Below are 48,722 nucleotides of genomic sequence, written 5' to 3' on the forward strand. Positions count from 1 at the left end.
AATCAGTTGTGACTGTAGTGACAGCCCTCCCATTTCATGTATATACATTTATAGGGAAACGTTTCGCACACTGAACACTTTCTTTCAAAGGGGCACGAAAGCCCCCACATCATGCAATCATCTGTTTCACAATGTTATCCTTAATGCGTTTAATACTCGTTGCTGATAAAGCCATATGTTGTCCTATCCAGCGTTGTGACTTGCCGTCTAGCATCCAGTTAAGGACTTGTACTTCTCTATCGCCAGCAACTCTTTCAATTAGATTTTGTACTTCTAAAAGTTTCTGTTCATACTCTGTAACTCTTTTAATATTTCTGGAGCGTCTAATAGCCTCCTGCATAATTGGATCACCTACACCGCCTGCTGCCTTTGGTAGTGTAGCCTCAATTCCATACTGTGCCGTTTTTGCCCCAATAACCATTTCTGACCGCATTTCTTTGATGGCGTTAACCATCCAGTGGTAGTCTGTAATCATTGAATCTAAAGCGTCTGGCGTAATCGTTAGTGTTCTTTCTTTTAACATAGGTTTGCCCTCCTAAGTTGTGATATAATAACTTATCTGACTAGCCTAGAAGGGCATAAACCAATTCGAGCTGTAGCGTGTGCAAACGCTGCGGCTTTTTCTATGTTATAATTTACATAAAATACATAACGAGGTAATTAAATGGACATATTTACAGATATATCAGGTAGTGGAAGTCTGTGGTTTTTTATACCAACAATGATCTTGCTACCAGTTGTAATGATTGGATGTGCCATAATTTATAAAATCCTATTGGGCAGTATTTTGCCAAAGAAGGTTTACAACTTTTTTCTTGGCCCAATTGCCCTACTTGGGTTCTTTATTTGGGCTATTCCAATGAACATGGGATTTTATGAGTTTTTTAGAGCGATATTATAATCGCTCTATTTTCATCTAATCCTCAAATTGTTCAATATCTAAATTAGTACTGTTTGTATTGATTCCAATCTTCCTGTAGCTATATCTACATATTCTTTCTCTTTTTCTATGCCAACAAAATTCCGATTTGTCATAGCAGCTGCAACTGCAGTAGTACCACTTCCGATACAGTTATCTAAAATCAAATCACCTTCGTTGGAATATGTTTTTATAAGATACTCAAACAACTCTATTGGTTTTTGAGTAGGATGATAGTGTTCGTAATCTCTAGGAAAATACAATACATCCACAGGGTACCGATCTGTTTGTCCTCCGCCATCAATTCCAATCTCTGTTTTTCCGTAGTTGCTCCCATCACTAGAATGTTTTTTGTAACGATTTACAGGTTTATGACCATACGTTTTTTGTGGATTGTAAGTAGGTAAGTTTTTATAAAAGACCAGAATGTTTTCGTGTACTTTTAAAGGCATCTTCTTAGCATTTAGGAATCCGGTACCGTTACTTTTCATCCAAACCCATTCATATCTCAACATCTCTAAGTTGCTTGCTCCTAAAACCTTATCGAAAGGTGTTTGAGCTGTTAACACGATTGCTCCATTGTCTTTTATAAGCCTCTTATATTCATTCCAAAGGTCTTTTAACGGAATAACTGAATCCCACTTATTTTGAGTGGTACCGTATGGTAAATCGCACAGAATCATATCGAAACACTTATCAGAAAATTTAGGCATAATCTGCAGACAATCACCATGAAGTATTTGATTAATCATCACGTCACCTCCTGCTGCACATTTTCTTTCAACTAACCACTTTCCTCTTACCTAACAACCCACCAGCTCTTGGCTCAATCCGTTCAGCCATTTCAAGGTCCATAGCAATCAAAGCCACGCTCACCTTACTTGTAATAAGCCTGTCAGCTATTTTATTGATTGGATATCCTTGATTCCAAAGCGCGATGAACGTTTCTATTTGGCGTTGTGTAAAATCAAATTTAACGATTTCATGGACCTCACCAGTGAATAAGATGTATCGATTCTCTACTTTTCTTGCCATTCAATCGTCACCTCTGCCCTTGGATTATCCGAATACCACTTACGAGCAATCAACTCCGTTACTTGGCTATCGTCATGCCATATAACCTTGCTTAAACCGTCTTTAATGCCCTTTGCCAGATTGTCGATGTCTGGTTTAGTTGTTGGTCGCAACTCACCATTTAACGCCTGCTGTAGCTTTTTCTTGCTATTGCTGATAGCTTTTGGCATCTTTCGGTAGACATCTATAGTTAACTTTATATCCTCTGTTACTAGTGTTTCTGGCGCTACTTGTGAAGCTACCAATCTCACGAATGATTTATAGTCTTTAGATTCTTTCGGATCGAATGTACCGTTTCTTGTTACTCGTGGTCGTTGCTGTGCTTGTACATCTCCTGGTATTTCAAATGTGAGTACGTTCATGTTTGTCCTCCTACACTAATTTTTCTGCAATTGCCTCGATAACGTTTGCAGTTACGCCGTTACCAGCCTGTTTGTATAATTGACTATCTGAGTTAACAGCCGCAGCCTTATCAAAAGCCCAATCAGGATAGCTTTGTAATCTCCAACATTCTCTAGGTGTTAATTTACGAATGCGGTTCCCATCATAAAACCCATGCCGATCCTGTGCTGTTAAAGTAAACATTGGTTCACCATCATTTTTGAACCTACGACCATTTTGTCTCTTTTCTGCTCGATCAGGTGTTAAGACCGGTTGCACAATCTTCAATCCTTCACCTTTATTTGTAGTTAAAGTAGGTGATAACCCATCACAACTGTAAACTTGTCCGTTCATACCGTTGCCACTAGGATTTACATTACCAACCTTGGATACAGTGTAATGACCTCGTCCTCCACCTTGACCTGTGTCTAAGGTTTCTGTAATACCAGTTGGATTAAATACTTGTGTATTTCTTCGATAGCCTTTTCTATGAGCTATTATATCGATAGAGTTAGCCTCGCTACTTGTTCCTCTGATAGGAAATACTTTTCGGGTACTTCTTCCTCTAAGATGTCCGATAATGAACACCCTCTCTCGGTTTTGTGGAACTCCAAAGTCTTTAGAGTTAAGCACTTGCCATTCCGCATCATACCCGAGTTCATCCAAGGTTCTGAGGATAACCTCGAACGTAATTCCCCCGTCATGATTGAGGAGTCCTTTGACGTTCTCAAGGAATAAATACTGTGGTCGGATGATATTGGCGAAACGAGCGATTTCAAAGAAAAGAGTTCCTCTAGTGTCATCGAATCCTTTTCGCTTCCCAGCAACTGAAAAAGCTTGGCATGGGAATCCTCCGCAGATAATATCGATTGGTCCTCTATCCCTAAGTCCTCGAATATCGTCATCTGTAACGCTAGTGATGTCATGAGCTGTCCACTCTCCTTTTGTATTGTGTATAGCCTCGTATGATTTACGAGCATATTTGTCTATCTCAACGAAACCAACGCATTCATGTCCTGCGGCTTCCATTCCAAAACGAAAGCCTCCAACACCTGCAAAAAGGTCTAAGAATTTCATTCTCTTCACATCCTTATTAGCACTCTTATAAGTCTGCTGATAAAACAACCTAATGTCGTTCTACCAGCAGCGTGTATTTAGTTAAATCAAGCTACCATCAATCAACAGCAATTCAGGTTGGTCGCTTTTTAATTGTTCCAAAATCTCTTTGAATGGAGGTTGTTTACCATCCTCGCCCTTCCCATAAGCAAATCTTGCTACTGCGTAGTAATCATTGACTTCTGTAAACTCTAAATCCCCTTCGTCCTCAGCGACATTTTCTACATACACCTTTTTAGCTTCTTCCTCAGAAGTTGCCATAATTAACGCGTAATACGGTTCACTGAATTCAAAAAACTTTGCATTATCCATTATTATTTCCTCCATTCAATCTTCTAGTTTAATAAGCTGTAATCTGTTATTTACTTCAATTTTCGAGCGTCTTTGATAAGCACCTGACATGTAAAATCGAATTGTATGAGGCTTAACCCCACGGTCTGCAGCTATCTCTTTAACCGTTCCTATAGCTACCATCTGATCACCTTTGTAAAGTGCGTATTCTTTCATGTGGCACCTCAATAACCAGCGTTTTGACGCTCATGATTGACCTTGTTCTTAACGTAGTAAGATTCTTCTACTTCATCCCATTTGAAGCCAAGCAACTTACCTAACAGATAAAATTCCTCAAAAAGCTCCTCCCAAGAGTCGGTATTCTCCCACTGATCCACTTCAAGGATTCTAGAAGTAATATCTAAAAATTTACGCGTAATATCTGATTCATCAGTTGTAATGTCATCCCAATATAAAGTTGGATTAATGACTAATTCCAACCCAATACTCAAAATGAAATGCAAGCAATCCACGTATTCTTCAAGGAGAGGATTACCAACGAGATTCGCACCTGAACCTTCGCAATCGTTACATGGTAACCATTCACCAGAACCATTACCGTGGTAACTGATTGAGCCTTTCGCATCGCAAGACTTGCAATCCTCATAGATAACCGTCCTCGGCTCCTGATCCTTACTCCACTTCTTAAACCCACGCCATTCGTTAGCACACTCACCTAGCTCAACCTGTAACGCTAGCAACTTCCAGTCAAGATTGTTCTGCCCTCTTAGTTCTGGATGCTCCTGCATGATGTGCTCGTCCAATACTGCTTGTGTTTCAAATAGTTTTGTTAAGTTCATTTTTACGCCCCTTCGCTAACCATTTTTTCTCTACTAAAATTTGATATGGATACTTTTCATGTTCATAAAACTTAACCGCGCTGATTGGCACATAAGCTGCCTTTTCTTGAAACTTAATTTGCTTTTGTAATTCCCTAAGTGTTCTGCCATACAATATTTTGCGTTTTTGTGTATTTGACATATAAATCACTCCTTAGAATGGAAGTCATCCTCATTAACTTCAATTGGTCCCTTACTATTAGCAAATGGATCTTCATCTGCTCTTGTATAACTTGGCTGATTGCTATTACCGCCATATTGCCCCTGTGAACTACCTTGATGCTGTCCACCTGTATTTATACTAGATTCGTGGTTTGATGTGTCCTGTGAGCCTCCTGCGCTGTTTCTCGGCTCTAAGAATTGGATGCTGTCAGCTACAACGTCAGTAGTAAACACACGCTTGCCATCTTGCCCTTCATAGCTGCCTGTTTGGATTCGCCCTTCCAAACCTATTAAATTACCTTTCTTCTGAAAGTTTGCTAGATTCTCAGCCTGCTTTCTCCAAGCCACACAATTAATGAAGTCTGCCTCACGTTCACCCTGTTGATTTTGGAATGTCCTGTTTACTGCAACTGTGAAGCGACATGAGGCAATGCCATTCGGACTAAAACGCACCTCAGGATCTTTTGTAAGTCGGCCAACTAATACGACTCGGTTAATCATGCTGTTTCCTCCAATAATTCTGGGTTTTCGTAAATGTTGCCGATGATTTCTAATTCTTCATCATTACCTAAACCTTCGTATAAATCGTGAACACAATTTTTCTCTTTGACCATCCACATACCACAACTGAAAGCGACTTTACCGACAATGATTTTATCCTCTGCGTGTCCCCCTGTTCTTAATGAATTAAAATCGTTATACTCAACAATATCTCCCTCGAAAATCTCCTTGCCGTTCTTGTCCTTTAAGCCTGTGTATTGCATTACTTCGAAACATTCTAAACCTAAAACTGTACTGAATTCTGTCCATTCGTCTGGATCTTCATAAACTCCACTTTGAACATTTGAATGCATATATTCAGAACTCTTATCCCACGCTCGAAACTTAATCTCTCTACTCATGCCGAAACCTCCTTGAAATACCGTTTATTGAATGTTGTATCGAAAGCTTTAAGGCTGTAGTTCTTATCCTCCATCAAGCTTGGGAAAATGAATGTTTTTATCCCTTTTGGATTCGAAATATATACTCCATAATCCACACCATTTAATGATCTGAATGGCGCTACACTAAAACCATTGGATATGGTAAATCCTTTATTAATCAACACATCTTTATAAGCTTGAGCTTTTTGGATGTTGTTCTTTTTTCTCTGACGTCGTTTCATGCAGCTTTCGCCTCTTTCATTTTTTCTATCACATAATCTAAGGCATCATCTTGAATATTGAAGTTTTTGAGCTTTCGTAATTCCTCAAGTTTTCGATAAAAGCCCATGGCATTTTCCGTATCCTTATGTTTCTTGTAAAGCCCAACGTGTATGATCATCTGATCAATTATGAATTGTTCATTCATGAGCTTCACCGCCTAGTGCCTTACGAGCAATTTCGTACGTAGTCGTTTCCCAACCTTCCATAATAGGCGCTTGGTCTTCCATAATTTCTTCTAGTGCTTTACGTAACCTCTCAACCTTTAAGCGCATTTTTCTGACTTCATCTTTTGATTCGCACATTACTAGAAAATCGTCTTTCCGTAGTTCATGTAAACTTTCAATGTATTCAACAAGTGCTGGCACATCTTCTCGAGCAAGAGAAATGAATTTTGCGTTATACGGAGCATTACCAAAACTGTTATCATGTATCTCGGCATGACCGTTGTCCTCACTGTTAAACCAAACATCTACCACATGATCACGGTCATCAGTATCGTAAGCAACTTTCCACGGTCCAGGTGTAGCCTTCGCCACACGTTCTTTAATGGCATTCAACTGTTCTTGTTTCATCACTCATTCACTCCCCACTAATTTGTTAAAAGCCTCACGGTTTCTAGTAGCCAAAGCGATGTCGATGGCATTAGCGATGTTAAACGCTTCAATTTCGCTCATAAGCTTGTCCATTTCTCTTTCAAGTTGCTCTCTGTGAAGTTCATTAGCTGCTTTTGCTACATCGTTTACAAGCTTCCAAAAGTCCATCCCTTCACCTTCCTAAATAGCCAATATCTTTGGCGTAGTTGATGATTTCTTGTTGAATTTCATCGCTGTGGCCCCAATGACTACAATACAAACCGCCATATCCATTGCTGCCATTACTCCACTTCCCTGTGCGAATAAACTCTGCGAAATCTAGTACTAGCGCTCGTAAAGTGCCACCATGCGAAAACCCTTTCCAATCACGGCCATTATCTAACACTGGTACTTCATGCTTTGTATAATTGTCTACAAAATAAAGGCGACCGTTTTTTAATTTCATATAAGCTACACTTTCAACGTTACTTTCATGAAGTGTACTGTTTGTATAAAAGTACCTATGTCCTCGTTCTGAAATGTACCGAATTAAGTTATTCACGGTGTTTAAACGGTGCTGTTTAGGTGTTACATCAAGCATCTTCAACACCTTACGTTCTACCTTTGCATCACGCACAAATTGCATTTCACTGTATTGTCGCGGATTTTGGTTGTCTGATTCATCATCTTGGCAACCTTCTCGATTTAATTGATGCTGAAAGCGATCTTCAGGACACCATTTCAATCCGCCCCACGATACCCAATGTTCTTCCGAAACTGTAACTCTTACTAAGTTCAATGATTTATCGTTCTTATTCAACCAAGCCCATTCATCGAATTGCATCTGCCATGGTTTATATGAATCTCCAAAAAGCATCGTAGTGTTTTCAAATTGCGCTTTAACTATCATCCCTTCACCCTCCACCAAGTGGCTGTTGCCCCTTATTATCCAAATAAAATACGTTCAAGCGATTCATTCTCTCGCTTAGCTTCTTCATCACGAATTGATTCTTCTGGCATGATCACCTCATAACACATCTTTTTTACACGGCTCTTTACACGACCATCTTTATATAAATTGTTAATGTCGTCCTGTGTAATATTCGAAGTGATCAAGGTAATGTTTTTAGATTCCATGCGATAATCAAGAATTTTTGTAAGAAGCTCCTCCATGAAATCCGTGTTATTCTCTACTGCAAAATCATCGATTATCAACACATCGACCTCTTTGAATATCCGAAGCACTTCTTCCTCTGATGTCTCAGTGTTCTTTTTAAATGTCTTACGTACCTGAAGTGAAATATCAGCAGCCTTTATAAACACCACGTTCACGTTATACATGTTGATTAATGCATTTGCGATACTTGAAGCAATACGAGTTTTACCTGAGCCTTTAACTTCACTGTAGAAGTAAAGACCTTTACCAGCTGCTTTCATTTGCTCGTAGTTAGCTACAAAGTTGGCAGCACTCTTTCTAGCTAACTTAGCAGCAGTTCGATCTTCTTCTTTCTGATAAATTTCCGTTCTAAAATCGTTTAACTTGGCACCCTTAAAAATGTCGGGTATTCCTGATAAATCTAGTTTTTTAGCAATCTCTTGCTCTTTTTGCTTTTGTTCATGGCATTCGCATTTCACCCACCACTCTGATTCTTTTTTTAAGTCAACCAAGATAGTGTTAATACGATTCATTTCCTGTTGGTTGTTCGCTTCATGAGCCACAGCGTATAGCTCTCTGTGCTTTCTAATATCTTCAGCAACCTTGTCTGGATGCATCTTTTTGTAATAGTCGATATACCAAAGGAATCCACTGCCATCACACTTCTTTTTAGGGCATGCATCACTCGGAATTGTTCTACACTCAATACCTCTAGAGCCCAGCGAGTTTTGCACGTCTTTTATTCTCTGCTCTAATCGCGGATTTTTTTTCATCATCTGTTGGAATACTTCGCTGATCGCTTCCAAGTTGCTGCGCCTCCTTTTTAGCTAATAGTTCGATAGATGTTACGCCTTCATGTTTCCAGTTGCGTAATGTTCCAGTAGCATATTTTTCTTTATTGGTAACTCGGCTATTTATAAGTGCTCGTTCAAATGCTTCGATAATAAGATCTGCATCCAGATAGGTTGCTAGGTAGTATTCGATATCTTCTCGTAACTTATCACTAGGAAACTTTTGCAGACGACTGACAAAGAACTCATATAGCTTTTGAGCATGCTTCGTGTCTGTAGTCAGTACTTGGTTATTATCAGTATTTGGTTTATTCAATACTTGGTTATTATCAGTACTTAGTAGTGTTCGATTTTCTACTTCTTGAAAACCTACTTCTTGCTTTTCTACTTCTTGAAAATCGGTAAGTAGAGAATTTATAGGTACTTCATGAACGATCGTTTCCCATTCTTTAATTCTTTGCCCTTCACGAATAGGTTTTCGTTCGATGTAACCACATTGTTTTAACTCATTGAAACCAGCTCTGAATGATGCCTTGCCATCTGTTGAGTGAGTCATTAGCTCGTCCATATAAAACACCCAATCATCTGGCATTGAAAGCATGTATGCCATTATGCCTTTAGCTTTCCAAGATAGCCGGTTATCGTTCAATGCCGTTCGATTCATCACTACATAGTTGCTATTCTTAGCCACTCGGATGATGCCCATTTGCCCTCGCCTCTCCTTATGTCGCAATATTCAAACTTTTAATCTGAAATCATTAACTTAAAATCGATGCCAAATCAGTTAAATAATTATGATAAAATAATCCAGCAAGGAGGTTTTTATACAGTTATGGAAATATTATTAGGAATTATCCCTATTTTCTTTTTATTACTTTTCTATCTTGTACCAGTAGTATTTATAGTCTGGTTCGTGCTTAAAATCATTAATATCCAAAAAGAACAAACTGAAATTCTATTAAGAATTGCTGATAAGTTAGAAAAGTAATGTAGTATGGAGAGCTTCTATAAAAAGCTCTCTAACTTTTCACAAACTGCAAAACTACCACTCACTTTGATAATTCGATAGTTTGGATACCTAGTCATGTAATCCAACACCAAGAGTCTGATTTCATCGTTATCCTTCGCCTGTTGGAATATCCAAGCAGGCAGAAGGACTTTGTGGGGTACTTTACTGTTCAATGATCAATTCCTCTTGAGTTGGTTCATCTTCAATAACTGAGTAATCCGTAACATCTATAACATCGCTCATATCCTCTGAAACCTCGGTTTTAATCGTTTCATCAGCCTCTACAACCTTCTGTAGCTCGATAGATTTAGGGGCATACTTCAATACTTCTTTCAGTACAGTTTTCTTAGCCATCGCGTCATAGTTTGTTTTCCAAGGACTTGTCCAACCTTTTTTTACAGCCTGAGAAAATTCATGAGCATGTTTATCGATTCGCTCTCTCGTCCAGTAAACAAAGTCATACCCACCATTTTTCAAGTGGTACACAGCATAGTAGCCTATAGGTTCACCATCTGGATTTGTTGAAGGTACATGCACTAAATCTTTGTGTAAGCCGTATGCAAATGAAAATTCATCTTCCTTATAAACTTCATGAGCATAGATAGCTTTATATTGGCCACTTCGAACAGCTAGGTCGATTAAACCCTTATAACCTAACTGGAACTGAACTTGCTTACCATAAGGGATTAAATAAGCTTGTCCTAGCCCTGTATTAGGTTCAACCCCTAATTGAGCTGATTGCATAAGTGCAGCTACAAAACTCATTTGATCACATTCTAGTAGCTTGGGTGTGGCACGTACTGCCGTTAAGGCGATTCGAGCAATACGATCTGCATCCATATGTTTTGGTAATGCACGTTGAATTTGAGGACCCATACGTTTTAATAACGTGTTCAATGATTGCTCTGGCGTGACATTTTGTTGTACTTGACCTTGTGATTTAGCTTTTAATTCATTTGTAGTTGCCATAATTATTTATCTCCTTCCACAGCAGTTATTTCTGTTTGTGTTTCAGATTCATAATTTTGATAATCTGTATGTTCACCTCTTTTAAACCGTAACCTTGCATCTCTTGCGTCAAATGCAGTTACAACAGCAGTTACAGTTGTTAGAACATTTTCCTTAATAACGAATTGTTTTATTTGTTTCATGATTAATTTGCCTCCAATTTTTTATAATTGAATCTTCTAGATGATGATGGTTTCTTGTATTTCTCGTAAATTTCAGGTGCTTCTGCTTTTAAACGCTTGCTATCTACACGATTAGAGACAATTGTTTTAAATGTCACTTTATGACGTGGTGTATGCCCTTCTGTAGCGTTTTCAAGCTTGAGTTTTAACTGATTCTCATACTCTTGCCTTTGCTTCTCTAATGCTTTAATTTCAACAGAAATAGAATCGATAGCATCCAGTAGTACATCATCATCTTTTGTGAGCATGATGGCTGTACCATCATCTTGTGGGTACATTTTTTTGATTAATTCATTCGTTGCATCCGAACCATCAATCGGTGGAGCTACATCTTTTAAAACGTGATTCTCCCAAAAGTCTTTCTCACGATCTATGAGGATTTGTATGAATTCCTCGTCACGCTCAATTTCTTTCCAAATGAATGTATTGCCCCCAACAAGAACAGCGATATAAGCCTTTTCAAAGCCTGTAACAGCTAGATAATGATGGACTTGGCATAAGTAACTTGCCGGTATTTCTTCACCTTCCCATTCACCCTTTAAATACTCATTAGCTGTTTTACATTCAAGTACAGCTCGCTCACCTACGACTACGCGATCTAGATTAGCCAACATAAAATCGTGTTCTGGATGAACCAACATTTTGTTCATACGTCTCACTTTTTTACCTGTACGTTCTGCAAATTCTTCAGCAACTAAATTTTCAAACTTATTTCCGAAATGAATAGCTTCATTTTCGATCTTCTCGTAAAACTGACCTGTCTTTTCTAAAAATAGTTGGTAAGCACTTTTATATGGATTAAACCCCATGATTGTCCCTGCATCTGACCCACCGATACCAGCGCGACGAGCATCTAACCACTCGTCACGACTCATATCAGCAGTCGTAATTTTTGCTAAAACCATGCAAATTACTTCCTTTCGTGATATGATGGTAAAAATGATTTGTTAAGCCACTATTCTGAGTAGTGGTTTATTTTTTTGTGTAAAATTTCGCATTATAGTTATCCTCTAAATACGTATGGATGTTGTCTAAATGAACGATATCTCCATTCGGAAACTCCATATAGTCGTCGTTATAAACGATTAAGCTACCGTAAAGATCACGAAATTCTGTCTCGATATACCTAAATGTAGGTACGCTATTTACGGATTCAATCGTTCCTAACACCATTGGATTTTCAACTTCCATAAGCTGTCGCATGTGCTCACCTTCTTTCTGACGGTATCCCATCAAGCAACTTACAACGGCAAAGCATAACCGTAGGGAGACGGTGCTGTAAGCTGCTTGACGAGAGCGAGATAATTCTCGCAATCATCTGATTTTGTGATATAATTGGTTTGTATAGGGTGTACGCTGTTTAATCTTTCGCAGAGATTAAGCAGCTTTTTTATTGCCAACATGTAATGATAATTGGCACTCCGATAATAAGCATCGTAAGAACAGCAATGATACAAAACTTTCTGTGTGATTCTGGTACATCATCCTCTGGTAAGTAAAAATAGTTATCAAGCCATTTCCACAACCTTATCCACCACCTCTGCTAGTACTCCATTCTTATTAAGTTGTTCAACAGTTGTCCAAAAACGTTTGCGTTCATGTAGTTGCTCTAGTTGTTTCAACGAATTATGTAGGTCTCGCTCTAGTTGTTTTGCTATGTTGATACGACCTGCTTTTACGTGTAGTTTAATTACATCTGTTAGATCATCAATACAAGCTATTTCTCTTTTTATCTGCTGATTTAGTTTTTCTAAAGCATCCAACTTATAAACCCTCCTACTATTGTTGGAACAGTTTGTGATATATGTGTAAGAGCATTTGCTATTTCCATTCCAAACATCATTGCTGTTCCAGCAAACTCAGATTCAGTAATTTTTAACCATTTAGCAAAAGTGAAAATATCTATTGTCTTTCTACCACTTTCTAATTTACTGACAGTTGATTGTGTACTATTTAATTTATCCGCCATTTCCTCCTGAGTAATATTTGCATTGACGCGGAATTTTTTTAACATCTTTCCTGCTTTCACGAAATCTGTAACCATTTTTCTGCCCCTTTATTCCAATTTAGAATATATTCCATAGTGGAATACTAATTTCTTCCAAGTTAACTTAATATAGTGATAAGAGGTAGTTGCCCCTACCTCTTAGATTTCTACTAGATTGGTAGTTTGATTGAGGCCATTTGCCCTGGCCTCTCCTATTAAATAGCTTTATTAAATTGCATTGCCTTGGGTGCATTTGCCCGCACCCAATCAGTATTTGCATAAATCCATTCAAACAATAACTCTGTAGGTACTCTTGGATGACCAAATTCTCTGTTTACTGGGAAATCTCTACGATTGAACAATTCGGCACATTTTGTTTCACCAATATCTACTAATTCCATAAATTGTTTTCTTGTTAATAGAGGCTTTAATGCATATTTTGTTTGCCCATCAGCTACACCACGTAAATATGCTTTTTCTATTACAAGTGATAATTTTTTTTCAAATAAATCAAATTCAGCAGATTCAATATTTTGAATTTGTTCTTTGATGGTCATTAAGCACCCAACCCTTCTACTTTAATTTGATGCTTAATAGCCATTTCTTTTACAATCGCTAAGTAGATTTCAGTTAATCTTGCATCTTCTGCAATAACATCAAGCTTAGTTACTTTATCTAACTTTGATTTAGAAATCCCATTCAAAGCCATTTCTTTTCTACGGTTACTTAAGCGAGTATCAAGTTTACAACGACCACGTTCTTCTAGAATTTGATAACTTTCATTACGGACATTTCGATATGCTTCGAATCCACCGCGTGAAAGAGCTATCTTATTAATAAGATTCGTAACCTTTTTTCGCCATTCGGTTGGATTTAGGGCAATTATTTCTGCGATATTGTCCTGTTTAGTTTCTAATTGAAGTTGTTTTTCTTCCACTGCGTTTAGACGGCGTTCTTGTTCAACACCTTGTTGCGCCATCATGGCGATTAATTCAGCAGTAGTTGGTTGAGGCATAGTGAAATTCACCTTCTGCTGCTCTTCCATTTCGTTGAAACGTTCGATGTATTGAACAGCAAATTTTGTACCTTTTTCTCCAGTCATTCGAGTACCATATAATTCGCAACCTTTTTTAGTTAGTAAAAAGCAAGGTTGTTCACGATTGAAGTTATCTTTATAGGTAGATTCGATAAAATAGTTGTTCTCATTTTTGTGGTCATTACCTAAAGTCTCATTTGAGGTCTGCGCAGATTTGCGCTCACTCCCTAAATGGTCAATTATAGTGCGGATATCTCGCATTACGTCTTTGTGTTGACGACCAACCATTTCTGCAACTTCTGTACTTGGGATGTTTCTTTGTAATTGATTCATAATAGAACCTCCTGTTTTTTTAATATTTTCCAATCTGTTAAGCTATTAGTAGATTGGAGGTGAATTGGATGAATAACTATGAGAAATTTCTGTTAAATTTAGGTCTTGAAAATTTACGAAAGAGCGGCAACTCTTACTCGGAGATTCAACCTAAAAATTCAGATGAATTTAAGAACCTTTGGGATGCAACTAATTATTTATTCGAAAATGGGTATCTAATACCTCACTCAGAAAATATCGTTTCAAACACGGTCAATATAGAGCCTAACGAAACTGAATTTCGATTTGAGTTGACGGAAAAGGGATTGTCAGAAGCTAAGGCTTTATAATTTCAAAACCAAATGTAACAACGATTTCGTTTGAATGTTTTTCAAGCATGACCTTATGGCGAATGTGTTTTTTAAATTCTTCTAAGGTCATGTTTTGAAATTCTTCATAGAGCGAATCTGAGAACTTGTCCATTACATTGTCAAGACTCTGATTTTTCTCCCATGCACCTGCTGCTACTAATAAACCGTCAATGTCTATAACTTTCACATCTACACCCTCCTTTTTGAGTTATATACAGAAATAATGCATGATAAATATATTATTTAAGCAATCCTATTAGAATCGCGATTCGCGATTTCACTATCAAAAAAAATTTCATCTAATGTAACCCCGAAAACTTCTCTTATTTTCGGTAGATATTTAGTTGGTAGAACGCGATGACCATTTTCAATTTGACAATAGTAATTTGCTGAAATGCCAATTGATTTCGCGACAAATTTTTGTTGTATACCTCTTTTTTTACGTAGTTGTTTAAGGTTGTTTTGTACAATTGGTTTTTCTTTCATGGTTAGCACCACCTTTCATTTCGCGAATCGCGATTTGATTAATTACACTTTAACATCGCAAAATGAGATTGTCAAACTTTTTTATCACATTTTGCGAATATTTATATAAAAAATCGAGAATTGCGATATTATCTATAAAAAAGATTACATAGAAAGGTTGTTTTTTATGGGGGAAGAAATTTTACCTAGGCGCTTGAGAACAATGCGAGAAGAACATGGTTATCTCCAGAAATTTGTTGCTGATAAATTAGGTATTAAAAGTAATACTTTGTCTGGATATGAAAATGGAACAAGGACACCTGACCCAACTATGTTATCTAACATAGCAGATTTGTATAACGTTTCGACAGATTATCTTTTAGGAAGAACAAATATTAAAAACCAAGGAGAACTGGCAGCACACAGGTCTGACAATTTTTTAGAAGATTTACCAGAAGAAGCTGTCAAAGAACTTGAAAATTTTAAAGAATTCATAAGAACTAAGTATAGAAACAAAGAATAAAGTGGGGAATGATTAATGCCAATTGTTGATACATATAAATTATGCGATATCGCTTTAGGTGAGGGTATAGTAATTGAGCATTGGGATTTCCCTAATCCTTTGGATGCTGTTTATTTCTTTGAACCAGGTCTCCCCCCTACTATTGGTATTGCAAATAGAATTAGATATGATTCTCCTTTGTTTAGATGTATTTTAGCAGAAGAACTAGGTCATCATTTTACAACTGTAGGAAATAATATCGCTAATTCCCGAATGCATTATCATGAACGACTGAGTGTTGGCAAAGTGGAGTATAAGGCCATGAAGTGGGCGGCTGAAACTCTAATTCCTATAGAATACTTAAGAGTGGCAATTTTACAAGAAAATCACTGGACTAAATGGATACTTGCTGAATATTTTGATGTTACGATTGAAATGATTGATTTCAGATTACAATTAGCAGATGCGGAAGAATTGGTTATCTACACGAAATATAGAAGATACGGTTAATAACAATTAAATACTTATTACCTAACCACTTTTTAATGAGGTTTTTTTTATAACCTAAAATAGAACATATATTCTTATTATAATACTGAATATGGGAGGAATAGAAATGTTTTGTGAAGAAATAAAATTAAAATCTGGTCAAAAACGTTGGGTCTGTGTTGCAGATGGTCCACCTGACCCGGCTACTGGTAAGCGAAATCAAATATCACGTAGAGGTAAATCCAAAAAAGAGGCAATGAATCGAGTTAATGAAGCTATCTACTCATTACAAAAAGATGGTATAGATCAACGCGTTGGTCAAAATATGACTTTTGATAAGCTTGCATCAGAATGGATTGAAACTTATGAATTAACTGGTGTTAAGAGAGGCACTGTTAGAATTAGAGAAAAAGAAATAAAAATTTTAAATAAGCACATTGCTAAAATGCCAATCATAGATATTACTCATTCAAAATATCAAAAGTTATTAAATAAAATATCTCAAGAATACGCACGTAACACGGTTTCGGGTGTGCATGTATGTGCCAGCATGATTTTTAAATACGGTGTCAAAGATAGATTGATTAAAGATAATCCGGCTACTGGTGCCATTGTGCCGAAAAAACGCCGAACAGTTGAAGAAATAGAGACAGAAACAATCGAAGAAGGTTATTTAACTAATGAAGAAGTGGAATCTTTTTTATATGCTGTTACTAATCACGGATTGGACTTAGACATCGAACGTTTTTATTTATTAGCGTTTACTGGTATGAGATCTGGAGAATTATGTGCCTTGAAATGGTCTGATATCGATTTTCGCAACAATACAATTCGTATTACAAAAACTCTTTACAATGAAGATAACAACATGAGGAAGTACGAATTAACTCCACCGAAAACCGATGGTTCTATACGGACTATTGAAGTAGAGAAAAGCATAATGGATTTATTAAAATCACATCGTAAACGGCAAATGAAAGTTACTTCTAGGTATCGACAGGAAGAATTGAATGAATATCATGATGGAAACTTTGTATTTTGTCGTATTAACGGGTATCCATATATCCAAAAAACAATTATTAATCGAATGGCAAGGTTACTAGAACATACAAACATTAAAAAAAACGCAACTCCTCATATTTTCCGTCACACTCATATTAGTATGTTAACCGAGGCTGGTGTAGATTTGAATACAATTATGGAGCGAGTGGGACATGATGACATGCAAACAACTTTAAAGATTTATACACATGTTACTAACAAAATGAAAAAGGATGCTTCCGAGAAAATGACTAGCACTTTCGGAAACATCCTCCATAACATCAATTCTAATCTTTTTTAGAAAAAATGTTTGTTTTTCGTTAGTTTTTCGCTTTAAGTGATGTTTTTAACCTCTTGAACCATTGATATATCAATGTTTTAGCGAGATTAATTACATCATTCCTGGCATGCCGCCCATACCACTCATATCTGGCAGACCTGCGCCAGCTGGTTCAGGAATATCTGCAACTACTGCTTCTGTTGTTAAGAATAGAGCAGCTACTGACGCAGCATTTTGTAATGCTGAACGAGTTACTTTTGCTGGGTCTACTACACCTGCTTCCATCATGTTTACCCATTCGCCTGTTGCTGCATTGAAACCAATGCCAATTTCTTCACGTTTCAAGCGATCCACGATGATAGAGCCTTCAAGACCAGCGTTGTTAGCGATTTGACGAACTGGCTCTTCTAAAGCACGAAGAACAATTTTCACTCCTGTTGCTACATCGCCTTCTTCAGATTCAGACACTTTTTCCACTGCTGCATACACGTTAAGAAGTGCAGTACCACCACCTGATACGATACCTTCTTCAACAGCTGCACGTGTTGAGTTTAAAGCATCTTCAATACGAAGTTTACGCTCTTTAAGCTCTGTTTCTGTTGCAGCCCCTACTTTGATAACTGCTACACCACCCGCTAATTTCGCAAGGCGTTCTTGTAGTTTTTCTTTATCGAATTCTGAAGTTGTTTCAGCAAGTTGTGCTCGGATTTGGCCAATACGTGCTTCGATTGCATCTGCACCGCCTACACCTTCAACAATTGTAGTATTGTCTTTTGTCACAACTACTTTTGCAGCACGACCTAGCGAAGAAATATCAGCTGATTTTAGGTCTAAACCTAATTCCTCTGTAATTACTTGACCACCAGTTAAGATAGCGATATCTTCAAGCATTGCTTTACGACGATCACCAAAACCTGGTGCTTTTACTGCTACAGCGTTGAATGTACCACGAAGCTTGTTCACGACAAGTGTTGCAAGTGCTTCTCCTTCAACGTCTTCAGCAATAATTAAAAGTGGACGACCTTGTTGTACCACTTGTTCTAATAATGGTAATACTTCTTGGATGTTTGTAATTTTTTTATCAGTAATTAAGATATATGGGTTATCCAGAACTGCTTCCATTTTATCTGTATCTGTTACCATATAGTGTGATGCATAGCCACGGTCAAACTGCATACCTTCTACTACATCAAGCTCTGTTGTGAAGCCTTTAGATTCTTCAATTGTAATAACACCATCATTACCTACACGTTCCATCGCTTCAGCAATAAGCTGTCCAACTTCATCATCAGCTGCCGAAATAGCAGCAACTTGTGCGATTTCATCCTTATTGCTTACAGGACGCGAAATCGTGTGTAATTCAGTTAATGCCGCAGCAACAGCTTTATCAATCCCTTTACGGATACCTACAGGGTTTGCACCAGCTGTCACGTTTTTCAAGCCCTCACGAATAATTGCTTGTGCAAGAACTGTTGCAGTAGTAGTACCATCACCAGCGATTTCGTTTGTCTTAGAAGCAACCTCAGCTACTAATTTTGCTCCCATGTTTTCGTATGGATTTTCCAGCTCGATTTCTTTTGCAATTGTCACACCATCATTTGTAATAAGTGGTGAACCGAATTTTTTTTCTAACACTACATTACGTCCTTTTGGACCTAATGTTATTTTTACTGCATTCGCTAATTTATCTACACCTTGTAACATTAATGAACGAGCGTCTTCTGAGAATTTAATATCTTTTGCCATGAGAATTTACCCTCCTGAAATGGAATATTCGTTAAGCTTCTTCAATATATTTATATCAATTTCATCTTATTGTCACTTTTCGTTCAAGAAACAATAAGCATTCACCTTCATTGAAGGTGCATTAAAAATTATCCAATAATTGCGAGAATATCGCTTTCACGTAAAATTAGGTATTCATTACCTTCATATTTAACTTCTGTACCAGCGTACTTAGAGAAAATAATGTGGTCGTCAACTTTAACGTCAAGCTCTACACGTTGTCCGTTCTCTAAAACACGACCTGTCCCAACTGCTACAACTTTACCTTCTTGTGGTTTTTCTTTTGCAGAGTCAGGTAGTACAATACCGAATGCAGATTTTTCCTCTACCTCGATTAGTTCAATTACAATACGATCTCCTAGTGGTCTTAACAAGTGAAACAACCTCCTAATAATAATAATTGTTGAATTTATTAGCACTCTATATCATCGAGTGCTAACACAATTATTATGATAATCAATCACACTTTTTTTTGCAAGTCAGAACTTCGAAAAATTTTGTTTTCTTTCCATATTCATCTACAATAGAAAGGAAGCCTATGAATGGAAAGGATTTTGACTGTGACTAATTCTCCAAAAGTAACAAAACATAAAAAAACCGCTCTATATGTTTTACTGATTTATATCCTAATGCAAATCTCAAGTAGATGGTTGCTCTTACCGTTTCACAAGCTCGTTATGAAGATGACCGACCTAACTTCTGAGCAAGCAGCGCCTATAACTCAAGGCTGGTATATTGCGCTTAGCTTTGCAATTGCGCTCATTTTAAGTTTAATCTTAACATCTCGTGATAAAACCTTTTGGAACGTTTATCAAGGAAAAAAAGAAACGATACCGCTCACAATTATTTGGGGTATTCTTGGCTTCATCCTTGTATTTTTTGGTCAAATGATTGGAGCAGCTATTGAAATGGCCGTTTTTGGTATCGAAGGAGGTTCCCAAAATACCGCAGATATTGTCGCTATAGCTAAAGGAGCTCCTATTGCCATATTAGCGATTGTTGTATTCGGTCCCATTTTAGAAGAGTTCGTCTTCCGTAGAGTTATATTTGGATCACTTGTCCAAACAACAAACTTCTGGGTGGCGGCAATAGTAAGTGCTATATTCTTTGCGATTATACACTTCGACTTCTCTCATATTTTACTTTATACAATTTGTGGTTTAATCTTTGCCTTTTTATATCACAAAACAAAACGTATTTGGACTTCTATTATTGCACACGTCATGTTGAATGGATTTGTGACACTTGTACAATTCTATGCAGAACCATTGCAAAAGTTTCTTCAAGAACTAGAAAAAATGCAATAATTTTTTTAAAAGCTATATAAAGTTGCCAAAAATACAAAAGCTCGGTGCCTTCATGAGGCCACCGAGCTTTAACTATTACTGATTATTCAATTCTTCTATTTGTCGTCGTTGCTGTTCCAATGCCTCTTCAATCTGGCGCTTTTGTTCAGCTTCCTGCTCTTCTTTTAATCGAATTTCCTCTGATTTTAGATATTTTCTATAACCAACCCGAGATATCATAATACTAATTTCATACAGGATAAACAGTGGTACTGATACCATTAAGTGAGACGCCAATTCAGGCGGCGCAATGAGAGCAGCACATACAAATAAACCAAAATATGAATATTTACGAATACGAATTAATAGATCTGGACTTAATATTCCAATCCGTGAAAAGAATAATACTACAATAGGTAATTGGAATAGAAAACCGAATGGTATTGTGAGTTTAAATAAAAATGTAAAATACTCATGTATACCAATTGTTTGCTGAATATCTAAATCATTTGATAAATTCATCATGAATTTGATGACATACGGGAATAGTAAAAAGTATGAAAATGATAACCCTGCGATAAACAATAAAAAAGAATATGGTATATAGCTTAAGGTTGCTCTTCGCTCTACTTCCCTTAACCCTGGACTAATAAACGACCACAATTGATACATTAAAACTGGCGATGAAAGAATAAATGCAATTAAAAAAACAACTTGAATATAAATGGCTAGTGGTGTTACTACGTCAAATGCATGGAGCTCGATATTATATTTTGCTCCTGTAGTTTGAAGATATTTAACAAGTGGCTTTGCGACAAAAAAGGCGCCAGCCATAGCGAGAACAAAGAAAACGGCAACAATGAACAGCCGTTTTCTTAATTCTTCTATATGCTCAATGACAGTTAGATCTTTTGGATTCATTCCTCAAACATCCTAACTTACTTATCTAGTTCTTTCTTTTTCTTGTCATCATCATCTTCGTCGGCTAAACCTTTAGTAGCATTTTTGAATTCACGTAGTGTTGAACCAAATGCTTTACCAAGCTCTGGTAACTTTTTAGGACCAAAAATTAGTAACGCGACAATTCCGATAATAATGAGGCTCATAGGACCAATACCACCCATTACAGCCACCTCCTCTTTATATCCATCATTTTAACGCATATTTCGCCATTTTGCTAACTAATTATATGTGAAAGTTTTTCGTCACTCTCACTGATATTACCGCGTTTTGTTTAAAATTACTATTTGACAGAAACGGTGAACTCCACTTTAAAATATGTAAAATTTTCACACTTCCTGATTACGAATTAAATAAATAAGCGCTTGCAATTCTACCGATAAATCAATGGTTAAGAGCTGCATGCTATCTGGCACAGTCAATCGCTCGGGCGTAAAATTTAAAATTCCCTTTGCATTCATAGCCGCTAAGCGATCTGCCATTTTTTGTGCAGAGCGTGGTGATACTGTCAAAATTGCTAGCTCTGCCCCGTATTCTGCATACTTTTCTTCTAGCAAATCAGGATGAAAAACAGGAATGTTACTAATCATTTTGCCATCCTTCGGAGCTTTCGAATCAAATGCTACAACAATATGTGTGTTGTGGTTTTTTTGAAAATTATATTTTAATAATGCACTGCCTAAATTCCCCACGCCAATTAACGCTACTTTTGTTGTTTCATGCTGATCAAGCGTCTGGCTAAAAAACTGTAATAGATGCTGTACATCGTAGCCATAGCCTTTCTTTCCAAGTGCACCAAAATAAGAAAAGTCACGGCGAATGGTTGCAGAATCTATTTTCATCGCTTCACTCAGTTCCTTCGACGAAATACGTTCCATACCTTCTTGTGCAAAGTTTTGAATAAATCGATAGTAAAGAGGAAGTCTTTTTGTAGTGGCTTGTGGAATTTTTAATTCTTGTTTCAAACTTTCTCCTCCTTATGTTGAACCTCAATCAATTTTACTGTATTTAACTACTAATTTTAATACATTTATCCTTAACTATATACAACATTATTGCAATCCACTAGCGTATTTCTCTTTAGTTAATGGCGCTATGTACGCAGCTAACTAAAAAGAAATCGTTTCAATCTTACATGACTGCTTGGAATAAGTAAAGCACCGACATTGCATGCAAATCGTTCATCCATTACACTAAGGTAGAATTGAGGTGTCAAGAATGATTGTTTTACAGGTCAATCAACTAACTAAATCCTTTCTTGCAGATGAAATTTTGAGTGGTGTGAAATTAGAAGTTCAACACCGTGATCGTGTTGCCTTAGTAGGGCGAAACGGTGCAGGTAAATCGACTTTATTAAAAATAATCGCTGGGCAAATGTCCTATGACTCAGGGGATATCATTATTCCAAAGGGCATCCAGGTTGGCTATTTAGAGCAACATGCCGGATTAAATTCTACGTTAACTATTTGGGATGAAATGATGACCATTTTCGAACCCCTTTTAGCCCAAGAACAAACGCTCCGCTCGCTCGAACAGCAAATGGCAGATTCTACTGTTTATGAAAATCCTACTTTGTATGCGAAAGTTATGTCAGAATATGATCAACTACAGCATACTTTTAAGGATGCTGGCGGCTATCAATATGAATCGGACATGCGATCAGTGCTTCATGGAATGCAATTCTATCCGGAAGACTACGATAAACCCATTAGCTCCCTTTCTGGTGGCCAACGCACACGCTTAGCACTAGCTAAGCTCTTACTTAGTAAACCAGATCTTCTAATTCTCGATGAGCCTACGAACCATTTAGATATTGAAACATTATCTTGGTTAGAATCTTATTTAAAGAGCTATGAAGGCGCTATTTTAATTGTTTCCCATGACCGCTACTTCTTAGACCAAGTTGTTTCTATTGTCTACGAAGTATCACGCCATCGTGTCACAAAATATACAGGTAACTACAGTGCTTATTTAGATGTAAAAGCTAAAAACTATGAACGTGATGTCAAACTTTTTGAGCGTCAGCAAGATGAAAAGGCCAAGCTAGAAGATTTTATCCAAAAGAATATTGCACGTGCCTCTACAACAAAAATGGCACAAAGTCGACGAAAAATGCTTGAACGAACAGAATGGATGGAATCGCCAGATGGTGATGAAAAATCCGCTAGTTTTGGTTTTACGATTGAACGTCAAAGTGGTAATGATGTTTTATCCGTTGATGATTTAACAATCGGCTATGGCGATCAGCGTATATCTAGTGGTATTAAGCTACGTACTTTTCGCGAGGATCGAATTGCTCTTGTTGGACCAAACGGGGTTGGTAAATCGACATTATTAAAAACGATTGTAAAAGATTTAACGCCTCTTGCAGGTGATATCCGTTATGGTACGAATGTGCAAATTGGCTATTATGATCAAGAGCAAGCAAAGCTTTCGAGCAATAAAAGTGTCTTAAAAGAGCTATGGGATGAATGGCCGCTTATGAATGAAAAAGATATACGTACTGTATTGGGACGCTTCCTATTTAGTGGAGAAGATGTCGATAAAGTGGTCTCTTCTTTATCAGGTGGTGAAAAAGCACGCCTTGCACTTTCAAAATTAATGATGCAAAAGGCCAATTTTTTAATTCTCGACGAGCCTACCAACCATCTAGATTTAGATAGTAAGGAGGTTCTTGAAAATGCTTTGATCGATTATCCTGGAACGCTTCTATTTGTCTCTCATGACCGCTACTTCATTAATCGTATCGCTACCAAAGTGGTGGAGTTGTCTGGAACTGGGTCGTTCGAATATTTAGGGGACTATGATTATTATGTAGAGAAAAAACAGGAGCTGTTTGAGCTAGCACAAATGAAGAGTGCTTCCCAACCGCAACTACAGCAGGCTCTACCTGATAAGACCTCAACCTCCAAAATTGATAAAGAGGCAAAAAAACGTGAACGACAAATAAGACGTGCTATCGAAGAACTAGAAGGCAAGATGCAAGAAACGACGACTATCATTGATAGGCTAGAGGAAGCTCTTTGTGATCCTGCAATTTTTACAGATCATGAAAAAATTGCCCAACTGCAAGGCGAATTGGCTACTGCAAAGGAGAAGCATGAGCTTTTAGAATTAGAGTGGCTAGAGTTAAATGAAGAATTAGAACATATAAATATGTAATTTGATTTAAGCCGTGTGCATTGTCACATGGCTTTTTTCTTTACTCTCCTTCATTTTTCATATATATTGGTCAAGTGCTATTTTTCGACAAAAAATGCCCACAGTTTTATTCACACCATAAATCTAGTAATACCAACATATCAACAGAGTTTTCCACACTGTCCACAATTTAAAATTATTTTATCCACATCATCCCGTGTAAAACATGCTACTATATATTGAATAATCACAAGTTATGCACAAGTTATCAACAATTTGTGCATAAGTACGCGTGTTCGGTATTTAGTTCGCTCCATTACCTGTGGATAATTTTCTGAAAAATTTGTCAATTAAAGTGTACTATTTTACGAATTCCTTCATTACATTCATTTTTTATCAACAAATTTTCGACAAATAAAAAAAGAGATATCTTCCATAAGATACCTCCTTCCCTTACTACTACACCCAGGATTTTAACTCCATTCCTGGACGACCATTCATCGTTAAGTTTCCTCGGATACCCGCTTCATACATTGGCATGGCAACTGCTCCAATCATTGCCGCATTATCCGTACATAATTTGAGTGGTGGTACAAAAAACGGAATCCCTTCCTCAGTGAACACTGCCTCTAATGAAGCACGTAAGCCTTTATTGGCTGCTACACCGCCAGCTGCGATGACCTGCTTCACCTGATATTCGCGAGCAGCACGCAATGTTTTCGCTGTTAGTACTTCGACAACGCTTTCCTGGAAGCCCTTTGCAACGCCTGCTGGTGAAATGGCTTCGCCACGTTGATCCATATTGTGTTTATAATTGATGACCGCTGATTTTAAGCCACTAAAGCTAAAATCATAAGACCCCTCCTCTAACCATACTCTTGGAAAAGGTACAGCCTCTTCTCCCTCATGAGCGAGCTGATCAATGCGTGGGCCACCTGGATAAGGTAAATTTAAAACTCGTGCCACTTTATCATATGCCTCACCTGCTGCATCATCTCTTGTTTCACCAATAACCTCAAAGGAGCCATGTTCCTTCATATAAACAAGCTCCGTATGCCCACCTGATACAACAAGTGCCAATAAAGGAAACTCCATTGGTTGGACTAGAGCATTCGCATAAATATGACCTGCAATATGATGTACACCAATAATCGGTAAATTATTGGCAAAAGCAAACGCCTTAGCCGCATTTATGCCAATTAGCAGCGCACCGACTAAACCTGGACCCTCCGTAACGGCAACAGCATCCAAATCGGCTGGCTTTATATTCGCTTGTGCTAAAGCTTCCTCAATAACCACTGTAATTTGTTCAACATGATGACGTGAAGCGATTTCAGGAACAACTCCACCAAATCGTTTGTGGCTTTCTATTTGTGACGCAACAACATTCGAAACAATTTCATGACCATTTCGAATAATTGCTGCAGCTGTTTCATCACAGCTCGATTCTATTGCTAATATCAACCCATTATTCATTATAAATTCACCCACATGACAAGGGCATCCTCCCCGTTATCAGTATAATAGCCTTTCCGTATACCACCATCTTGGAAATGAAGCTTGCGATAGAGATTTTGTGCAACCGTATTTGTCACACGTACCTCAAGCGTCATAACCTCCATTCCATGTAAACGCGCTATATGCATCGCCTCACGCATCAATCCTTCGCCTATCCCTCTGCCACGAGCCTGCTCAATTACCGCTACATTTGTTATTTGAGCTGCATCTATGACCATCCACATTCCACAAAAACCAATAATACTACCATTTTCATCTATAGCCAGCACATAATGCGCATACTGATTTTCATGCACTTCGTAGTAAAAGGAATCTAACGTCCATGGCACTGGAAATGAAGCCAATTCAATTTCATAAACTGCTGGCACATCGTCCGAAACCATTTTTCGATAAGTTACATTCCTAGTCATGTTCCTTCTCCTTCTGTTCTTTCAGCCAGTTTGCCTCAGCCTCGGCAATCCGTTTATATTGTGGAACGAAGTGATGGGTAGCTTCGACACTCGGTAACTCCATTTTCGTCGCTATATGAATGACTTCCGTCGCACGTGGCAAATCAATACTAAATGGTGCACGTACTGCATAATCACCAAGCATCTGCACAATATTCTCCCAAAATATATCAACATCTGTTCCTACAAATAGAATAGGTTGCTCTAATGCCTTTAAACGCACTAATACATCATCAATATGTGCATGATGATCCTCCACAAGTGCCTCTAAAGTTTCACCTTGATAAACTGCCGTATAGACATTGCGTCTTCTAGCATCAAAAATTGGACAAACCAACCCGTTATAAAGGGCAGCGTTGGCAGCCAATGCTTTTAAACTAGATACGCCCACTAAAGGTTTCTGTAATGTCCATGCTAATGTTTTTGCTAATGTCACCCCTATACGGACACCCGTATAAGAACCTGGTCCTTCAGATACTGCAATCGCATCCAGATCATTCGGTTTTACATCTATGCGTGCTAGAATTTCTTCAATCGCTGGCATCGCACCTGCAGAATGCGTTAATTTTATATTTTGTACCATCTCGGCCACTATTTTGCCGTCCTTTATAACTGCAATGGAAAGTGGTGTATTTGCTGTTTCTATTCCTAACCAAATCATTTCATTAGCTCCTCACATAGTGCCTCATAGCGTTCTCCTCGAGGTATTAACACAAAGCGTCGTTCATTTTCTCCGATTCGGTAAATCTCTATCGCTAGGCGATCCTGTGGCAAATCCTGTTCTATTAAATGCGCCCACTCGACCACTGATACCGCATCTCCATAAAAAAGCTCGTCCCACCCAAGGTCTTCATCACTTTCTGCTAACCTATATACATCTAAATGATTAAACGGTAATCTTCCCTCATACTGCTTAATAATCGTAAATGTTGGACTGTTGACTGTTCGTTTGACCCCTAGCTCCTTCGCCAAGGCTTTCGTAAATGTCGTCTTCCCCGCACCTAGATCACCTTCTAATGTAATCGTATCCTGAGCTTCTAATTTATTTGCAAGTTTGCTGGCAAAACGTTCTGTATCATCAAGTGAATTCATGATTATTTCATACATATTCTTTTTCCTCTCATCACTACATTACCTCTAGTTTACCTAAACTAGCGAAAATGTTCAAAGCATCCAATACTCATTATACTTGCTTTGAAAATCCAAAAATATGTGAACAATTAAACGATTAGATTCAAGGAGCTATTATTATTCCATTTTTCATTGTCGCATCAGTATCCTCATGGGCATCCATTTAATGAATGTGATAAGAAGAAAAAGCCATCGAGAGTGAACCTTCTCAATGGCTTCTGCCTACAGTCAAATATGTCTTCTTTTACAACTATCGATTAGAATGGCCTTTTACAGCTACGATCTCTTTAGCAATTAATTTATCATCCTTAAATTTCACTATATAAGCCTGAGTCAACAAGGTTTCATCATTCCAACGATATTCATTATTTTTCACCTTTTTACCTGCACCACCTGCTGTCTCTACTACCTCAATATATGACATATCATTTTTTAATTTCTCAAATTCTACTTCGTTCATATTTTTTTGCCAGTGATACGTATTTGCTTCTTCAATCTCTATAATAGGATCTCCACAGCCTACCATCATTAACATGGAACCAATAAGCAAAGGTAAATAAAAATATTTTGAAAATAGATCTTTGCTCATGTAAACACCTCCGTAGTCAATCCAATTACCTCTAATTTTTACCCTTAGTTTTTATTTTAGAAACATAACTCATTTTACCTTATAAAATCATCATCATTTATCGGTAATTTTTACTATTTTTAGATAATGTTAAATATATGCAATTCGTTAGACTTACTGCAGTAATTCAACTAAATTCATTGAAATTGAGCGTTTTTTAAGCGAACGTAGTGGGGTTATTTAGGGCAATAGATGTTATTTCATTAAAATCAATGGGAGGTTGGTCATAAAGGCTTCACCAAATGTAAAGCTTTTAACCTCTATGTTTCCACCCTGTGCATTGGGTCTTCATAGAGTGTTACGTTTATACATACAACAAATGCTTGAAAAGATTTTATGATTAAAAAGCTAAGCAGAAAGAAAATCCTCCTTATATACAAAAAAGCCCTTATGACTGTAACAGTACATAAGAGCGATCATATCAAGTATAAATGGCGGTCCCGACCGGGATCGAACCGGCGATCTCCTGCGTGACAGGCAGGCATGTTAACCGCTACACCACGGGACCTCTTTAAGACATTTATAAATATATCATATAAAAAAATGATATGCAATATATATTTTCATATTTTTTCTTCTCTTATTTCCTTACAATTGGCATCAATCTTGCAAATAATTTAATAGTTTTAACACACTTTTTAGTAGGAGGTTGGTGCCATGGTTCGGTACATATTTACACGAATTGGATATATGATTATTACGCTTTTTATTATTATCCTACTGTCATTTTTATTAATGAAAGCTTTGCCAGGTTCACCATTTAATGATGAACGCCTTCCAGAGACACAAAAAGAGCTTCTTTACAAAAAATATGGATTAGACAAGCCCGTTCCTGTGCAATTCGGAATTTATTTAACGAATCTTGTACAGGGGGATTTAGGAGTTTCTTTTGTCTTTGATAACCGTCCAGTAACTAAGATTATTAAAGAACGTATTGGTGCATCGGCGATTTTGGGCTTTCAAGCCATAATAGTAGGCACAATTATTGGGCTTCTATTAGGCATTATCGCTGCTCTAAGACACAACACAATTATTGACTATAGTGCCACAATATTAGCTGTACTAGGTATATCCATTCCATCATTTGTCTTTGCAGGTTTTTTACAGTATTGGGTTGGCGTTAAATTGGGCTGGTTACCCATTGCCTTTTGGAATGGCTTTGAATATTCCATTTTACCAACAATTGCATTAGCAGTTGGAGTAGTTGCAACAATTGCTCGTTTTACGCGCATGGAAATGCTTGAAGTCCTTAGTCAAGAATATATCTTAACCTCAAAAGCTAAAGGATTATCAAAGCCAATTATCATTACAAAGCATGGTATTCGAAATGCCATGATCCCAATCGTGACTATTATTGGTCCTTTAACCGTTAACACTATTACTGGTTCACTTGTCATTGAAAAGATATTCAGTATTCCAGGTTTAGGTGAGCAATTTGTTAATTCAATTATAACGAATGATTATCAGCTCATTATGGGAACGACTATTTTTTATGCGGTGTTATTTGTAACCGTCGTTTTAATTATCGATATTTTATACGGATTGATTGACCCCCGAATTCGTGTGACAGGAGGCGATAATACATGACTAGTAAACTGACAGATAGTACAACTAAAAGCCATCCAAAGGAATTATTTGAATATGCACCGGAAACTGATATTACGGATGATTTCACCTATCGTCCTGAGCAATCATTTTGGCAGGATGCCTGGCGGGGTTTGCGAAAAAATAAAGCAGCTATTATTGGGCTATGTACTATTATTGTTGTTCTATTACTTGCCATTTTCGGCCCTTTTATGAATAGCCATGGCTATGATGAACAAAATATCGCACGCACTAATTTACCGCCAAAAATCCCTATCCTTGAGAATATTTCCTTCTTAGGCTTGAATGGCGTCGATAGCCGAGGCATAGACCAATATGAAGCGAAAGGTATTGGGGAATATTTTTGGTTCGGTACAGATGAATTAGGGCGAGATCTTTGGACACGTATCTGGGAAGGAACAAGAATTTCTCTTTATATTGCTTTTTTAGCAGCAACCATTGATCTAATTATAGGCGTTGCTTATGGGGCTGTTTCAGCATTTTATGGTGGTCGAGCAGATAATATTATGCAACGTATTATTGAAGTGTTGGTCGGTATACCTGGATTAATTGTGAACATACTGCTGATTCTTATTTTAAAGCCTGGAATTATTTCGATTACGATTGCAATGGTAATTGTGGGTTGGATTAGTATGGCTCGAATTGTTCGAGCACAAATATTGAAGCTAAAATCTTATGAATATGTGCTTGCTTCACGAACACTTGGTGCTAGTAACCAACGTCTCATATGGAAGCATTTAATTCCCAATACGCTTGGGCCAATTATTGTTGCGACTACATTTACAATACCAGGTGCTATTTTCACGGAAGCCCTATTAAGCTTCATTGGCCTAGGGCTACAGCCTCCAACTGCTTCTTTGGGGACAATTGTCAACGATTCATATAAATTATTAAGAATTTATCCACATGGCATGATTATTTCATCTATTGTCATTAGCTTAATTATGATTAGCTTTAATTTACTCGGTGATGGACTGCGTGATGCATTCGATCCCAAAACTCGTAAATAGGAAGGTGCTCTAAATGAAGAAAATATTAGAAGTAAAAAATTTAAGTGTTTCCTTCAACACGTACAATGGTGAGGTACAAGCCGTACGCAATATTTCATTTGATTTATTTGAGGGCGAAATCTTAGCTATTGTTGGCGAGTCTGGCTCAGGAAAATCAGTGACTTCGAAAAGCCTTCTTCGTCTCAATCCAACTGAGTCAACAATGGTGAAAAGCGGCCATATTTTTTATAACGGACATGATATTTTATCTTCCAGTGAGCAGGAAATTCGAGCAATACGCGGAGCTGAAATAGCTATGATTTTTCAAGATCCAATGACCGCTTTAAACCCTACGATGACAATTGGTCACCAAATCGCAGAAAGTATAAAAAAACATACGACGTTACGTGGCAAACAAATAACAAACCGTGTTATAGAACTATTGCAACTCGTTGGTATTAAAGAAGCTGATAAACGATATAAACAGTATCCACACCAATTTTCTGGAGGAATGCGCCAACGAATCGTCATTGCTATGGCCCTTGCTTGTGAACCACGTATTATTATTGCTGATGAGCCTACCACAGCACTAGATGTTTCGATCCAAGCACAAATTTTAGAATTATTAAAAAATATACAACAAAACATGAATTTATCCATTATCTTTATTACCCACGATTTAGGTGTTGTCGCCAAAATGGCTAATCGTGTGGCCGTGATGTATGCTGGAAAAATCATTGAGATTGGCTTAGTTGATGAAATTTTTTATCATTGTCAACATCCTTATACACAAGGACTGCTGGCAGCCATGCCTAATCCTGATATGGGTACAAATTCATTGTATGCTATTCCTGGGACACCACCAAACCTACTTCATCCTCCTACTGGTGATGCCTTTGCAGCTCGTAATAAACATGCACTAAAAATTGACTTTATAGAGGAGCCACCTATGTTCCAGGTCAGCGACACCCATTTCGCAGCAACTTGGTTATTGCATAAACACGCACCTAAAATAGTACCGGTTCATCAGCACCTTGCTCAAGTACAGCAAGAGAAGCGTAATGCATCAGCTATTTTAGATAAAGAACATCCATATCTATCATTAAAAGAGGTCAAGCAGCATTTCTCTTTAGGGAAAAACTCAGTTAATAAAGCTGTAGATGGCATTACTTTCGATATTTATAAAGGGGAAATTTTTGGCCTCGTAGGAGAATCAGGTTGTGGTAAATCTACAACTGGACGTTCCATTATTGGGCTCCATTCGATTACGAGCGGGGAAATTCTTGTTGATGGTCGTAATATCAATGACAATCAAACAAAAAAAGACAAGCTTACCTTCAATAGCAAGGTGCAAATGATTTTTCAAGATCCCTATTCTTCTCTTAATCCGCGTATGAAAATAATGGATATTATAGCAGAAGGATTGGCCATCCATGAAGTGCCTAAAAGTGAATGGAAGCCTAAAATATATGAGTTATTAAACATAGTGGGCTTAACAAAAGAGTATGCAAACCGTTATCCTCATGAACTTAGTGGTGGGCAGCGTCAGCGTATTGGTATTGCACGCGCCCTTGCTGTAGAGCCTGAGCTCATCATTGCAGACGAGCCTATTTCTGCATTGGACGTTTCCATTCAGGCACAAATAGTGAATCTGCTGAAACAGTTACAAAAGGAACGCGGATTGACCTATCTTTTTATTGCACACGACTTATCAATGGTGAAATATATTAGTGATCGTATTGGTGTGATGTATCAAGGAAAAATCGTTGAGTTAGCGAACAGTCAAGAACTCTATGATTATCCAGTACACCCTTATACGAAGTCATTATTATCAGCCATTCCATTACCAGATCCTAAGCTAGAGCGAGACCGCAAACGCATTATTTTTAATGAAGTTACCTATCAAGCTAATCGAAATACTGAAAGTGAAAGCTTTGTTGAGATACGCCCTGGTCACTTTGTTATGCTGACAGAAGAGGAGCTTATCCACTATCGTTCTGCCCAAGAAGGAGGTATATTACTTTGAAAAAAAAGACCTTCCTCTTACTTGCTAGCTGTATGATCATAGTTTCCCTTAGCTTTATTTTGTTCCTCCATCAACCAATCACTTTTTTAACATTGATTAACAATATTTTTCTTGTATCACTTACCTCTACAATTATAGGTGCTTCATTGGTTGTTGTGCAAGGTGGGCTTTTTAATGGTATCACCTATAGCTTCAAACGTTTTTTTGCACGTGTTACTAAAAATGGTGTCTATGCCTTTGAATTAGATGGTGATTTAGAATTTGTTCATGCTCCCTCCTGCAACTTTACTTATCCGCTTTTATTAGCAGGTATAATTGGCTGCTCTACGACAGCGATTTTATCTATAGTTTTCTATCTATAAATAAAAAATGCTGTCCTCTGAAAGAAGAGGACAGCATTTTTTATTTTACAATTTCTACCCATTTATAGCTTATGTCAGCTGAGAATGGATGCTCATATAAATTTTTTACATATGGTTTTGTCAAACGGCTTAACCCCTTTTGGAAGGTTGGGGCAAATGCTACATCTTCCATCATTAATTTTTCGGCTTGCTGCATAAGTTCCCAACGCTCTGTAACATCAGAGGTAGTTTTCGCTTGTTTAATGAATGCATCCACTTTTTCATTTTTGTAGTTTGATTGATTATAATAAGCAGTTGACTCAAATAATTCAATGTAAGTCATAGGATCTTGATAGTCAGGACCCCAACCACCATAATCTAAATCAAAATCAACAGCCCCCTCTAATGCAAGCTTTTGCTTATTCGGCTGCATATTAATTGTTAGCTCTAAGCCCTCTAAATTCGTCTCCAGTTGATTTTTAATAAATTCAGCTGCTTTCTTAGACTCTGCACGGTCATATGTTAAAAACTCCAGCTTTACTTGGTCTACACCAAGTTCCTTTAATCCAGTAGCCCACGCTTCCTTTGCTAGCTCGATATCTGTTTTATTCATATCGCCGTTGCCATCACGGAAATCATTCCCCTTGTCATCTGTTGATAATCCCTGTGGTACTAAATAGTAAGCAGGGATGGAACCATCCTGCAATATCACATCAGCGAAGCCTTGTTTGTCCCATGCCATATCAATGGCTTTACGAATGTTTAGATTAGATAAATATTTATTCTCATGATTCATACGAATAAAATACGTATTTGGCTTTAAAAACGTAGAATACTCTGGACTATCTTTATATTGAGCCACATACTCACTAGATAACTCGGCAGTATCTATTTCACCAGCCTCATAGAGATTGACAGCCGTTGCTGTATCTTTAACAATTTTTTGCGTAATTTTAGTAAGCTTTACAGTGTCCTTATCCCAATAACTTTCATTTTTAACGAATGTCCATCCTTGACCATGTTGCCAAGATTCCATCATGAAAGGCCCATTATAGATCATATTATCCGCTTCTAGCGCATATTGATCACCTTGGGACTCTGTAAATTCTTTATTTAATGGGAAAAACGGGGCATACGTCGTTAAGCTAATAAAGTATGGGATGGGCGCATTTAGCTGCACTTCTAATGTATCATCATTTAAAGCTTTAATACCTATTTCCTCCACCTTCCCATAAAGGGGATCCTCTTCTGTTTGCACATTGGCAGCATTTTTTATATCTAACATTAAGTATGAATAAATTGCTTGAGTTTCGGGATTTATTGCTCTTTTCCACGCATACTCAAAATCATATGCCGTCACTGGAGACCCATTACTCCAAACAGCATCTTTCCGTATTTTAAATGTATATACTGTACCATCTTCCGAAACTTCATGTGACTCCGCCATTCCTGGGATGGGTGTATTTTCAGGACCTATACGATATAATCCCTCAAATACAGAGTTCATTGCTGTTACAGCAAGTGCATCTACACTCCCCAAAGAGCTCATCGTCGTTAAATCTCCTGTTGCCACTAAATGAAGCTCCTGTGTAGCAATATTGTCGTCCCCATCAGCAGTTGCATTGTCTGATTCATTACTTTTAGCAGGATTTCCAGAAGTTGGTTTTCCGTAGCACCCTACCAATATAACGAGCATTAATCCTAACAATACGAAGAGCCATTTTGTTTTTTTAGCCATCCTCAAAACCCCTTTATTTTTATTGCACGAAAGAAATCGCACTATAAAAATCTATGCAATTTCCATGCCGATTCTAATTTTTTAAAAATTGGCACGGATTTTGCATTATAATTTCATGAAAGAAGGGAGAATAACAACATGTCAAAATTAGAACAATTAAGAAATGCTCTACAAGCACAAGGTACGAGCGCAATTATTATTACAAATGCACAAAACCGACGTTATTTAACAGGATTTACAGGAAGTGCAGGAACGGTTATAGTGACTAACACACGTGCACTTTTATTGGTGGACTTCCGCTATACTCAGCAAGCAACTGAGCAAAGTAAAACATTTGAGGTTCATGAGATAGATCGCAATCGTTTATATGAAATGATTCAGGAAATTTTAGATCAGGAATCTATTCAATCTGTTGGCTTTGAACAGCATCACGTAACTTACTACACTTATCAATTAATGGCTAATAAATTAACAGCAACTTTAAAGCCTTTATCTACTATTGTGGAAAATTTGCGTATGATTAAGACACCAGAGGAAATTGAAATCATTAAGAAAGCAGCTTGGATTTCAGATGAGGCATTTAAGCATATTCTGACATTCATTAAACCGGGTTTATCAGAAATTGAAATTGCCAATGAATTGGAATCTCATATGCGTAAGAACGGGGCAACTGGTGCAGCATTTGATATGATTGTTGCTTCAGGCCACCGCTCTGCTCTACCGCATGGTGTGGCATCTTCAAAAGTTATTGAGCAAGGTGACATGCTAACACTTGATTTTGGCGCTTATTATCAAGGCTATCGTTCTGACATGACAAGAACTATTGCAGTCGGCGAGCCTCCTGAACAATTAAAGGAGATTTATCAAATTGTTTACGACTCCTTACAACATGCTCTTTCTAATATGAAGGCTGGTATTACGGGGCAAAATGCAGATAGCTATACACGAGACTACATTACAGCTAAAGGCTACGGGGACAATTATGGACACGGAGCAGGTCATGGCATTGGCCTAGATATTCACGAGGATATATTTATGTCGACAGTTTGTGAAGACGTTTTAGAGGAGAATATGGTACTTACCGTGGAGCCTGGCATTTACCTCCCACAAGTTGGAGGTGTTCGAATAGAAGATGATGTCATCATTACAAAAGATGGTGTTGAAGTAATCACACATTCACCAAAAGAACTCATTGTCTTATAATTTATTTACACTTTAACTATAAGATGTTTACTTTTTTTACACTTTTTAAAACCTTTTATTTCAACATTTTGAGCTTTTTATTGAAAGCTCATGATTCATTTTGTTGCACATGTCAAAGTTTCTTGTCACTATATTTTTCTAAGTTAGTTAGATAGATTGATAGAGAATCGAGGTTTTTTGTATGCAACTTTCTATTAAACAAACACAAGAATTACAAATAGTTATGTCTGCCCAACTTCGTCAGGCAATTGAGCTACTCCAATATTCAACTCAGGAGCTAGAACAATATATACGTGAACAAGAACTCGTTAATCCTTTAATCGAGCTAAGTGAACCAACATTTAAAGAGCATCTACAGATTTCCAAAACGTGTGGCAGACACTATAACAATTGGCATCTTTCTACAAAATGTGAAAAAAATATCCGTGATGAGCTGTTTCAGCAGGTCAGGCTAACTTTTGATAATGAAAAGGACATTCAGCTCTTAAAACATATTATTTACCATTTAGATGACAATGGGTATTATGAGCAATCCATACAATCTTCTTATAATGACCTAGAAATAGAAAAGGGCATTCATTTATTACAAACGATTGGTCCTCTAGGAATCGGTGCACGCAATTTAAAAGAGTGTTTACTATTACAAACTATTTATGGTCCTAACAGCCCTGCTCATGCCGATACCATTATTTCTAATTATCTAGAAGAGCTCGCTCATAATAATTGGAAAAAAATATCAAAAGAGCTGGATATATCCCTAAATGACTTACAAATCATCTATCTTTTTATACAATCACTACAGCCAAAGCTAAGCTCATTGTTTTATCAGGAATTGGTACATACAACAATACCAGATATTATTGTTGATATTGTGGACGGTGGGATTACCTTTTCGTTGAACGATTATTATTTACCAAAGGTTAGTATTCATGCTGACTACTTTCCTTATATAAAAGCTCATTCCTCAGAAAAGAGTTATTTTAAAAAACACTTAGCTGACTACCACTGGCTAGTGAACAGCATAGAACAACGTCGAAATACAATGATCAACATTATGAAGGCCCTTATTGAAAAACAAAGAAAGTTCTTTCTTGATGGCCTTGACGCCATACAACCACTTACGTTGCGTGAAATTGCTGACCAAATAGATGTTCATGAATCGACGGTTAGTCGCATTACAACAAATAAGTATGTACAAACTGCTTTTGGTACATTTGAATTAAAAGAATTATTCAGCTCTAAATTGTCGACAGCAAATGGTCATAGTGTGTCACAAATAAAGGTAAAATCTTTGCTATCAGACTATATCAAATCAGAAAATAAGGCAAAGCCCTTCTCTGATCAAAAAATAGCTGAATATTTTAACTCTGCTTTAGGTATTGAAATATCTCGACGTACCATAGCTAAATATCGCGAGGACATGAGTATCCCCTCCTCGGCAAGACGTAAAATAATACCTTTTAAATAACGTGAAAAGGAGCTATCTATTGAAGTTAGCTCCTTTTACTTCTATACAAATTTAATGCATACTCACTAATTATTGCTTCATATTAACAAATACACTTTTCACCTCAGTGTAATTGGACAAACCATATTCACCGCCCATTTCGCGACCAATTCCTGACTGTTTGTAACCACCAAATGGCATCGTTTCCCATTCTAAACCGAAATCATTAATCCATACGGTCCCAGCTTGTAGTTTACTAGCTATATAATGTGCCTTTTTTACATTTTCAGTCCAAATGCTTGCAGCAAGTCCATACTTACTATTTTTAGCACGTACGATTACCTCATCTACTGTTTCAAACGACAGAATGGACATCACTGGTCCGAAAATCTCTTCTTGAGCAATGATCATCGTGTCCTGTACATCAGCAAAGATAGTTGGTTGGACAAAATATCCCTTTTCCAGTGCTCGATCGCCACCTGCTACTATACGAGCACCCTCCTCTTTTCCTTTTTCGATATAATCAAGAACTGTATTTAATTGCTTTTGTGACACTAATGGACCCATATCTGTTTCTGGGTCTAAACCTGACCCTATCTTTAATGCTTTAGCCTTTTCCGCGAGTCGTTCAATAAATAGATTGTATAGACTACTATGCACAAATACCCGCGTACATGCACTACAGTTTTGTCCATGATTGTACATCGTACCAGCAAAAGTTCCTTCGATCGCTTCCTCGACATCTGCATCTGGTAACACAATAGCAGGCGATTTTCCTCCAAGCTCTAATGTTATACTTTTCACATCATCGGCAGCCTTTTTCATCACGTGTATTCCCGTCTTTGTTGACCCAGTGAAGGCTACTTTTGCTACACCTTTATGTGTAACTATCGCTTCACCCGCCTCTCCCGTACCTGGAACAATATTTACTACACCATCTGGAAAACCAGCTTGTTTCATTAACTGGCCAACATATAATAACGACAATGGCGTTTCAGCTGCTGGTTTGATGACAACCGTACATCCTACAGCTAACGCTGCCCCTAGCTTCCATGCCGCCATTGCAAGAGGAAAATTCCAAGGAATAATTTGACCTACAACTCCAACGGGCTCATGTACAATGTAATTTAAGTAATCCTTTGACACTTGTACAGTCTGTCCTGTAATTTTTGTTGCCCAGCCTGCATAATAACGGAAATGTTGAACTGTGCCATCCACATCATCTGCAAGAGCAGCTTTATATGGTTTTCCATTGTCTAATGATTCTAGCTGTGCCAGCTCTTCACGATGCTCTTCTAGTAAATCTGCCAATTTATAAATAATTCGTGAGCGTTCAGCTGCCTCCATCATTGACCATTGACCTTCAAAAGCTTGTTGAGCAGCATGCACGGCTAGATCGATATCTTCTGCCTGTGCTTCACTTACTACGGCAATGACCTCTTCATTAGCAGGATTTAAAACATTTAATGTTTTACCTGATTGAGCTTGCACATATTTACCATCGATATATAAGCCAATTGTAGACTGCAGAAATTCCTTTATTTGTGGCTTTAATGTCAACACTGCCTCCATCGGTCTTCCCCCTTTTCCATTAATAATGTTCGATTGCCAGTACGTCTAAATTTGTCATAATTGCTTTTAGTTGTGCATCTTCTTCCTCTGTTAGTGGGAGTCGTGGTAGACGACAGGGTCCCCCTGCCCACCCTTTTAATTCCATTGCACGTTTGGTAATTTGTACATATTTACCCGATCCCTCTAAAAATGCACATAAAGGTAATAAACGATCGTAAATTGCCCAAGCTGCCTCTAAGTTCCCCTCTTTTACTTGACTATATAATTTTGTGACAAGCTCTGGCACAATATTTCCAGATACAGAAATCCACCCAACAGCCCCAACTAAAAGTGATTCGATAGCTAAGTCCTCAGAGCCACAAAATACTTCTATATCATTTTGACCTTGACGTACGATATCACGCGCTTTACCAATACTGCCGCTCGATTCTTTAATATGTGTAATATTTGGAACATCTCTACCTACTTTTAAAATCGTTTCTAAGCCAATATCTACCCCCGAAGTAAACGGGTTATTATAGATCATGATGGGAAATTTTACAGATTCGGCTACTGATTTAAAATGAACATATATTTCCTCATCTTTTGGATGTGCGTAATAGGAATTAATTAATAATGCTGCATCTGCACCAGCCTGTTCTGCCTGCTGTGTATAGATGATTGCCTCTGCAGTTGTTTCAGCTGCTGTCCCAACAATCAATGTCATTCGCCCTTTAATTTGATCTACAGCTACTTCTACTGCTTTAAACCGTTCTTCTTTAGTTAAACTTACAAATTCACCCGTACTACCATTAATAGCAATACCTGTGACCCCAGCTTCAATAAAATGTTCAATATTTTGTCGGTAACCGTCCCAATCAATGTCTGTTTGATTTTTCATCGGCGTTACTAATACAGGAAATACACCTTCAAGTTTTTTCATCTTTTCTTCCTCCTCTAAACTCTTTTATTACACAATGATAAATCCATGATGCAAAGGATCTTCACGGTCCACTACAAATTGATGGATTCCTGTGATATAAGCTGTTAATGCAACTTCGTAGCCAGCTTCATGTTTTTGTATAATTTCAATGCTACTACCAAAAATACTGTCATTTTTTCTGACAGCCTCTTCCCCTAAAACTGCTATTAATGCCAATATACTGTCTACACCAGGTGAACGTAATATATAGCCATCTCGCTCAAAGGTAACGGACCTGACAGAGCTATTTAATTGTTCATACATAATGACCCCATCTGCCGTCCTATATTTCTCACTTTCTAGTAATCCCCATGTACTGATTTCTGCTAATTCTTCTAAAACAATTGCTTTAAATTGCTGTGGTTTTTCTACAACAATGTATCGTCGCTCATTATCGATAATGACTTGCTCACCTTCTAATTGTGCTGGCTTCAATATTAAATGAACTGATAATACTGCATCTCTCTTTTCAGAAAGCTTGACATAGGCTTCATAGACACCTTTGACTGTTTCAATAGAGTAAGTATTATTTTTTGAGAGTTCTATTGTTCCTTGTTCAATCAATGCAGTCATTGTGGCTACAAGTGCTTCATACTTAAAATTTGTAGAAGCTGCATGCTGGAAAAATAATAATCGATAGGAAGCAATAGCGGATGGTAAAACAAGACAGCCATTCATTCCACGATGTCCTCTCGGCTCATTCAACAGCAATTGTTTTGTATCTTCAAATTGTGTATTTAACTGATGATCCGCTTCCAAAATATCTTCATGCATCAGCATGATTGGAGATTGCACAATAATGCGAAAGGCTTCTCCCACTACTTGTGTATCTATCGTTTGAAAAGACTTATGAAAATTCATGTTTATCCTCCCTTAGTGATCCATTGGTGGAATCATCAAATAGCCTTCTTTTAATGGGTCCTGATCATTGTAAAAAAATCGATGCATCCCCATTATCCATGCAGACCCTGTTACCTCCGGAATAACAGCTGTTAAACCACTAATAGTTACTTCTTCTAGTACACGTGCTTTAAACATTGTTCCCACAATACTTTCATAGACGAAGGACTCATTGAGAACGAGCTTATTTTTTAAATAGAGTGTAGCAATTTTGGCAGATGTACCAGTGCCACAAGGAGAACGGTCGATTCCTCCTGGCGGAACAACAACTGTATTTTTTAAATCAGCTAATGGGTTAACTGGATCTGTATAAAACTCAATATGTGTAAGTCCATGGATAAACGAGTACTCCGGATGGACAATATCCTCCACAGCATTCACAGCATTGCGGAGACGAATAGCCGTGTTAATAATCTTCGTCGAATTGTCTACAGCTAAGTCTAGATTGATTTTTCTAGCATCAATAATGCCGTAAAAATTCCCACCATATGCTATTTCACATTCCACTACACCTAGCTCAGAATCATTAATTTCAATTGTTTTTAATAAAAAGGATGGTACATTTTTAAAGGTCACTTCCTTCGCTACACCATCCGTTACTTTAATCTGTACATCAATTAAACCTGCAGGTGTGTCCAATTTTATATTTGTAAAGGGTGTAGTAACCTCTATTAAATTCGCTTCAATAAGTGCTGTACAAACACCTATTGTGTCATGTCCACACATTGGTAAATAACCACCTGTTTCAATATAAATCACTCCGAAATCGGCTTCTGGTTGGCAAGGTTCTGTAATGATAACACCTGACATTACACTATGCCCTCGTGGCTCATTCATAAGAAATTTTCGAATCCAGTCATAATTCTCTTGCATAAATAACATTTTTTCAGACATAGTTTTGCCTTCAAGCTTGGGCATCCCACTTATTAATGAACGGGTCGGATTTCCACCCGTGTGTGTATCAATGGTCGTAAATAGTTTTTGAAAATTCATTCGTGAAGCACTCCTTTCTGAAAACGACTAAGATGAACCGGTTCAGTAGGAATGCATGAATCTTTGTGCTGTAGTAATTCTTGGATAAGCTTTCCAGTAACTGCAGCTAAGCTAATGCCATCTCCTTCATGACCTGCAGCGATATAGAAGCCAGGTACTTCCTCTACTTCACAAATAATAGGTAAATGATCTTCTGTCCATGGTCTTAACCCTGCATATGTACGAATAATCGACATATCAGCAATTTTTGGATAGAAGCGTACCGCACGTCTAGCAATCATTTTTGCCACATCATGATTCACCTTCGTGTCAAATCCTACAAATTCTCGACTACTTCCTATTAAAAAATTTTGTGCCTCTGTCGGCTCAAACACTAAGGCTACTCCGTATTTTTCAATATCCGCATCCACCTTACGCTCTCCACCAAACTTTGAAATTAAATAACCAAATTCCATAACTTTTCTTAGTCCTACTGGTTCCTGACGTGATGCCACCAAAATATGGCCTTTACGAGGTTTAATGGGAATATCAACACTAAGCATTTGTCCAATAAACGGTGCCCAAATTCCGCAAGCATTAATGACTTTATTTGCGGTTATCCACCCCTCATTCGTTTCAAGTGAAAATGTATCATCTGGCTGCTTCTTAATATTTTTGATCTCTGTATGTTTTTTTATCTTTGCACCCAATTTCTCAGCGGAGTGAAACATAGAAAATGTCAGCATGTATGGGTTCACTGTTGAATCCGTTTTACATTCCAATCCACCGTATAAATCATCTGCGAAGTATTTTGATTCGTTCCGCAGGTCCTCACGATCTAACATTGTAAAATCTAGACCCGCCTCTTGTTGACGATTAACCCATTGCTGTGCAGCCTCCATCTCTAGCTCACTTTCACAGACAAGAATGCTGCCAGGATTCCGATATTCAAAGCTCATATCTAACTCTCTATTTAACTCATGAACCAATCTTTGACTGACTAAAGACATTTGACTGTCAAAGCCAGGATCTTTATCAATAGCTAAAATATTGCCATCACAACGAGAAGAAGTCCCACTTGCAAGTTCGTTTTTTTCAAGTACTGTGATATCTAGGCCCGCCTTTGCACAATAATAAGCTATTGCTCCACCAATAATGCCACCGCCAATAATTACGATATCATGATGGGAATTCTTCATATCTCCCTCCTCCTTTCTATTCATGACTGTATGATGCAAAAAACATGCCAACCTCCCAAACTGGAATTTGTTTGATAAACTAGGCACTATGTGTCAAAATTATTTATATTATTCTAAATAATTAGACAAATTAACAATGAGGGGGTACTTACCTTGCATCCATATCATTTAATAATGAATAAAATATTAAAGCGTAATTTTGCTATAACATCTACTGACGATATTGTTTCCAAAATAAACGATGCCAGCAAGCAATATTTTGTGATTGAAAATCATAAACCTTATGGAGCAGTTCGCGGTAAAAGAAAAAACGATGTTCACTATGTTGCCTGTCATACCATCCAGTTGGATTGCCCACTCAAGAATGCTATTGAATATATGAAGGAATACGAATTTTTACTAGTTTGTAATGAGGAAAAAAAATATTTAGGATATTTACGGAGAGAGTCCTTAGCCTACGATCTTGCCTATGAATTAGAATGTGGAAATGCTTATTTACAAACCATTTTAAATACAATAAATGAATCATGCACAGTCATTGATGCTGAACAAAATGTAGTTTATTGGACGAAAGGAGCCGAAAGCATTTTTTCTGTGTCAGGAGAAAATATTATCGGAAAGCCAATCACTCATTTTTTCAAAGAAGATCAACTAGAAATTTTACATACTTTACAGCATAGAAAATCTGTTTATCAACAGCAGCATTTTCCTCGGGAAGATCTCGTCGTCATGATTAATTCTAATCCAGTTATGCTGCATAATAAGACAATTGGGGCAGTCGTTGCTGAAACAGATATTACCCATGTCAAAAAATTAAACGAAGAGCTCCATATTACATCTGAGAAATTATTAAATTTAGAGAAACAGATGAGTACTAATGGTTTAGCATTTGACCCGTTCACCCTTATTCGTGGCAATAGTCCAAAGCTTAAAGAAGTATTAGAAAAAGTAAAAAAGGTCGCAGAAACAGAGGCAAATATTTTAATTTACGGAGAGAGTGGCGTTGGTAAAGAATTATTTGCACGTGCGGTTCATGCTATTCGAGAAAAGTCTGAAGCACCCTTTGTTGCTATCAATTGTGGTGCCATTCCAAGTGGCCTATTTGAAAGTGAGATTTTTGGTTATGAAAAAGGAGCTTTTTCTGGTGCCCATCAAAAAGGAAAAAAAGGTAAGGTAGAGCTTGCACGTGGAGGTACTTTATTTTTAGATGAAATCGGTGAGATGCCATTAGAAATGCAAGTCAAAATTTTGCGATTACTACAGGAAAAGACCTTTTATACAGTTGGTGGTACAAAGGAAATGGATGTCGAATTTAACCTAGTAGCAGCTACTAATAGAGATTTGAAGCAATTGGTGGCAGAGGGGAAATTTAGAGAAGATTTATATTATCGACTAAATGTGGTGAATTTCACCGTTCCTCCTCTTAGGGAGCGGGCATCAGATATATTAGAAATTAGCAATTACTTTTTATATGAAAAGTCAATTAAATATAATCGACCTATTCAAGGAATCCCAACTGAAATAGCAAATGCTCTTTTAAAATACCATTGGCCAGGCAATGTCCGTGAATTATCGAACGTTATCGAGCGACTGGTTGTATTTTCTGATGAGGGGGCCATTCATATGGAAGACCTCCCTACTGATATTTTAGCGGTGATGCCAAAAGATAAAGCAATGGACGTTAAGATAGATTTTCCTCTAGGAACAGAGCTTAACAATCAGCTTGAACATTATGAACGTGAAATAATTTTAGACCAGCTTGCCAAAGTAAATGGTAATAAAAAAACATGTGCTAAAAACTTAGGTATTACTCGCGCCACTTTATATAATCGATTAAAGAAATTAAACATAGATGTCTAATTTTATTAAATATATGTCAATATTTTTATACACATTATTCACATTCAACTAGATATCCCCTTCATATTTATTTTTTCTTTGGCATAGTTTTTGCATTATGTACTATGTTAAGTATTTTATATAGTAGAGGTGGAACTATGCAAAATAAATCTATGATTGTATGCCGTTGTGAAGAAATTAGTTACGATGAATTAGTAGAAAGCGCATCAAAATATAAGTGCTCTGCACGAGAACTGAAATTACGAACGCGTGCAGGAATGGGCTATTGTGGCGGTCGTACATGCCGTACCATGGTAGATTCTATTGCTCATCTTCATCATCCTCGCAAAAATGATGAAGTTTCATTAAAACATCAAGCCCCTATTCGACCAGTACGATTCTCCAATTTAGGGGAGGTAAAATCATGACAGAGCGTATAATAAACCACCCAGTTTTAGGGGCTTTAACGCAAAAAGAAAAAGTAACTTTTACTTATGACGATCATTTGTTTGAAGGTTACAAAGGCGAGTCCCTAGCTGCTGCATTGCTAGCACAAGGAATACGCACTTTAAGATTGCACGAAGAAACTGGCCAGCCTCGAGGCATCTATTGTAATATTGGTCATTGTTTTGAATGCCGTGTCAATGTAAATGGCTTAGAAGGTGAACGAGCATGCTTAACTCCTCTTTCAGATGGCATGGCTGTAAAAAGTGGGCAGACACTTCCTACGACAGTAAGAGACTGGAGGAAGAACGATGAACAATAAAGTAATTATAATTGGGGCTGGTCCTGCGGGTCTTGCGGCGGCTATTACATTAGCAGAAAAAAATATTGCAGTCCTTGTTATCGATGAATATTTATATGCTGGAGGGCGATTACTAGGACAACTTTATGAAGAGAAGCCAGGAACATGGTGGAACGGTATTGTAGAATCAGAACGTTTAGTAGAACGAGCTAAAGCAGTCCATGTTGAATTTTTATTACAAACGAGTGTATCTGACTTAGAAAAAATAGGTCAAATGTGGGTCATCCATACAACTAAAGGTGCATTTCGTACCCAACACCTGCTATTAGCTACTGGAGCTGCCGAATCGCCTTTCCCTATTCCAGGTTGGACTCTTCCAGGGGTCATGTCTGTTGGAGCAGCACAAGTAATGACAAATGTGCATCGTGTGAAACCTGGAAAACGTGGTGTCATTGTCGGAGTTAATGTACTTTCTTCAGCTATTGCAATGGAATTACAATTAGCAGGTGTTCATGTAGCCGCTATTACATTACCCCCCACTAACTTATTAACAGAGGGTTATAGCAATCCTTTAGAAGTTATGACCTCATTATTGCATGTGGCTCATATGGCTCCCTCCCCTCTTGTTAAAATAGGCAGCAAATTGATGAAAAAAGACTTTATGAAAAAGCTTGGTATTACCTTTTATCCCAAAAATGGTGTGAAAATGTGGGATATTCCTATTATGTTACGCAAAGCTGTTATTGAAATCGTTGGTAAAAATCAAGTTGAAGGGGTCATTTTAGCAACAGTGAATACAGATGGCTCTATTGTGAAAGGAAGCGAACAACGTATCAAAGCAGATTTTATTTGTATCGCTGGTGGTTTGTACCCTCTTGCAGAGCTTGCTTCTTTAGCAGGTTGTCCATTTCATTACATCGAACAATTAGGTGGGTTCATTCCTTTACATAATGAACAAATGGAAACTAATTTAGAGGGATTATATGTAGCAGGAAATATTACGGGCATTGAAGGAGCCAAGGTAGCATTAGCGCAGGGAGAGGTTGCAGCTCTTACAATTGCTCAACACCTAAATGGAGGAGCATCCAACCATGATATTAAGCTTGCCATCCAGGCTGTTGAAAAAACACGAGCCACTGCACATATTCAATTTCATCCAGAAATTTTAGCTGGCCGTCAGCAAATGAAGCAAATTTGGAATGAATCTGTTGGGTCGCTTTCTATTCATTAAAAATCCATATGAAAGTGTAAAAGTCTTTTACTCATTTTCGTGAGTAAAAGGCTTTTTTACTTTATGGCATAAAACATGCAATACATATGATGAGCCTAAAAATTATGAAGGGAGGTTTTAGCCTATTTAAGTATTCATCTAAATTAAAGCTGTATACACACTTTAGTCATCATTTGGGTAACGAGATGAATGCTAATAATGGATCGAACACAATTTTTTGGGGTGGTAATTTCGCGTTTTGATTTAAGAAAACAAGGGGGAAACATCTATGGAGACAATCGTTAATACATTGGTCGATTATATTTGGGGGAATGCACTTGTATACTTAGCATTAGGTGTAGGTCTTTATTTTACCGTCCTAACAAAAGCTGTTCAATTTCGTTATATTCCTGAGATGATTCGATTATTACGTGAACGGAAAGAGTCAAAGGAAGGAATCTCATCGTTCCAAGCCTTTTGTATGGCATTGTCTGGGCGGGTTGGTGTTGGTAATATTGCAGGAGTGGCTACGGCTATTGCTGCAGGTGGACCAGGTGCAGTATTTTGGATGGGTATTATGGCCTTTTTAGGTGGAGCAAGTGCATTTATTGAATCTACTCTTGCTCAATTATATAAAGAAAAGGCTGATGATCAGTATCGCGGGGGGTCACCATATTATATCGAAAAGGGGTTGAGACTAAAGGGATTTGCTATATTTGTTGCGTGTGTGATCTGTCTCTCATATGGTGTTCTAGTGCCAGGAATCCAGGCGAACACCATTGCCACTTCCTTTAATACGGCTTTTCATATTCCACCATTTATAACAGGTGCTTTAATTGTTATTCTTTTAGGATTAATCATATTTGGTGGTGTAAAGCGTATAGCACGTGTTGCAGATAAAGTTGTTCCTATCATGGCACTTGCTTATGTAATTTTAACACTCATTATTTTAGGGGCGAATGTAAGTGAAATTCCAGGTATGGTTAAACTTATTATTACAAGTGCTTTTGGTACAAATGCCATTTTTGGTGGTATAGTGGGGACTGCAATCGCTTGGGGTGTAAGACGCTCGGTATTTTCAAACGTAGCTGGAGCGGGAGAAGCAACATTTAGTTCTGCTGCTGCTGAAGTATCTCACCCTGCTAAACAAGGTTTAGTTCAGGGTTTTTCCATCTATATTGATACAATCATTGTATGTACAGCTACAGCTTTAATGATTCTCATTACAGGTATGTATAATGTTACTCCTTCTGGAACAACGACACCATTAGTTGAAAATATTCCAGGCGTCGTAGCAGGCACTGCTTATACACAAGCAGCTGTATCTACAGTGTTCAATGATTTTGGAAGTGGCTTCGTGGCTACAGCCATATTCCTTTTCGCGTTCACTACATTAATGGCATACTACTACATTGCAGAGACAACCATTGTATATTTAGATAATAAGCTACGCTTCCCCATTTTAAAATTAGTATTAAAAATGGTCTTCTTACTAGTTGTCTATGTTGGAAGTGTTCAATCTGTTAGTCTTATGTGGGGACTTGGAGACATTGGATTTGGGAGTATGAGTTATTTGAACTTTATTGCTATTGTATTATTAACCAAACCAGCCATTCGAGTTTTGCAAGATTATGACCGACAAAAAAAGGCCGGTCTAGATCCTATTTTTGATCCAAGAGAAGTTGGAATTAAAAACGCCGAGTTTTGGATAGAATACAGTAATATGCATAAAAAGAATTAACTAAAAAAACAGTCAGCACACAGCTGACTGTTTTTGTTGCCTAGCGACGTCCTACTCTCACAGGGGGAAGCCCCCAACTACCATCGGCGCTAAAGAGCTTAACTTCCGT

At 37.6% G+C, this 48,722-nt stretch carries 63 protein-coding genes, 1 tRNA gene and 1 rRNA gene; 18 read left to right on the forward strand and 47 right to left on the reverse strand.

Annotated features, from left to right (window positions below):
• Positions 1-109 precede the first annotated feature (109 nt).
• Positions 110-523: a LuxR C-terminal-related transcriptional regulator gene (locus tag ACP3VS_RS21785; protein WP_426389947.1), complete on the reverse strand. Its 414-nt coding sequence runs from the start codon at positions 521-523 to the stop codon at positions 110-112.
• Between the two features lie 141 nt (positions 524-664).
• On the opposite strand from ACP3VS_RS21785, the gene ACP3VS_RS21790 reads away from it, so the two are divergent.
• Positions 665-901, forward strand: a complete 237-nt coding sequence (locus ACP3VS_RS21790) for a hypothetical protein (protein ID WP_426389949.1) — start codon at positions 665-667, stop codon at positions 899-901.
• Positions 902-939: 38 nt separating this feature from the next.
• On the opposite strand, the gene ACP3VS_RS21795 is transcribed toward ACP3VS_RS21790, so the two are convergent.
• The 26 genes from ACP3VS_RS21795 to ACP3VS_RS21920 form a co-directional block, all read right to left on the reverse strand.
• Positions 940-1,671 carry a DNA-methyltransferase gene (locus ACP3VS_RS21795; protein WP_426389950.1) on the reverse strand — a complete coding sequence of 244 codons (732 nt, stop codon included), beginning with the start codon at positions 1,669-1,671 and terminating at the stop codon, positions 940-942.
• A 28-nt stretch (positions 1,672-1,699) separates the two neighbouring features.
• On the reverse strand, positions 1,700-1,954 hold the full coding sequence (locus tag ACP3VS_RS21800; protein ID WP_426389952.1) for a hypothetical protein: 255 nt from the start codon (positions 1,952-1,954) through the stop codon (positions 1,700-1,702).
• A complete protein-coding gene (locus ACP3VS_RS21805; protein WP_426389953.1) occupies positions 1,939-2,355 on the reverse strand; it encodes a RusA family crossover junction endodeoxyribonuclease in 417 nt (138 codons plus the stop codon). Before ACP3VS_RS21805 ends, ACP3VS_RS21800 begins: the two co-directional genes overlap by 16 nt.
• Positions 2,356-2,365: 10 nt before the next feature.
• Positions 2,366-3,451 (reverse strand): DNA cytosine methyltransferase, encoded by a 1,086-nt coding sequence (locus tag ACP3VS_RS21810; protein ID WP_426389955.1) that lies wholly within the window; start codon positions 3,449-3,451, stop codon positions 2,366-2,368.
• Positions 3,452-3,532: 81 nt separating this feature from the next.
• Positions 3,533-3,802, reverse strand: a complete 270-nt coding sequence (locus ACP3VS_RS21815) for a hypothetical protein (protein ID WP_426389957.1) — start codon at positions 3,800-3,802, stop codon at positions 3,533-3,535.
• Between the two features lie 15 nt (positions 3,803-3,817).
• Positions 3,818-3,997 (reverse strand): hypothetical protein, encoded by a 180-nt coding sequence (locus ACP3VS_RS21820; protein WP_426389959.1) that lies wholly within the window; start codon positions 3,995-3,997, stop codon positions 3,818-3,820.
• 8 nt (positions 3,998-4,005) lie between these two features.
• Complete coding sequence (locus ACP3VS_RS21825) at positions 4,006-4,620, reverse strand: dUTP diphosphatase (RefSeq protein WP_426389961.1); 615 nt, start codon at positions 4,618-4,620, stop codon at positions 4,006-4,008.
• Positions 4,598-4,801 (reverse strand): hypothetical protein, encoded by a 204-nt coding sequence (locus ACP3VS_RS21830; RefSeq protein ID WP_426389962.1) that lies wholly within the window; start codon positions 4,799-4,801, stop codon positions 4,598-4,600. Before ACP3VS_RS21830 ends, ACP3VS_RS21825 begins: the two co-directional genes overlap by 23 nt.
• Before the next feature lie 5 nt (positions 4,802-4,806).
• Positions 4,807-5,322: a single-stranded DNA-binding protein gene (gene ssb, locus ACP3VS_RS21835; protein ID WP_426389964.1), complete on the reverse strand. Its 516-nt coding sequence runs from the start codon at positions 5,320-5,322 to the stop codon at positions 4,807-4,809.
• Positions 5,319-5,723 (reverse strand): YopX family protein, encoded by a 405-nt coding sequence (locus ACP3VS_RS21840; protein WP_426389966.1) that lies wholly within the window; start codon positions 5,721-5,723, stop codon positions 5,319-5,321. Before ACP3VS_RS21840 ends, ssb begins: the two co-directional genes overlap by 4 nt.
• A complete protein-coding gene (locus tag ACP3VS_RS21845; protein ID WP_426389968.1) occupies positions 5,720-5,986 on the reverse strand; it encodes a hypothetical protein in 267 nt (88 codons plus the stop codon). The genes ACP3VS_RS21840 and ACP3VS_RS21845 overlap by 4 nt, the downstream gene beginning before the upstream one ends.
• On the reverse strand, positions 5,983-6,171 hold the full coding sequence (locus ACP3VS_RS21850; protein ID WP_426389970.1) for a hypothetical protein: 189 nt from the start codon (positions 6,169-6,171) through the stop codon (positions 5,983-5,985). Before ACP3VS_RS21850 ends, ACP3VS_RS21845 begins: the two co-directional genes overlap by 4 nt.
• Complete coding sequence (locus tag ACP3VS_RS21855; RefSeq protein WP_426389972.1) at positions 6,164-6,598, reverse strand: hypothetical protein; 435 nt, start codon at positions 6,596-6,598, stop codon at positions 6,164-6,166. Before ACP3VS_RS21855 ends, ACP3VS_RS21850 begins: the two co-directional genes overlap by 8 nt.
• 3 nt (positions 6,599-6,601) lie before the next feature.
• Complete coding sequence (locus ACP3VS_RS21860) at positions 6,602-6,787, reverse strand: hypothetical protein (protein WP_426389973.1); 186 nt, start codon at positions 6,785-6,787, stop codon at positions 6,602-6,604.
• A gap of 4 nt (positions 6,788-6,791) precedes the next feature.
• Complete coding sequence (locus ACP3VS_RS21865; RefSeq protein ID WP_426389975.1) at positions 6,792-7,508, reverse strand: hypothetical protein; 717 nt, start codon at positions 7,506-7,508, stop codon at positions 6,792-6,794.
• A 35-nt stretch (positions 7,509-7,543) separates the two neighbouring features.
• Positions 7,544-8,560: a DnaA ATPase domain-containing protein gene (locus ACP3VS_RS21870; protein ID WP_426389976.1), complete on the reverse strand. Its 1,017-nt coding sequence runs from the start codon at positions 8,558-8,560 to the stop codon at positions 7,544-7,546.
• Entirely contained in the window at positions 8,466-9,251 is a 786-nt protein-coding gene (locus tag ACP3VS_RS21875; protein WP_426389978.1) for a DnaD domain protein, read from the reverse strand. The genes ACP3VS_RS21870 and ACP3VS_RS21875 overlap by 95 nt, the downstream gene beginning before the upstream one ends.
• 465 nt (positions 9,252-9,716) lie before the next feature.
• Positions 9,717-10,523, reverse strand: a complete 807-nt coding sequence (recT, locus tag ACP3VS_RS21880) for a recombination protein RecT (RefSeq protein WP_426389980.1) — start codon at positions 10,521-10,523, stop codon at positions 9,717-9,719.
• Positions 10,524-10,525: 2 nt separating this feature from the next.
• Positions 10,526-10,705, reverse strand: a complete 180-nt coding sequence (locus ACP3VS_RS21885; RefSeq protein ID WP_426389981.1) for a hypothetical protein — start codon at positions 10,703-10,705, stop codon at positions 10,526-10,528.
• 2 nt (positions 10,706-10,707) lie between these two features.
• A complete protein-coding gene (locus ACP3VS_RS21890) occupies positions 10,708-11,649 on the reverse strand; it encodes a YqaJ viral recombinase family protein (protein WP_426389983.1) in 942 nt (313 codons plus the stop codon).
• A 67-nt stretch (positions 11,650-11,716) separates the two neighbouring features.
• Positions 11,717-11,947 carry a YqaI family protein gene (locus ACP3VS_RS21895; RefSeq protein ID WP_281115705.1) on the reverse strand — a complete coding sequence of 77 codons (231 nt, stop codon included), beginning with the start codon at positions 11,945-11,947 and terminating at the stop codon, positions 11,717-11,719.
• A gap of 187 nt (positions 11,948-12,134) precedes the next feature.
• Positions 12,135-12,269 carry a hypothetical protein gene (locus ACP3VS_RS21900; protein ID WP_426389984.1) on the reverse strand — a complete coding sequence of 45 codons (135 nt, stop codon included), beginning with the start codon at positions 12,267-12,269 and terminating at the stop codon, positions 12,135-12,137.
• A complete protein-coding gene (locus ACP3VS_RS21905) occupies positions 12,253-12,507 on the reverse strand; it encodes a hypothetical protein (RefSeq protein WP_426389985.1) in 255 nt (84 codons plus the stop codon). The genes ACP3VS_RS21900 and ACP3VS_RS21905 overlap by 17 nt, the downstream gene beginning before the upstream one ends.
• Complete coding sequence (locus tag ACP3VS_RS21910; protein WP_426389987.1) at positions 12,495-12,788, reverse strand: helix-turn-helix domain-containing protein; 294 nt, start codon at positions 12,786-12,788, stop codon at positions 12,495-12,497. The genes ACP3VS_RS21905 and ACP3VS_RS21910 overlap by 13 nt, the downstream gene beginning before the upstream one ends.
• A gap of 158 nt (positions 12,789-12,946) precedes the next feature.
• Complete coding sequence (locus ACP3VS_RS21915; protein WP_426389989.1) at positions 12,947-13,288, reverse strand: DNA-binding protein; 342 nt, start codon at positions 13,286-13,288, stop codon at positions 12,947-12,949.
• On the reverse strand, positions 13,288-14,100 hold the full coding sequence (locus tag ACP3VS_RS21920) for a Rha family transcriptional regulator (RefSeq protein ID WP_426389991.1): 813 nt from the start codon (positions 14,098-14,100) through the stop codon (positions 13,288-13,290). The genes ACP3VS_RS21915 and ACP3VS_RS21920 overlap by 1 nt, the downstream gene beginning before the upstream one ends.
• 68 nt (positions 14,101-14,168) lie before the next feature.
• Here ACP3VS_RS21920 and ACP3VS_RS21925 point away from each other — a divergent pair, with 68 nt between their 5' ends.
• Positions 14,169-14,429 carry a hypothetical protein gene (locus ACP3VS_RS21925; RefSeq protein ID WP_426389992.1) on the forward strand — a complete coding sequence of 87 codons (261 nt, stop codon included), beginning with the start codon at positions 14,169-14,171 and terminating at the stop codon, positions 14,427-14,429.
• Here the strand turns inward: ACP3VS_RS21925 and ACP3VS_RS21930 are convergent.
• Together ACP3VS_RS21930 and ACP3VS_RS21935 are read right to left on the reverse strand one after the other, a co-directional pair.
• Positions 14,416-14,637: a hypothetical protein gene (locus ACP3VS_RS21930; protein WP_426389994.1), complete on the reverse strand. Its 222-nt coding sequence runs from the start codon at positions 14,635-14,637 to the stop codon at positions 14,416-14,418. The two genes, ACP3VS_RS21925 and ACP3VS_RS21930, sit on opposite strands and share 14 nt — an antisense overlap.
• A 56-nt stretch (positions 14,638-14,693) precedes the next feature.
• Positions 14,694-14,936 carry a helix-turn-helix domain-containing protein gene (locus tag ACP3VS_RS21935; RefSeq protein WP_426389996.1) on the reverse strand — a complete coding sequence of 81 codons (243 nt, stop codon included), beginning with the start codon at positions 14,934-14,936 and terminating at the stop codon, positions 14,694-14,696.
• 166 nt (positions 14,937-15,102) lie between these two features.
• On the opposite strand from ACP3VS_RS21935, the gene ACP3VS_RS21940 reads away from it, so the two are divergent.
• The 3 genes from ACP3VS_RS21940 to ACP3VS_RS21950 all read left to right on the forward strand — a co-directional run bounded on the left by ACP3VS_RS21940 (position 15,103) and on the right by ACP3VS_RS21950 (position 17,248).
• A complete protein-coding gene (locus tag ACP3VS_RS21940) occupies positions 15,103-15,438 on the forward strand; it encodes a helix-turn-helix domain-containing protein (RefSeq protein WP_426389998.1) in 336 nt (111 codons plus the stop codon).
• Positions 15,439-15,453: 15 nt separating this feature from the next.
• Positions 15,454-15,927: an ImmA/IrrE family metallo-endopeptidase gene (locus tag ACP3VS_RS21945; protein WP_426389999.1), complete on the forward strand. Its 474-nt coding sequence runs from the start codon at positions 15,454-15,456 to the stop codon at positions 15,925-15,927.
• A gap of 106 nt (positions 15,928-16,033) precedes the next feature.
• Entirely contained in the window at positions 16,034-17,248 is a 1,215-nt protein-coding gene (locus ACP3VS_RS21950; RefSeq protein WP_426390001.1) for a tyrosine-type recombinase/integrase, read from the forward strand.
• A gap of 90 nt (positions 17,249-17,338) precedes the next feature.
• Here ACP3VS_RS21950 and groL read toward each other — a convergent pair whose 3' ends face one another.
• Positions 17,339-18,973 carry a chaperonin GroEL gene (groL, locus tag ACP3VS_RS21955; protein WP_426390003.1) on the reverse strand — a complete coding sequence of 545 codons (1,635 nt, stop codon included), beginning with the start codon at positions 18,971-18,973 and terminating at the stop codon, positions 17,339-17,341.
• 128 nt (positions 18,974-19,101) lie between these two features.
• Positions 19,102-19,386, reverse strand: a complete 285-nt coding sequence (gene groES / locus ACP3VS_RS21960; protein WP_024363933.1) for a co-chaperone GroES — start codon at positions 19,384-19,386, stop codon at positions 19,102-19,104.
• A gap of 168 nt (positions 19,387-19,554) precedes the next feature.
• On the opposite strand from groES, the gene ACP3VS_RS21965 reads away from it, so the two are divergent.
• Positions 19,555-20,319, forward strand: a complete 765-nt coding sequence (locus ACP3VS_RS21965; protein WP_031416324.1) for a CPBP family intramembrane glutamic endopeptidase — start codon at positions 19,555-19,557, stop codon at positions 20,317-20,319.
• Between the two features lie 75 nt (positions 20,320-20,394).
• On the opposite strand, the gene tatC is transcribed toward ACP3VS_RS21965, so the two are convergent.
• The 3 genes from tatC to ACP3VS_RS21980 all read right to left on the reverse strand — a co-directional run bounded on the left by tatC (position 20,395) and on the right by ACP3VS_RS21980 (position 22,223).
• On the reverse strand, positions 20,395-21,219 hold the full coding sequence (gene tatC, locus ACP3VS_RS21970) for a twin-arginine translocase subunit TatC (protein WP_012291937.1): 825 nt from the start codon (positions 21,217-21,219) through the stop codon (positions 20,395-20,397).
• Positions 21,220-21,236: 17 nt separating this feature from the next.
• Complete coding sequence (locus ACP3VS_RS21975; protein WP_010857065.1) at positions 21,237-21,422, reverse strand: twin-arginine translocase TatA/TatE family subunit; 186 nt, start codon at positions 21,420-21,422, stop codon at positions 21,237-21,239.
• Between the two features lie 165 nt (positions 21,423-21,587).
• Complete coding sequence (locus ACP3VS_RS21980; protein WP_012291935.1) at positions 21,588-22,223, reverse strand: redox-sensing transcriptional repressor Rex; 636 nt, start codon at positions 22,221-22,223, stop codon at positions 21,588-21,590.
• 253 nt (positions 22,224-22,476) lie between these two features.
• Here ACP3VS_RS21980 and abc-f point away from each other — a divergent pair, with 253 nt between their 5' ends.
• Entirely contained in the window at positions 22,477-24,420 is a 1,944-nt protein-coding gene (abc-f, locus tag ACP3VS_RS21985) for a ribosomal protection-like ABC-F family protein (protein ID WP_036160378.1), read from the forward strand.
• Between the two features lie 438 nt (positions 24,421-24,858).
• Here the strand turns inward: abc-f and tsaD are convergent, their stop codons facing one another.
• The 6 genes from tsaD to ACP3VS_RS22015 all read right to left on the reverse strand — a co-directional run bounded on the left by tsaD (position 24,859) and on the right by ACP3VS_RS22015 (position 28,633).
• A complete protein-coding gene (tsaD, locus tag ACP3VS_RS21990) occupies positions 24,859-25,875 on the reverse strand; it encodes a tRNA (adenosine(37)-N6)-threonylcarbamoyltransferase complex transferase subunit TsaD (RefSeq protein WP_012291933.1) in 1,017 nt (338 codons plus the stop codon).
• Entirely contained in the window at positions 25,875-26,327 is a 453-nt protein-coding gene (gene rimI / locus ACP3VS_RS21995; RefSeq protein WP_031416320.1) for a ribosomal protein S18-alanine N-acetyltransferase, read from the reverse strand. Before rimI ends, tsaD begins: the two co-directional genes overlap by 1 nt.
• Positions 26,320-27,027, reverse strand: coding sequence for a tRNA (adenosine(37)-N6)-threonylcarbamoyltransferase complex dimerization subunit type 1 TsaB (gene tsaB / locus ACP3VS_RS22000; protein ID WP_031416319.1), 708 nt, complete (start codon positions 27,025-27,027; stop codon positions 26,320-26,322). Before tsaB ends, rimI begins: the two co-directional genes overlap by 8 nt.
• Positions 27,024-27,473 carry a tRNA (adenosine(37)-N6)-threonylcarbamoyltransferase complex ATPase subunit type 1 TsaE gene (gene tsaE, locus ACP3VS_RS22005; RefSeq protein ID WP_012291930.1) on the reverse strand — a complete coding sequence of 150 codons (450 nt, stop codon included), beginning with the start codon at positions 27,471-27,473 and terminating at the stop codon, positions 27,024-27,026. Before tsaE ends, tsaB begins: the two co-directional genes overlap by 4 nt.
• A gap of 274 nt (positions 27,474-27,747) precedes the next feature.
• Complete coding sequence (locus ACP3VS_RS22010; RefSeq protein WP_426390006.1) at positions 27,748-28,086, reverse strand: hypothetical protein; 339 nt, start codon at positions 28,084-28,086, stop codon at positions 27,748-27,750.
• A 471-nt stretch (positions 28,087-28,557) separates the two neighbouring features.
• Positions 28,558-28,633: transfer RNA gene (locus ACP3VS_RS22015), tRNA-Asp, on the reverse strand.
• Between the two features lie 149 nt (positions 28,634-28,782).
• Here ACP3VS_RS22015 and opp3b point away from each other — a divergent pair.
• From opp3b to ACP3VS_RS22035, 4 genes are read left to right on the forward strand one after another with little or no spacing between them, the layout of a single operon-like run.
• Positions 28,783-29,712 (forward strand): oligopeptide ABC transporter permease, encoded by a 930-nt coding sequence (opp3b, locus tag ACP3VS_RS22020; protein ID WP_036163920.1) that lies wholly within the window; start codon positions 28,783-28,785, stop codon positions 29,710-29,712.
• On the forward strand, positions 29,709-30,740 hold the full coding sequence (gene opp3C / locus ACP3VS_RS22025; protein WP_012291927.1) for an oligopeptide ABC transporter permease: 1,032 nt from the start codon (positions 29,709-29,711) through the stop codon (positions 30,738-30,740). Before opp3b ends, opp3C begins: the two co-directional genes overlap by 4 nt.
• A 13-nt stretch (positions 30,741-30,753) precedes the next feature.
• Positions 30,754-32,745 (forward strand): ABC transporter ATP-binding protein, encoded by a 1,992-nt coding sequence (locus ACP3VS_RS22030; RefSeq protein WP_325882191.1) that lies wholly within the window; start codon positions 30,754-30,756, stop codon positions 32,743-32,745.
• Complete coding sequence (locus tag ACP3VS_RS22035; protein WP_230591226.1) at positions 32,742-33,107, forward strand: DUF3899 domain-containing protein; 366 nt, start codon at positions 32,742-32,744, stop codon at positions 33,105-33,107. The genes ACP3VS_RS22030 and ACP3VS_RS22035 overlap by 4 nt, the downstream gene beginning before the upstream one ends.
• A 40-nt stretch (positions 33,108-33,147) precedes the next feature.
• Here the strand turns inward: ACP3VS_RS22035 and ACP3VS_RS22040 are convergent, their stop codons facing one another.
• Entirely contained in the window at positions 33,148-34,824 is a 1,677-nt protein-coding gene (locus ACP3VS_RS22040) for a peptide ABC transporter substrate-binding protein (protein WP_036163914.1), read from the reverse strand.
• 138 nt (positions 34,825-34,962) lie between these two features.
• On the opposite strand from ACP3VS_RS22040, the gene ACP3VS_RS22045 reads away from it, so the two are divergent.
• Both ACP3VS_RS22045 and rpoN read left to right on the forward strand, forming a co-directional pair.
• A complete protein-coding gene (locus ACP3VS_RS22045; protein ID WP_325882190.1) occupies positions 34,963-36,027 on the forward strand; it encodes a M24 family metallopeptidase in 1,065 nt (354 codons plus the stop codon).
• A gap of 181 nt (positions 36,028-36,208) precedes the next feature.
• A complete protein-coding gene (gene rpoN / locus ACP3VS_RS22050; protein ID WP_012291921.1) occupies positions 36,209-37,495 on the forward strand; it encodes an RNA polymerase factor sigma-54 in 1,287 nt (428 codons plus the stop codon).
• A 69-nt stretch (positions 37,496-37,564) separates the two neighbouring features.
• Here the strand turns inward: rpoN and ACP3VS_RS22055 are convergent, their stop codons facing one another.
• From ACP3VS_RS22055 to ACP3VS_RS22075, 5 genes are read right to left on the reverse strand one after another with little or no spacing between them, the layout of a single operon-like run.
• Positions 37,565-39,046 carry an aldehyde dehydrogenase family protein gene (locus tag ACP3VS_RS22055; protein ID WP_426390009.1) on the reverse strand — a complete coding sequence of 494 codons (1,482 nt, stop codon included), beginning with the start codon at positions 39,044-39,046 and terminating at the stop codon, positions 37,565-37,567.
• Between the two features lie 19 nt (positions 39,047-39,065).
• Entirely contained in the window at positions 39,066-39,968 is a 903-nt protein-coding gene (gene dapA / locus ACP3VS_RS22060) for a 4-hydroxy-tetrahydrodipicolinate synthase (protein WP_012291919.1), read from the reverse strand.
• A gap of 27 nt (positions 39,969-39,995) precedes the next feature.
• Positions 39,996-40,868 carry a proline racemase family protein gene (locus tag ACP3VS_RS22065; RefSeq protein WP_207889500.1) on the reverse strand — a complete coding sequence of 291 codons (873 nt, stop codon included), beginning with the start codon at positions 40,866-40,868 and terminating at the stop codon, positions 39,996-39,998.
• A gap of 12 nt (positions 40,869-40,880) precedes the next feature.
• The gene (locus tag ACP3VS_RS22070; protein WP_012291917.1) at positions 40,881-41,900 is read right to left on the reverse strand and encodes a proline racemase family protein; all 1,020 of its coding nucleotides are present in this window, start codon (positions 41,898-41,900) and stop codon (positions 40,881-40,883) included.
• A complete protein-coding gene (locus ACP3VS_RS22075; RefSeq protein WP_426390011.1) occupies positions 41,897-43,078 on the reverse strand; it encodes an NAD(P)/FAD-dependent oxidoreductase in 1,182 nt (393 codons plus the stop codon). Before ACP3VS_RS22075 ends, ACP3VS_RS22070 begins: the two co-directional genes overlap by 4 nt.
• Positions 43,079-43,231: 153 nt before the next feature.
• Between ACP3VS_RS22075 and ACP3VS_RS22080 the strand changes: the two genes are divergently transcribed.
• The 5 genes from ACP3VS_RS22080 (at position 43,232) to ACP3VS_RS22100 (ending at position 48,613) form a co-directional block, all read left to right on the forward strand.
• On the forward strand, positions 43,232-44,938 hold the full coding sequence (locus ACP3VS_RS22080; protein WP_230584376.1) for a sigma-54 interaction domain-containing protein: 1,707 nt from the start codon (positions 43,232-43,234) through the stop codon (positions 44,936-44,938).
• Between the two features lie 137 nt (positions 44,939-45,075).
• A complete protein-coding gene (locus ACP3VS_RS22085; protein ID WP_012291914.1) occupies positions 45,076-45,345 on the forward strand; it encodes a (2Fe-2S)-binding protein in 270 nt (89 codons plus the stop codon).
• Entirely contained in the window at positions 45,342-45,683 is a 342-nt protein-coding gene (locus ACP3VS_RS22090) for a (2Fe-2S)-binding protein (RefSeq protein ID WP_031416268.1), read from the forward strand. The genes ACP3VS_RS22085 and ACP3VS_RS22090 overlap by 4 nt, the downstream gene beginning before the upstream one ends.
• Positions 45,673-46,893, forward strand: a complete 1,221-nt coding sequence (locus ACP3VS_RS22095) for an NAD(P)/FAD-dependent oxidoreductase (RefSeq protein WP_197225048.1) — start codon at positions 45,673-45,675, stop codon at positions 46,891-46,893. Before ACP3VS_RS22090 ends, ACP3VS_RS22095 begins: the two co-directional genes overlap by 11 nt.
• 268 nt (positions 46,894-47,161) lie before the next feature.
• The gene (locus tag ACP3VS_RS22100) at positions 47,162-48,613 is read left to right on the forward strand and encodes an alanine/glycine:cation symporter family protein (protein ID WP_197148510.1); all 1,452 of its coding nucleotides are present in this window, start codon (positions 47,162-47,164) and stop codon (positions 48,611-48,613) included.
• A gap of 38 nt (positions 48,614-48,651) precedes the next feature.
• Here ACP3VS_RS22100 and rrf read toward each other — a convergent pair.
• Positions 48,652-48,722, reverse strand: a 5S ribosomal RNA gene (gene rrf / locus ACP3VS_RS22105); the annotation flags it as partial.

The sequence above is a fragment of the Lysinibacillus sp. VIII_CA genome (assembly GCF_049943995.1).
GTDB classification, from domain to species: Bacteria; Bacillota; Bacilli; order Bacillales_A; family Planococcaceae; genus Lysinibacillus; species Lysinibacillus pinottii.

Bases quoted from the DNA above. Each gene is read 5' to 3' on its own strand.
- ACP3VS_RS22090 (WP_031416268.1), top strand. From the start codon at position 45,342: ATGACAGAGCGTATAATAAACCACCCAGTTTTAGGGGCTTTAACGCAA.
- ACP3VS_RS21785 (WP_426389947.1), bottom strand. From the start codon at position 523: ATGTTAAAAGAAAGAACACTAACGATTACGCCAGACGCTTTAGATTCA.
- ACP3VS_RS21945 (WP_426389999.1), top strand. From the start codon at position 15,454: ATGCCAATTGTTGATACATATAAATTATGCGATATCGCTTTAGGTGAG.
- ACP3VS_RS21890 (WP_426389983.1), bottom strand. From the start codon at position 11,649: ATGGTTTTAGCAAAAATTACGACTGCTGATATGAGTCGTGACGAGTGG.
- tsaD (WP_012291933.1), bottom strand. From the start codon at position 25,875: ATGAATAATGGGTTGATATTAGCAATAGAATCGAGCTGTGATGAAACA.
- ACP3VS_RS22030 (WP_325882191.1), top strand. From the start codon at position 30,754: ATGAAGAAAATATTAGAAGTAAAAAATTTAAGTGTTTCCTTCAACACG.
- ACP3VS_RS21975 (WP_010857065.1), bottom strand. From the start codon at position 21,422: ATGGGTGGTATTGGTCCTATGAGCCTCATTATTATCGGAATTGTCGCG.
- ACP3VS_RS22010 (WP_426390006.1), bottom strand. From the start codon at position 28,086: ATGAGCAAAGATCTATTTTCAAAATATTTTTATTTACCTTTGCTTATT.
- ACP3VS_RS22095 (WP_197225048.1), top strand. From the start codon at position 45,673: ATGAACAATAAAGTAATTATAATTGGGGCTGGTCCTGCGGGTCTTGCG.
- tsaB (WP_031416319.1), bottom strand. From the start codon at position 27,027: ATGATTTGGTTAGGAATAGAAACAGCAAATACACCACTTTCCATTGCA.
- ACP3VS_RS21910 (WP_426389987.1), bottom strand. From the start codon at position 12,788: ATGGTTACAGATTTCGTGAAAGCAGGAAAGATGTTAAAAAAATTCCGC.
- dapA (WP_012291919.1), bottom strand. From the start codon at position 39,968: ATGAAAAAACTTGAAGGTGTATTTCCTGTATTAGTAACGCCGATGAAA.
- rpoN (WP_012291921.1), top strand. From the start codon at position 36,209: ATGCAACTTTCTATTAAACAAACACAAGAATTACAAATAGTTATGTCT.
- ACP3VS_RS21840 (WP_426389966.1), bottom strand. From the start codon at position 5,723: ATGAGTAGAGAGATTAAGTTTCGAGCGTGGGATAAGAGTTCTGAATAT.
- ACP3VS_RS21825 (WP_426389961.1), bottom strand. From the start codon at position 4,620: ATGAACTTAACAAAACTATTTGAAACACAAGCAGTATTGGACGAGCAC.
- groL (WP_426390003.1), bottom strand. From the start codon at position 18,973: ATGGCAAAAGATATTAAATTCTCAGAAGACGCTCGTTCATTAATGTTA.
- ACP3VS_RS22045 (WP_325882190.1), top strand. From the start codon at position 34,963: ATGTCAAAATTAGAACAATTAAGAAATGCTCTACAAGCACAAGGTACG.
- ACP3VS_RS22040 (WP_036163914.1), bottom strand. From the start codon at position 34,824: ATGGCTAAAAAAACAAAATGGCTCTTCGTATTGTTAGGATTAATGCTC.
- ACP3VS_RS21845 (WP_426389968.1), bottom strand. From the start codon at position 5,986: ATGAAACGACGTCAGAGAAAAAAGAACAACATCCAAAAAGCTCAAGCT.
- ACP3VS_RS21885 (WP_426389981.1), bottom strand. From the start codon at position 10,705: ATGAAACAAATAAAACAATTCGTTATTAAGGAAAATGTTCTAACAACT.
- ACP3VS_RS21795 (WP_426389950.1), bottom strand. From the start codon at position 1,671: ATGATTAATCAAATACTTCATGGTGATTGTCTGCAGATTATGCCTAAA.
- ACP3VS_RS21965 (WP_031416324.1), top strand. From the start codon at position 19,555: ATGGAAAGGATTTTGACTGTGACTAATTCTCCAAAAGTAACAAAACAT.
- ACP3VS_RS21805 (WP_426389953.1), bottom strand. From the start codon at position 2,355: ATGAACGTACTCACATTTGAAATACCAGGAGATGTACAAGCACAGCAA.
- ACP3VS_RS21850 (WP_426389970.1), bottom strand. From the start codon at position 6,171: ATGAATGAACAATTCATAATTGATCAGATGATCATACACGTTGGGCTT.
- ACP3VS_RS21950 (WP_426390001.1), top strand. From the start codon at position 16,034: ATGTTTTGTGAAGAAATAAAATTAAAATCTGGTCAAAAACGTTGGGTC.
- ACP3VS_RS22085 (WP_012291914.1), top strand. From the start codon at position 45,076: ATGCAAAATAAATCTATGATTGTATGCCGTTGTGAAGAAATTAGTTAC.
- ACP3VS_RS22065 (WP_207889500.1), bottom strand. From the start codon at position 40,868: ATGAATTTTCATAAGTCTTTTCAAACGATAGATACACAAGTAGTGGGA.
- ACP3VS_RS22075 (WP_426390011.1), bottom strand. From the start codon at position 43,078: ATGAAGAATTCCCATCATGATATCGTAATTATTGGCGGTGGCATTATT.
- tatC (WP_012291937.1), bottom strand. From the start codon at position 21,219: ATGAATCCAAAAGATCTAACTGTCATTGAGCATATAGAAGAATTAAGA.
- opp3C (WP_012291927.1), top strand. From the start codon at position 29,709: ATGACTAGTAAACTGACAGATAGTACAACTAAAAGCCATCCAAAGGAA.
- ACP3VS_RS22100 (WP_197148510.1), top strand. From the start codon at position 47,162: ATGGAGACAATCGTTAATACATTGGTCGATTATATTTGGGGGAATGCA.
- ACP3VS_RS21815 (WP_426389957.1), bottom strand. From the start codon at position 3,802: ATGGATAATGCAAAGTTTTTTGAATTCAGTGAACCGTATTACGCGTTA.
- ssb (WP_426389964.1), bottom strand. From the start codon at position 5,322: ATGATTAACCGAGTCGTATTAGTTGGCCGACTTACAAAAGATCCTGAG.
- ACP3VS_RS21820 (WP_426389959.1), bottom strand. From the start codon at position 3,997: ATGAAAGAATACGCACTTTACAAAGGTGATCAGATGGTAGCTATAGGA.
- opp3b (WP_036163920.1), top strand. From the start codon at position 28,783: ATGGTTCGGTACATATTTACACGAATTGGATATATGATTATTACGCTT.
- ACP3VS_RS21865 (WP_426389975.1), bottom strand. From the start codon at position 7,508: ATGATAGTTAAAGCGCAATTTGAAAACACTACGATGCTTTTTGGAGAT.
- ACP3VS_RS21830 (WP_426389962.1), bottom strand. From the start codon at position 4,801: ATGTCAAATACACAAAAACGCAAAATATTGTATGGCAGAACACTTAGG.
- ACP3VS_RS21800 (WP_426389952.1), bottom strand. From the start codon at position 1,954: ATGGCAAGAAAAGTAGAGAATCGATACATCTTATTCACTGGTGAGGTC.
- ACP3VS_RS21920 (WP_426389991.1), bottom strand. From the start codon at position 14,100: ATGAATCAATTACAAAGAAACATCCCAAGTACAGAAGTTGCAGAAATG.
- ACP3VS_RS21855 (WP_426389972.1), bottom strand. From the start codon at position 6,598: ATGAAACAAGAACAGTTGAATGCCATTAAAGAACGTGTGGCGAAGGCT.
- tsaE (WP_012291930.1), bottom strand. From the start codon at position 27,473: ATGTATGAAATAATCATGAATTCACTTGATGATACAGAACGTTTTGCC.
- recT (WP_426389980.1), bottom strand. From the start codon at position 10,523: ATGGCAACTACAAATGAATTAAAAGCTAAATCACAAGGTCAAGTACAA.
- ACP3VS_RS21790 (WP_426389949.1), top strand. From the start codon at position 665: ATGGACATATTTACAGATATATCAGGTAGTGGAAGTCTGTGGTTTTTT.
- rimI (WP_031416320.1), bottom strand. From the start codon at position 26,327: ATGACTAGGAATGTAACTTATCGAAAAATGGTTTCGGACGATGTGCCA.
- ACP3VS_RS21895 (WP_281115705.1), bottom strand. From the start codon at position 11,947: ATGCGACAGCTTATGGAAGTTGAAAATCCAATGGTGTTAGGAACGATT.
- abc-f (WP_036160378.1), top strand. From the start codon at position 22,477: ATGATTGTTTTACAGGTCAATCAACTAACTAAATCCTTTCTTGCAGAT.
- ACP3VS_RS21940 (WP_426389998.1), top strand. From the start codon at position 15,103: ATGGGGGAAGAAATTTTACCTAGGCGCTTGAGAACAATGCGAGAAGAA.
- ACP3VS_RS21915 (WP_426389989.1), bottom strand. From the start codon at position 13,288: ATGACCATCAAAGAACAAATTCAAAATATTGAATCTGCTGAATTTGAT.
- ACP3VS_RS22070 (WP_012291917.1), bottom strand. From the start codon at position 41,900: ATGAATTTTCAAAAACTATTTACGACCATTGATACACACACGGGTGGA.
- ACP3VS_RS21860 (WP_426389973.1), bottom strand. From the start codon at position 6,787: ATGGACTTTTGGAAGCTTGTAAACGATGTAGCAAAAGCAGCTAATGAA.
- ACP3VS_RS22055 (WP_426390009.1), bottom strand. From the start codon at position 39,046: ATGGAGGCAGTGTTGACATTAAAGCCACAAATAAAGGAATTTCTGCAG.
- ACP3VS_RS21935 (WP_426389996.1), bottom strand. From the start codon at position 14,936: ATGAAAGAAAAACCAATTGTACAAAACAACCTTAAACAACTACGTAAA.
- ACP3VS_RS21875 (WP_426389978.1), bottom strand. From the start codon at position 9,251: ATGGGCATCATCCGAGTGGCTAAGAATAGCAACTATGTAGTGATGAAT.
- ACP3VS_RS21925 (WP_426389992.1), top strand. From the start codon at position 14,169: ATGAATAACTATGAGAAATTTCTGTTAAATTTAGGTCTTGAAAATTTA.
- ACP3VS_RS21810 (WP_426389955.1), bottom strand. From the start codon at position 3,451: ATGAAATTCTTAGACCTTTTTGCAGGTGTTGGAGGCTTTCGTTTTGGA.